General features: G+C 71.6%; 56 protein-coding genes (2 of these 56 cut by a window edge). 27 read left to right on the forward strand and 29 right to left on the reverse strand.

The genetic code is table 11. The features are described 5' to 3' along the window. Nucleotides 1-50, reverse strand: the 5' end (the start) of a protein-coding gene (locus BM085_RS01545) for a succinic semialdehyde dehydrogenase (protein WP_093885243.1). The gene continues 1,516 nt to the left of window position 1, outside the view; only the first 50 of its 1,566 coding nucleotides appear in the window; it begins with the start codon at nt 48-50; its stop codon lies beyond the left edge, outside the window. A gap of 87 nt (nt 51-137) precedes the next feature. On the opposite strand from BM085_RS01545, the gene BM085_RS01550 reads away from it, so the two are divergent. After that, nucleotides 138-2,294, forward strand: coding sequence for a beta-propeller domain-containing protein (locus tag BM085_RS01550; RefSeq protein WP_093885244.1), 2,157 nt, complete (start codon nt 138-140; stop codon nt 2,292-2,294). Between the two features lie 158 nt (nt 2,295-2,452). On the opposite strand, the gene BM085_RS01555 is transcribed toward BM085_RS01550, so the two are convergent. Next, nucleotides 2,453-4,189, reverse strand: a complete 1,737-nt coding sequence (locus BM085_RS01555) for a glycerol-3-phosphate dehydrogenase/oxidase (RefSeq protein WP_093885245.1) — start codon at nt 4,187-4,189, stop codon at nt 2,453-2,455. Between the two features lie 206 nt (nt 4,190-4,395). Between BM085_RS01555 and BM085_RS01560 the strand changes: the two genes are divergently transcribed. The 5 genes from BM085_RS01560 to BM085_RS01580 are packed head-to-tail and all read left to right on the forward strand — an operon-like array spanning nt 4,396 to nt 8,127. Beyond that, nucleotides 4,396-4,986 carry an RNA polymerase sigma factor gene (locus BM085_RS01560; RefSeq protein WP_245789057.1) on the forward strand — a complete coding sequence of 197 codons (591 nt, stop codon included), beginning with the start codon at nt 4,396-4,398 and terminating at the stop codon, nt 4,984-4,986. Beyond that, nucleotides 4,970-5,731, forward strand: a complete 762-nt coding sequence (locus BM085_RS01565) for a hypothetical protein (protein WP_143120761.1) — start codon at nt 4,970-4,972, stop codon at nt 5,729-5,731. The genes BM085_RS01560 and BM085_RS01565 overlap by 17 nt, the downstream gene beginning before the upstream one ends. After that, complete coding sequence (locus tag BM085_RS01570; RefSeq protein WP_093885248.1) at nt 5,728-6,429, forward strand: hypothetical protein; 702 nt, start codon at nt 5,728-5,730, stop codon at nt 6,427-6,429. The genes BM085_RS01565 and BM085_RS01570 overlap by 4 nt, the downstream gene beginning before the upstream one ends. Continuing rightward, nucleotides 6,426-7,259 carry an ABC transporter permease gene (locus BM085_RS01575; protein ID WP_093885249.1) on the forward strand — a complete coding sequence of 278 codons (834 nt, stop codon included), beginning with the start codon at nt 6,426-6,428 and terminating at the stop codon, nt 7,257-7,259. Before BM085_RS01570 ends, BM085_RS01575 begins: the two co-directional genes overlap by 4 nt. Nucleotide 7,260: 1 nt before the next feature. Next, a complete protein-coding gene (locus BM085_RS01580; RefSeq protein ID WP_093885250.1) occupies nt 7,261-8,127 on the forward strand; it encodes an ABC transporter ATP-binding protein in 867 nt (288 codons plus the stop codon). A gap of 116 nt (nt 8,128-8,243) precedes the next feature. On the opposite strand, the gene BM085_RS01585 is transcribed toward BM085_RS01580, so the two are convergent. Continuing rightward, a complete protein-coding gene (locus BM085_RS01585) occupies nt 8,244-9,014 on the reverse strand; it encodes a DeoR/GlpR family DNA-binding transcription regulator (RefSeq protein ID WP_093885370.1) in 771 nt (256 codons plus the stop codon). A gap of 104 nt (nt 9,015-9,118) precedes the next feature. Between BM085_RS01585 and BM085_RS01590 the strand changes: the two genes are divergently transcribed. From BM085_RS01590 to BM085_RS01605, 4 genes are read left to right on the forward strand one after another with little or no spacing between them, the layout of a single operon-like run. Continuing rightward, nucleotides 9,119-9,991, forward strand: coding sequence for an SIS domain-containing protein (locus tag BM085_RS01590; protein WP_218158563.1), 873 nt, complete (start codon nt 9,119-9,121; stop codon nt 9,989-9,991). 36 nt (nt 9,992-10,027) lie between these two features. Then, nucleotides 10,028-11,164 (forward strand): N-acetylglucosamine-6-phosphate deacetylase, encoded by a 1,137-nt coding sequence (nagA, locus tag BM085_RS01595; protein ID WP_093885252.1) that lies wholly within the window; start codon nt 10,028-10,030, stop codon nt 11,162-11,164. After that, entirely contained in the window at nt 11,161-12,207 is a 1,047-nt protein-coding gene (locus tag BM085_RS01600; RefSeq protein ID WP_093885253.1) for a 1-phosphofructokinase family hexose kinase, read from the forward strand. The genes nagA and BM085_RS01600 overlap by 4 nt, the downstream gene beginning before the upstream one ends. 52 nt (nt 12,208-12,259) lie before the next feature. After that, nucleotides 12,260-13,084, forward strand: a complete 825-nt coding sequence (locus BM085_RS01605; protein WP_093885254.1) for a class II fructose-bisphosphate aldolase — start codon at nt 12,260-12,262, stop codon at nt 13,082-13,084. On the opposite strand, the gene BM085_RS01610 is transcribed toward BM085_RS01605, so the two are convergent. The 3 genes from BM085_RS01610 to guaB all read right to left on the reverse strand — a co-directional run bounded on the left by BM085_RS01610 (nt 13,085) and on the right by guaB (nt 16,912). Continuing rightward, nucleotides 13,085-14,020, reverse strand: coding sequence for a hypothetical protein (locus tag BM085_RS01610; protein WP_093885255.1), 936 nt, complete (start codon nt 14,018-14,020; stop codon nt 13,085-13,087). It lies immediately after the preceding gene. A gap of 156 nt (nt 14,021-14,176) precedes the next feature. Continuing rightward, the gene (locus BM085_RS01615) at nt 14,177-15,295 is read right to left on the reverse strand and encodes a GuaB3 family IMP dehydrogenase-related protein (protein ID WP_177244914.1); all 1,119 of its coding nucleotides are present in this window, start codon (nt 15,293-15,295) and stop codon (nt 14,177-14,179) included. A gap of 135 nt (nt 15,296-15,430) precedes the next feature. Next, nucleotides 15,431-16,912 (reverse strand): IMP dehydrogenase, encoded by a 1,482-nt coding sequence (gene guaB, locus BM085_RS01620; protein ID WP_093885256.1) that lies wholly within the window; start codon nt 16,910-16,912, stop codon nt 15,431-15,433. A 478-nt stretch (nt 16,913-17,390) separates the two neighbouring features. On the opposite strand from guaB, the gene BM085_RS01625 reads away from it, so the two are divergent. Together BM085_RS01625 and BM085_RS01630 are read left to right on the forward strand one after the other, a co-directional pair. Continuing rightward, nucleotides 17,391-18,401, forward strand: coding sequence for a helix-turn-helix transcriptional regulator (locus tag BM085_RS01625; protein WP_093885257.1), 1,011 nt, complete (start codon nt 17,391-17,393; stop codon nt 18,399-18,401). 72 nt (nt 18,402-18,473) lie between these two features. Continuing rightward, a complete protein-coding gene (locus BM085_RS01630) occupies nt 18,474-18,851 on the forward strand; it encodes a DUF5319 family protein (protein WP_031161029.1) in 378 nt (125 codons plus the stop codon). On the opposite strand, the gene BM085_RS01635 is transcribed toward BM085_RS01630, so the two are convergent. The 4 genes from BM085_RS01635 to groES all read right to left on the reverse strand — a co-directional run bounded on the left by BM085_RS01635 (nt 18,812) and on the right by groES (nt 22,044). After that, entirely contained in the window at nt 18,812-19,015 is a 204-nt protein-coding gene (locus BM085_RS01635; protein WP_093885258.1) for a hypothetical protein, read from the reverse strand. The two genes, BM085_RS01630 and BM085_RS01635, sit on opposite strands and share 40 nt — an antisense overlap. Before the next feature lie 91 nt (nt 19,016-19,106). Further along, nucleotides 19,107-19,745: a sigma-70 family RNA polymerase sigma factor gene (locus BM085_RS01640; protein WP_012887900.1), complete on the reverse strand. Its 639-nt coding sequence runs from the start codon at nt 19,743-19,745 to the stop codon at nt 19,107-19,109. A 272-nt stretch (nt 19,746-20,017) separates the two neighbouring features. After that, entirely contained in the window at nt 20,018-21,643 is a 1,626-nt protein-coding gene (groL, locus tag BM085_RS01645) for a chaperonin GroEL (protein WP_093885259.1), read from the reverse strand. Nucleotides 21,644-21,732: 89 nt separating this feature from the next. Beyond that, nucleotides 21,733-22,044: a co-chaperone GroES gene (groES, locus tag BM085_RS01650; protein WP_012887898.1), complete on the reverse strand. Its 312-nt coding sequence runs from the start codon at nt 22,042-22,044 to the stop codon at nt 21,733-21,735. Nucleotides 22,045-22,390: 346 nt separating this feature from the next. Between groES and BM085_RS01655 the strand changes: the two genes are divergently transcribed. The 3 genes from BM085_RS01655 (at nt 22,391) to BM085_RS01665 (ending at nt 25,645) form a co-directional block, all read left to right on the forward strand. Beyond that, nucleotides 22,391-23,071 carry a Uma2 family endonuclease gene (locus tag BM085_RS01655; protein WP_093885260.1) on the forward strand — a complete coding sequence of 227 codons (681 nt, stop codon included), beginning with the start codon at nt 22,391-22,393 and terminating at the stop codon, nt 23,069-23,071. Between the two features lie 41 nt (nt 23,072-23,112). Further along, entirely contained in the window at nt 23,113-24,279 is a 1,167-nt protein-coding gene (locus BM085_RS01660) for a class I SAM-dependent methyltransferase (RefSeq protein ID WP_093885261.1), read from the forward strand. A 205-nt stretch (nt 24,280-24,484) separates the two neighbouring features. Beyond that, nucleotides 24,485-25,645 carry a hypothetical protein gene (locus BM085_RS01665; RefSeq protein ID WP_093885262.1) on the forward strand — a complete coding sequence of 387 codons (1,161 nt, stop codon included), beginning with the start codon at nt 24,485-24,487 and terminating at the stop codon, nt 25,643-25,645. Nucleotides 25,646-25,738: 93 nt separating this feature from the next. Here the strand turns inward: BM085_RS01665 and BM085_RS01670 are convergent, their stop codons facing one another. Further along, nucleotides 25,739-26,245, reverse strand: a complete 507-nt coding sequence (locus BM085_RS01670; protein WP_093885263.1) for a MarR family winged helix-turn-helix transcriptional regulator — start codon at nt 26,243-26,245, stop codon at nt 25,739-25,741. A 108-nt stretch (nt 26,246-26,353) separates the two neighbouring features. Between BM085_RS01670 and BM085_RS01675 the strand changes: the two genes are divergently transcribed. Beyond that, nucleotides 26,354-27,421: an alkene reductase gene (locus BM085_RS01675; protein WP_093885264.1), complete on the forward strand. Its 1,068-nt coding sequence runs from the start codon at nt 26,354-26,356 to the stop codon at nt 27,419-27,421. Between the two features lie 39 nt (nt 27,422-27,460). Here the strand turns inward: BM085_RS01675 and tsaD are convergent, their stop codons facing one another. From tsaD to glmS, 11 genes are all read right to left on the reverse strand, one after another. Then, entirely contained in the window at nt 27,461-28,492 is a 1,032-nt protein-coding gene (tsaD, locus tag BM085_RS01680; RefSeq protein ID WP_031161037.1) for a tRNA (adenosine(37)-N6)-threonylcarbamoyltransferase complex transferase subunit TsaD, read from the reverse strand. After that, complete coding sequence (gene rimI / locus BM085_RS01685; protein WP_086574042.1) at nt 28,485-28,937, reverse strand: ribosomal protein S18-alanine N-acetyltransferase; 453 nt, start codon at nt 28,935-28,937, stop codon at nt 28,485-28,487. The genes tsaD and rimI overlap by 8 nt, the downstream gene beginning before the upstream one ends. Then, the gene (gene tsaB / locus BM085_RS01690; protein WP_093885265.1) at nt 28,934-29,617 is read right to left on the reverse strand and encodes a tRNA (adenosine(37)-N6)-threonylcarbamoyltransferase complex dimerization subunit type 1 TsaB; all 684 of its coding nucleotides are present in this window, start codon (nt 29,615-29,617) and stop codon (nt 28,934-28,936) included. The genes rimI and tsaB overlap by 4 nt, the downstream gene beginning before the upstream one ends. A 59-nt stretch (nt 29,618-29,676) precedes the next feature. Further along, the gene (locus BM085_RS01695; RefSeq protein WP_093885266.1) at nt 29,677-30,240 is read right to left on the reverse strand and encodes a class F sortase; all 564 of its coding nucleotides are present in this window, start codon (nt 30,238-30,240) and stop codon (nt 29,677-29,679) included. Nucleotides 30,241-30,246: 6 nt separating this feature from the next. Then, on the reverse strand, nt 30,247-30,918 hold the full coding sequence (locus tag BM085_RS01700; protein WP_143120762.1) for a hypothetical protein: 672 nt from the start codon (nt 30,916-30,918) through the stop codon (nt 30,247-30,249). Nucleotides 30,919-31,088: 170 nt separating this feature from the next. Then, nucleotides 31,089-31,532 (reverse strand): tRNA (adenosine(37)-N6)-threonylcarbamoyltransferase complex ATPase subunit type 1 TsaE, encoded by a 444-nt coding sequence (tsaE, locus tag BM085_RS01705; protein ID WP_012887887.1) that lies wholly within the window; start codon nt 31,530-31,532, stop codon nt 31,089-31,091. Between the two features lie 45 nt (nt 31,533-31,577). Further along, nucleotides 31,578-32,654, reverse strand: a complete 1,077-nt coding sequence (locus tag BM085_RS01710) for an alpha/beta fold hydrolase (protein ID WP_093885269.1) — start codon at nt 32,652-32,654, stop codon at nt 31,578-31,580. Nucleotides 32,655-32,674: 20 nt separating this feature from the next. Then, nucleotides 32,675-33,802 carry an alanine racemase gene (alr, locus tag BM085_RS01715; protein WP_245789058.1) on the reverse strand — a complete coding sequence of 376 codons (1,128 nt, stop codon included), beginning with the start codon at nt 33,800-33,802 and terminating at the stop codon, nt 32,675-32,677. A 17-nt stretch (nt 33,803-33,819) separates the two neighbouring features. Beyond that, nucleotides 33,820-35,430 carry an NAD(P)H-hydrate dehydratase gene (locus BM085_RS01720; RefSeq protein ID WP_093885271.1) on the reverse strand — a complete coding sequence of 537 codons (1,611 nt, stop codon included), beginning with the start codon at nt 35,428-35,430 and terminating at the stop codon, nt 33,820-33,822. A 160-nt stretch (nt 35,431-35,590) separates the two neighbouring features. Continuing rightward, nucleotides 35,591-35,941 (reverse strand): holo-ACP synthase, encoded by a 351-nt coding sequence (locus BM085_RS01725; protein ID WP_031161054.1) that lies wholly within the window; start codon nt 35,939-35,941, stop codon nt 35,591-35,593. A 193-nt stretch (nt 35,942-36,134) separates the two neighbouring features. Further along, the gene (glmS, locus tag BM085_RS01730; RefSeq protein ID WP_093885272.1) at nt 36,135-37,979 is read right to left on the reverse strand and encodes a glutamine--fructose-6-phosphate transaminase (isomerizing); all 1,845 of its coding nucleotides are present in this window, start codon (nt 37,977-37,979) and stop codon (nt 36,135-36,137) included. A gap of 140 nt (nt 37,980-38,119) precedes the next feature. Here glmS and coaA point away from each other — a divergent pair, with 140 nt between their 5' ends. The 8 genes from coaA to BM085_RS01770 all read left to right on the forward strand — a co-directional run bounded on the left by coaA (nt 38,120) and on the right by BM085_RS01770 (nt 45,472). Next, nucleotides 38,120-39,052 carry a type I pantothenate kinase gene (coaA, locus tag BM085_RS01735; RefSeq protein ID WP_093885273.1) on the forward strand — a complete coding sequence of 311 codons (933 nt, stop codon included), beginning with the start codon at nt 38,120-38,122 and terminating at the stop codon, nt 39,050-39,052. 99 nt (nt 39,053-39,151) lie between these two features. Further along, complete coding sequence (locus BM085_RS01740) at nt 39,152-40,111, forward strand: DUF389 domain-containing protein (RefSeq protein WP_093885274.1); 960 nt, start codon at nt 39,152-39,154, stop codon at nt 40,109-40,111. A gap of 83 nt (nt 40,112-40,194) precedes the next feature. Beyond that, on the forward strand, nt 40,195-41,100 hold the full coding sequence (locus tag BM085_RS01745) for an ABC transporter ATP-binding protein (RefSeq protein WP_031161061.1): 906 nt from the start codon (nt 40,195-40,197) through the stop codon (nt 41,098-41,100). Further along, nucleotides 41,093-41,971, forward strand: coding sequence for an ABC transporter permease (locus tag BM085_RS01750; protein WP_093885275.1), 879 nt, complete (start codon nt 41,093-41,095; stop codon nt 41,969-41,971). The genes BM085_RS01745 and BM085_RS01750 overlap by 8 nt, the downstream gene beginning before the upstream one ends. Further along, complete coding sequence (locus BM085_RS01755; RefSeq protein WP_093885276.1) at nt 41,968-42,882, forward strand: ABC transporter ATP-binding protein; 915 nt, start codon at nt 41,968-41,970, stop codon at nt 42,880-42,882. Before BM085_RS01750 ends, BM085_RS01755 begins: the two co-directional genes overlap by 4 nt. Before the next feature lie 2 nt (nt 42,883-42,884). After that, nucleotides 42,885-43,601, forward strand: coding sequence for an ABC transporter permease (locus BM085_RS01760; protein WP_093885277.1), 717 nt, complete (start codon nt 42,885-42,887; stop codon nt 43,599-43,601). 48 nt (nt 43,602-43,649) lie between these two features. Beyond that, entirely contained in the window at nt 43,650-45,002 is a 1,353-nt protein-coding gene (locus tag BM085_RS01765) for an AAA family ATPase (RefSeq protein WP_093885278.1), read from the forward strand. 2 nt (nt 45,003-45,004) lie between these two features. Continuing rightward, nucleotides 45,005-45,472 carry a hypothetical protein gene (locus tag BM085_RS01770; protein WP_093885279.1) on the forward strand — a complete coding sequence of 156 codons (468 nt, stop codon included), beginning with the start codon at nt 45,005-45,007 and terminating at the stop codon, nt 45,470-45,472. A gap of 53 nt (nt 45,473-45,525) precedes the next feature. Here BM085_RS01770 and BM085_RS01775 read toward each other — a convergent pair whose 3' ends face one another. From BM085_RS01775 to rplM, 5 genes are all read right to left on the reverse strand, one after another. After that, entirely contained in the window at nt 45,526-46,215 is a 690-nt protein-coding gene (locus BM085_RS01775) for a DUF11 domain-containing protein (RefSeq protein WP_093885280.1), read from the reverse strand. A gap of 84 nt (nt 46,216-46,299) precedes the next feature. Continuing rightward, nucleotides 46,300-46,485: a hypothetical protein gene (locus tag BM085_RS01780; protein ID WP_093885281.1), complete on the reverse strand. Its 186-nt coding sequence runs from the start codon at nt 46,483-46,485 to the stop codon at nt 46,300-46,302. Between the two features lie 1,146 nt (nt 46,486-47,631). After that, the gene (gene glmM / locus BM085_RS01785) at nt 47,632-48,987 is read right to left on the reverse strand and encodes a phosphoglucosamine mutase (protein ID WP_093885282.1); all 1,356 of its coding nucleotides are present in this window, start codon (nt 48,985-48,987) and stop codon (nt 47,632-47,634) included. Between the two features lies 1 nt (nt 48,988). Beyond that, on the reverse strand, nt 48,989-49,507 hold the full coding sequence (rpsI, locus tag BM085_RS01790) for a 30S ribosomal protein S9 (protein ID WP_012887870.1): 519 nt from the start codon (nt 49,505-49,507) through the stop codon (nt 48,989-48,991). Nucleotides 49,508-49,576: 69 nt separating this feature from the next. After that, nucleotides 49,577-50,020, reverse strand: coding sequence for a 50S ribosomal protein L13 (gene rplM, locus BM085_RS01795; RefSeq protein ID WP_031171196.1), 444 nt, complete (start codon nt 50,018-50,020; stop codon nt 49,577-49,579). A 410-nt stretch (nt 50,021-50,430) separates the two neighbouring features. On the opposite strand from rplM, the gene BM085_RS01800 reads away from it, so the two are divergent. The 3 genes from BM085_RS01800 to BM085_RS01810 all read left to right on the forward strand — a co-directional run bounded on the left by BM085_RS01800 (nt 50,431) and on the right by BM085_RS01810 (nt 54,610). Further along, complete coding sequence (locus tag BM085_RS01800; RefSeq protein WP_177244916.1) at nt 50,431-51,147, forward strand: CAP domain-containing protein; 717 nt, start codon at nt 50,431-50,433, stop codon at nt 51,145-51,147. A gap of 35 nt (nt 51,148-51,182) precedes the next feature. Further along, on the forward strand, nt 51,183-52,235 hold the full coding sequence (locus tag BM085_RS01805) for a hypothetical protein (RefSeq protein WP_093885284.1): 1,053 nt from the start codon (nt 51,183-51,185) through the stop codon (nt 52,233-52,235). 1,388 nt (nt 52,236-53,623) lie between these two features. Continuing rightward, nucleotides 53,624-54,610 carry a hypothetical protein gene (locus tag BM085_RS01810; RefSeq protein ID WP_143120763.1) on the forward strand — a complete coding sequence of 329 codons (987 nt, stop codon included), beginning with the start codon at nt 53,624-53,626 and terminating at the stop codon, nt 54,608-54,610. Between the two features lie 88 nt (nt 54,611-54,698). Here BM085_RS01810 and BM085_RS45650 read toward each other — a convergent pair whose 3' ends face one another. After that, a complete protein-coding gene (locus BM085_RS45650; protein ID WP_342742839.1) occupies nt 54,699-55,751 on the reverse strand; it encodes a tRNA pseudouridine synthase A in 1,053 nt (350 codons plus the stop codon). A gap of 80 nt (nt 55,752-55,831) precedes the next feature. Continuing rightward, nucleotides 55,832-56,360: the 3' portion of a 50S ribosomal protein L17 gene (gene rplQ / locus BM085_RS01820; RefSeq protein ID WP_093885287.1), read on the reverse strand. The gene runs 2 nt beyond the window's last position; the window shows 529 of its 531 coding nt (coding positions 3-531); its start codon straddles the right edge of the window (only 1 of its three bases is visible, at nt 56,360); its stop codon occupies nt 55,832-55,834.

The raw sequence follows: 56,360 nt of genomic DNA on the forward strand, positions 1-56,360 counted from the left end.
TCGATCATGGTCGGGTCGAGTGTCCGGGTAGCTCCGAGAGTGACAGCCATGCGCGAAGAATATTCTGGGGTGACCGCCCGTGGCTACCGGTCGGTAACGGGTTGAACCGGTCACGACGGTGATCCGTCGTAGGGAGCATGAGGACATCGATTCGTACGGCCGGCGCCGTCACGCTCGCCGCCGCCCTGCTCGCCACGGCGTGCAGCCCGACAGAGACGGAGCCCGGCGCGAGCCGTACGACGCCGGTCGACCTGGGGAACATCAAGCTGGTCTCCTACCGCGGCTGTGACGACATGCTGGCCGGGTTGCGGGCGGCGACGGCCAAGCAGGTCGGGCCGTGGGGGCTGGGCGGACCGCAGATCATGTACATGGAGGCGCGCTCGGATGTCGCCACGGCCCGCGGCAAGAGCTCCGCGCCCGAGCACTCCACCACGAACGTGCATGAGGCCGGGGTCGACGAGCCGGACCTGGTGAAGACCGACGGCAACCGGGTGATCACCGTCAACCGCGGCGTGCTGCGGGTGGTCGACGCCGCGACCAGGAAGGTCACCGGCACGCTCAAACTGGTGGACCCCGAGCAGGCGTGGGCCCCGGCCGACCTGCTGGTCAGCGGGGACCGGGCGCTGGTGCTGTTCTCCGGCGGCGGGATCATCCCGTTCGGCGCGATGGCCAAGCGGCCGGCGAGCCCGGGGCCGCGTTACGTCCTCATCGACCTGTCCGGGGAGCCGAAGGTGATCGGCTCGCTCACGCCGAACGGCTCCCACGTGGACGCCAGGATGATCGGCTCGACGGTGCGGCTCGTGGTCCGCAGCCAGCCTGAGATCAACTTCCCGGACGCCGGCCCCGACGTCTCGGAGAACGAGCGGACCCGCCTGAACGCGGACATCGTCAAGAAGGCACCGCTGGAGGCGTGGCTGCCGAAGTTCGAGACGACGGACGCCAAGGGCGTCACCTCGACCGGCTCGGTCAAGTGCGACCAGGTCAGCCACCCCGCGGAGTACACCGGCAGCTCGATGCTGACCGTGCACAGCTTCGACCTGTCCCAGGGGCTCGCGGAGACCACCCCGATCAGCGTGGCGGCCGACGGCGACACGGTCTACGGCACCGGCTCCAGCCTGTACGTGACCAGCAACCCGCGCTGGTGGTGGCCCCGGCCGATCGAGTCGCCGGTGATCGACGACGCGCCGGCCGCCACGGCCACCGCGCAGGCCCCGCAGGTCGAGCCGGCGCCGACGGAGCCGACGGTGACCGTCACACCGGCCCCGGCCCCGGTCCCGACGGGCACGCCGTCCGCTGACGCGTCGGTCACCGTCATGCCGGTCCCGGCGCCCACCGACACGCCGGCCCCCACGGACGCGCCGGTCACCGTCACGCCGGCACCGACCAGTGCCCCCCCGACTCCCGAGCCCGTGAAGACGCCGGTCGAGCCGCCGGAGGAGACCGAGGTCCACCGCTTCGACATCGGCGCGGCGGGCGCGCCCCGCTACGTCGCCTCCGGGAAGGTCCCCGGCCGGCTGCTCAACCAGTACTCCCTGTCGGAGCACGAGGGGCACCTGCGGGTCGCCACCACCTCGACCTCCGGGCAGGACAGCTCCAGCGCCGTCTACGTGCTCAAGGCCGACACCCTGAACAAGGTCGGAGAGGTCGGCGGCCTGGGCGCCGGCGAGCGGATCTACTCGGTCCGGTTCATCGGCCCGGTCGGCTACGTGGTGACGTTCAAGCAGGTGGACCCGCTCTACACCCTCGACCTGCGCGACCCGGCGGCGCCGAGGAAGACCGGCGAGCTGAAGATCACCGGCTACTCCGCCTACCTGCACCCGGCGGGCGACGGACGGCTGATCGGGCTCGGCCAGGAGGCGAGTGAGAAGGGCCGCACGCTCGGCACCCAGGTCTCGCTGTTCGACGTCGGCGACCCGGCCAACCCGCGCCGCCTGTCGCAGATGTTCCAGAAGGACTCCGGCTCCGAGGCCGAGTGGGACCCGCACGCCTTCCTCTACTGGGCTAAGACGGGCACCGCGGTCCTGCCGCTGAACACCTGGAACGGCACCGAGCAGACCAACGGCGCCGCCCTCGTCCTCAAGATCGACGAATCCGCCGTCACCAAGGTGGGCACCATCGTCCACGCCAGGCCCAAGCCCGCCGGCAACGCCCGCTTCGCCCCCTACGACCCGGGCATCCGCCGCTCGATCGTCATCGGCGACAGCCTCTGGACGGTCTCCGACCTGGGCCTCAAGGTCAACGCCCTGAACGACCTCGCCGACCAGGCCTGGATCCCGTTCGACCAGACCTCCTAGTACGGCCCGGCCGGGCGGGCCGCCGGGTTCCGGCCCCTCCCCCGCCGAAGGGCTCCCGTACGGCTCCCGCCTCCACGGCGGGAGCCGTGCTCCGCTTACCCGTCCCGGACGGGTGGGAGCCACACGCCGCCTGCTCCCGGTGCCGGTGGCAGCCGTGCTCAGGCGTTCTTGGGACTCGCGACGGGGACGACGTCGGGGGCGCCGAGGCGGATCGCGTCGGCCTCCTGGTCGGTGTCCTGCTCCTGGGAGAGCCGCTCGGCCTCGACCCGCTTGGTGTAGTACTCCACCTCGCGCTTGACCTGCTCGTCGTCCCACTCCAGCGGACCGGCGAGCAGCCCGGCCGCCTCCTCGACCACGCCCAGCCCGCGGTGGAAGGTCTCGATCGAGATGTGCGTGCGCCGGGCCAGCACGTCGTTCAGGTGGCGGGCGCCCTCGTGGGTGGCCGCGTAGACGATCTCCGCCCGCAGGTAGTCGTCCGCCCCGGCCAGCGGGAGGGCCAGCGACGGGTCCGCCTCGATCAGCGCGAGCACCTCGTCGATCATGGACCCGTACCGCTGCAGCAGGTGCTCGATCCGCGCCACGTGCAGCCCGGACGACTGGGCCAGCCGCTGCCGGGAGTTCCACAGCGCCTGGTACCCCTCCGCCCCCGCCAGCGGGATCCGGTCCGTGCACGAGGGCGGGACCCGCTGGTCCAGCCCGTGCGCCACCGCGTCCACCGCGTCCTGCGCCATGACCCGGTAGGTGGTGTACTTCCCGCCGGCCACCATGACCAGCCCCGGCACCGGGTGGGCCACCATGTGCTCGCGGGAGAGCTTGGACGTCTCCTCCGACTCCCCCGACAGCAACGGGCGCAGCCCGGCGTAGACGCCCTCGACGTCGTCGCGGGTGAGCGGCACCGAGAGCACCTCGTTCACGTGCTCCAGCACGTAGTCGATGTCCGAGCGGGAGGCCGCCGGGTGGGCCCGGTCCAGGTCCCAGCGGGTGTCGGTGGTCCCGATGATCCAGTGACGGCCCCAGGGGATCACGAACAGCACCGACTTCTCGGTGCGCAGGATGATCCCGGTGAGGGAGTGGATCCGGTCGCGCGGCACGACCAGGTGGATGCCCTTGGAGGCGCGGACGTGCATCTGCCCCCGGCCGCCGACCAGTTCCTGGATGTCGTCGGTCCACACGCCGGTGGCGTTGACCACCTGGCGGGCCCGCACGTCCATCTCGGTCCCGGCCTCCAGGTCGCGCACCCGGACCCCGGTGACCCGCTCACCCTCTCGCAGGAAGCCCACCACCTGGGCCCGCGACGCCACGTGCGCCCCGTAGGAGGAGGCGGTCCGCAGCATGGTCATCACGTAGCGGGCGTCGTCCACCTGGGCGTCCCAGTACTGGACCGCGCCGGAGAACGCCGCCCGCCGCAACGAGGGCGCGATCCGCAGCGCCCTGCCGCGCGACAGGTGCCGGTGTCCGGGCACACCCCGGGTGGAGCCGAAGGAGAAGCCCAGCGAGTCGTACATCACCAGGCCCGCCCCGACGTACGGCCTCTCCCACCCGACATGGGTGAGCGGGAGCAGGAACGGCACGGGCCGCACGAGGTGCGGGGCGATCCGCTGCAGCAGCAGGGCCCGCTCCCGGAGCGCCTCCCTGACCAGGTCGAAGTTGAGCTGCTCCAGATAACGCAGCCCGCCGTGGATCAGCTTGGACGATCTGGACGAGGTGCCCGAGGCGAAGTCGCGCGCCTCCAGCAGCCCGACGCTCAGCCCTCGGGTCGCCGCGTCCAGCGCGACCCCGGCGCCGACGACGCCGCCGCCGATCACCACCACGTCGAGTTCCTGAGCGCCCATCTGCGTCAGTGCGGCGGTCCGCTCGGCCGGACCGAGCCGTGCCGTGCCCATTCGCGCCGTCATGCTGCATCCCCCTGGGGTACGGGTTGTCACCTTGCGTCGGGTATCTACCCATCCACCCTAGGCATCACTACCGACCGGTAAGAACGGCGGACGAGATTCACGCCACACCCCCGTGGACAGCGGAAGACCCTCCGGGAAACGCTGGTCCCCGACGGGGAAAGGCCTTCCGGTGAACCCCGGGACGGGTCCGGCGCTACACACCGGTCATGGATGGGGGAGCCGAGGGGATGGCGTCGCGCCGGTTCACGGTCGCGGGCCGCCGTGCCCGCGCACGGCAGGAGGAGACGCTCGTGCTGGCCCGGGTGGCCGACGGCGACGCGGGCGCGCTGACCGAGCTGTACGAGCGCTACTGCGGACCGCTGTCCGCCTTCCTCTACCGGCTCGCCGGGGATCGGGGCACAGCCGAGGAGATCCTCCAGGACACGCTGCTGGCCGTGTGGCGTTCGGCGGGCACCTACCAGAGACGCTCCGCCGTCAGCACCTGGCTGTTCGGGGTGGCGCGCAGGCAGGCGCACAACCGGCTGCGCGGCGTCCCGCCCCCGCTCGCGGCCGAACCGCCCGACGGGGCCGACCCGCTGCCCGGCCCGGAGGAGCTGGCCGTGGGCGGTGAGCGGGTGCAGGCGGCGCTGGCCCGGCTGCCGCTGGCGCAACGCGAGGTCGTCGTGCTCTCCTTCCTCAACGACCTGAGCCACCAGGAGATCTCCGAGGTGCTGGGGATCCCGGTCGGCACGGTGAAAAGCCGCCTGCATCACGCCCGAGCGACCCTGAGGGAGTGCATCGTTGAACGATTGGCCTGAACTGTCCGGGATCCGCGACGACATTCCGCCTCCCCCCGGGCCGGAGGTCGTGCGCGCCGTTCTGATGAGGTCCGCGCTCGACGCCGCGGAGGCCCCGGCCCCGGCCGCGCCGAGGCCGTACCGGGCGTGGGCGCTGCTGGCGATGGAGGCCCGCATCCTGCATCCGGCGCTCTGGCTGGTCTCCGCGCTGGTCATGGCGGCCTGCGTGGGCTTCGTCCTGGCCAAGGAGGACACCGCCCAGCTCGTGCTCGCCCTGGCCGTCCCGCTGATCGCCGCGGCCGGTGTCGCCGGATCCCAGGGTCCGGAGCAGGACGCCGCCTTCGAGATGGTCGCCGTCACGCCGACGTCGCCGCGCGTCGTCATGCTGGCCCGGATGACGCTGGTGCTCGGCTACGACCTGGCGCTGGCGCTGTTCGCCTCGGTGGTGCTGTCCCCGCTGGGCTCGATGGACACGGGTCTGACATCCCTGATCACGGCGTGGCTGGGCCCCATGGCGGCGCTCTCGGCGCTCACCCTGCTGCTGTCGGTGTGCTGGAGCCCGACCGGCGCGATGGGCTGCGCGCTGACGGTGTGGGGGCTGTACGCGCTGACCGCCACCGACATACCCGTCCCGGACGGCCTGCGGCACCTCTGGACGACCAGCCCGGCCACGGTCGGCCTCGCTCTGGCCCTCACGCTCGCCGCCGTGATCGCGACGGGCACGGGTGAACCGATCCGGCGTGCCCGCGCAACCCACCGGTCATGAGACCCCTCGACCTCTGGTCGCACGAGATACGCAGGGCCGGTCCCGCGGCCCTGCTGGCACCCCCGGTCCTCGTCGTGCTCATCGCGCTGCTCGCCGCGTTCGGCACGCGGCTCGGCTCCCGGGAGGGGAACACCGCCTGGTTCCTCATGATCGCCTTGGAGGCGGGGATCCCGCTCGTGTCCGGTATCGCGGCCGCCTCACTGATCGGCCGGGACCGCGCGGTGGAAGTCCAGCTCACCCTGCCCACGGGATATCGTTCGACCCTGCTGCGCCGCCTGGCCGTGACGGCCGGCTGGTCGTGCCTGTGCGCCCTGGCCGCCTCGGCGCTGCTCATCGTCACCGGCTGGTGGGACCTGCCGCCCGGCGCGCCGCACGGTCCGGCCGGCCAGCTCGCCTGGCTGTCGCCCGCGTTGTGGCTGACCGCCCTGGGACTGCTCGCCGCGGCCGCGTTCCGCGGCACCACGGCCGCCGCCACCGTCGTCGCGTCCGTCTGGGTGTTCGAGCAGGTGTTCTCCTCCGTCTTCCGGGAGAGCCCGGTGTTCCGGCTGCTGCATCTGTTCGCCACCACGCGTGGGACGGCGCCCGGCGAGTGGCTGCCCAACCGGCTGACCTTGCTGTCGACCGCGCTGCTGCTCGCCGCAGCGGCCTGGCTCCTGCTCGGCGACGCCGAGCGGACCCTGGAAGGTGAGGCCAAGTGATCGCGACCTTCCGCTACGAGTTCCGCATGCAGATCCGCCGGCCCGTCCTGTGGATCGTCTACGGCCTGACCTTCGCGGTAACCGTCGCCGGCTTCGGCCATACGTACCTGGACCTGAACCTGGGCGGCGACGAGGGGCGGGAACCGAGGCCGGCCATGATCGTGTCGGCCATCCTGCTCACGTCTCTGCTGCCCATCGTCTACGGGTGCCTGCTCGCCGACCGGCTCGTCCGGGACCGGCGGCTCGGCATGACCGACGTCCTGGACACGACCCCGGCCGGTCGCACCGGCCGACTGGCCGGCAAATACCTCGGCGTGTGCGCGGCCACCGCTGTGCCGCTCGTGCTCGCCTATCTCGGCCGGGCGGCGGCCTACGCGGTCACCGAGGGAGAGCCCGCGGCGCTGGGCTGGGCGGCGGTGATCCTCGTGACGACCGTCGTGCCCGCCCTGCTCTTCGTGGGGGCGCTCGCCCTGGCCGGTCCGCTGCTGATGCCGCCGCTGCTGTTCCGCGTGCTGTTCGTCGTCTACTGGTTCTGGGGGAACATCATCCCCGCCACCATGATGCCGACCCTGTCCCACAGCATCCTGTCGGCCAACAGCCAGTACGTGGCCTACGGCCTCCTCGGCTTCGGCCACTACCGGGAGCTTCCCCCCAACGTCATCCTGCCGCCCGGAGGCATCGTCTACGGCCCGTGGCCCGGCGCCGCGCTGAACTTCCTGCGGCCCGAGGCGAGCCCGGCCGTCGCCCTGCTGTGGATCGGCGTGATGATCGCGCTCGCGGCCGCCGTCCTCCTCCTCGCCCGTCTCCACACCGCCCGGACGGAGTCCTGACATGCGCATCGAGATCTCCCGCCTGACCAAGACCTACAAGGGCGGCGTCCGCGCCCTCGACGGGCTCGACCTCGACGTGCCGACCGGCATGTACGGCCTGCTCGGCTCCAACGGGGCGGGCAAGACCACGCTCATGCGCATCCTGGCGGGGCTGCTCAGACCCACCTCGGGGACGGTCCGCGTCGGCGGGCACGACATCACCGCCGCCGACGGGCGGCTCGCCGTACAGCGGACGCTCGGCTACCTCCCGCAGAGCCTCGGGGTCTACCCGGATCTGACCGCCCGGCAGTTCCTGGACTACATCGCGCTGCTCAAGGGGCTCGACTCCCGTCCTTCGCGGCGCCGCCGGATCGGCGAGCTGCTGGAGACGGTCGCGCTCACCCCGGACGCCGACCGCAGGCTCAAGGGCTTCTCCGGCGGCATGCTGCGGCGGGTCGGCATCGCGCAGGCGCTGCTCGCCGATCCCCGCCTGCTCGTCGTGGACGAGCCGACGACCGGGTTGGACCCCGAGGAGCGGATCCGGTTCCGCATCCTGCTCTCCCGGCTCGCCGGGGACCGCACGGTCCTGCTCAGCACGCACATCGTGGAGGACGTGGCGCAGACCTGCCGGTCCCTGGCGGTGCTCGACAAGGGCCGCCTGGTGTTCCGGGGAGAGGTCGGGGAGCTGGTCTCGCGGGCCGAGCGGCGGGTGTGGACGCTGACCACCTCCGGTCCCGCGCCCTCGCAGGGCAGGATCGTGGCCGCGCTTCCGGAGGGCGCGGGGACGCGCTACCGGGTCATCACGCCCACCGCCCCCGGCCCCTCCGCCCAGCCGGCCGAGCCGACCCTCGAAGACGGCTACCTCGCGCTCATGGAGCCCGGCCGGTGACCCGGACGCCCGGTCTCCGGGCGGCACCTCCCCCGGAGACCGGGTGCCCGCGCGTCCTCCGGCACCGGGCGCGGACCACCAAGGCGGCCGCGCGGTGACGCCCTCGCCGGGCGGGCTCAGGCGCGGATGACCTTGACGCCCGCGTCGGTGAAGCGGGCCGCGGCCTCGTCGGAGAGTTCCTCTCCGGTGATCAGCGTGCCGATGGCGCCGAGCGGGCAGATGCGGGCGAAGGCGCGGCGGCCGACCTTGGAGGTGTCGGCGACCACGACGACCTGGGCGGCCCGGCTGATCAGCAGGTTGTTGACGCTGGCCTCCCCCTCGTGGTGGGCCGAGGCGCCCGTCTCGACGTCGATCCCGTCCACCCCCAGGAAGGCGATGTCGAGCGTGACCTGCTCCAGCACCCCCGACGCCAGCGGGCCGATCAGCTCGTAGGACTGCGGCCTGGCCACGCCGCCGGTCAGCACGATCTTGACGTGCTGGCGCACGGTCAGCTCGGCGGCGATGTTCAGCGCGTTGGTGACGATGGTGAAGCCGATCTCCGGGTCGGCCCGGACGGCCAGCGCCCGCGCCACCTCCGAGGTGGTCGTGCCGCCGTTCATGCCGACGATGGTCCCGGGCGTCACCAGCCCGGCCGCGGCCTCCGCGATCCGCTGCTTCTCCCCGGCGTGGCGTGCCGTCTTGTAGCGCAGCGGCAGGTCGTAGCTGACGCTCTGGGCGACGGCGCCGCCGCGCGTGCGCATGAGCATCTGCTGCTGGGCGAGCTGGTCGAAGTCACGCCGGATCGTGGCGGTGGAGACGACGAGCGCCTCGGCCGCCTGCTCCACCGACAGGCGTCCTTCCTGCGAGAGCAGTTCGAGGATCGCGTTCCAGCGCTCATATCGACTCACGGTGAACAGCGTGGCACAGCAAGGGATCAAAACCTACCTCTGCACAATCATGCTCATTTCTGCTATAAATCACTCATAAACGAAGCAAAATGGGGAGGCACGTCGTGACCACGCACACCGAAGCCGAGATCGCGTCCCAGCCGGACTGCTGGCGCCGCGCCGTCAGCGAGGTGTCCACCGGCGCCCTCCCCCGGCGGGGCGAGCGCGTGGCCGTCGTCGGCTGCGGTACCTCCTGGTTCATCGCCCAGGCCTACGCGGTCCTGCGCGAGCGGGCCGGGCACGGCGAGACCGACGCGTTCGCCGCGTCCGAGTTCCCCGCCGGCCGCTCCTACGACCGGGTGCTGGCGCTGACCCGGTCGGGCACCACCACCGAGGTGCTGGAGCTGCTCAGGAGCACCGGCACGGCGACCACCGCGATCACCGCCGACCCGGACACCCCGGTCATGTCCCTCGCCGACGAGGTCGTGGTGCTCGACTTCGCCGACGAGAAGTCGGTCGTGCAGACCCGGTTCGCCACCACCCAGCTCGCCCTGCTCCGCGCCCACCTCGGCGAGGACCTGACCGCCGCGATCGCCGACGCCGAGCGCGCGGTCGCCGACCCGCTCCCCGCCGAGCTGCTCGCCGCCGAGCAGTTCACCTTCCTGGGCCGCGGCTGGACGTACGGCCTGGCCGTGGAGGCCGGGCTGAAGATGCGCGAGGCCTGCCGGGCGTGGACCGAGTCCTATCCCGCGATGGAGTACCGGCACGGCCCGATCAGCATCGCCGGGCCGAACCGGGTCACCTGGATGCTCGGCGAGGCCCCGGAGGGCCTGCGGGGCGAGGTCGAGGCCACCGGCGGAACCTTCCTGGAGAGCGCCCTCGACCCGATGGCCGAGCTCGTCAGGGTCCACCGGGTGGCCGTGGCCCGGGCGCACGCCCAGGGCCTCAACCCCGACGAGCCGCTCCACCTCACCAGATCGGTGATCCTCTCCTCCTGACGACCGGTCCTCCCGAGAACCGGAGAGGATGGTGCCATGAGCATCACACTCGCCGACGCCCGCATCGTGACCCCCGAAGGTGTCCACGGAGGCTGGCTCACCATAGAAGACGGCCGTATCACCCACATCGGCCAGGGGTCCGCCCCCGGACCCGGCCACAGCCTCGCGGGCCGATACGTCGTGCCGGGATTCGTCGACATCCACAACCACGGCGGGGCGGGCGGTTCCTTCCCCACCGGCGATCCGGACCAGGCGAGCCGGATCGCCGCCCTGCACGCCCGGCACGGCACCACCACCCTCATGGCCAGCCTGGTCACCGCGACCCTCGACGACCTGGCCGGGGCGGCCTCCGCCCTGGCCGACCTGTGCGACGACGGCCTGCTGGCCGGCATCCACTTCGAGGGCCCCTACATCTCCAAAGCCCGCTGCGGCGCGCACAACCCGGCGCTGCTCCGCGAGCCCTCCCCCCGGGAGTTCGGCGACCTGCTCAGGGCCGGGCGCGGCCACGTGCGGATGCTCACCATCGCCGCCGAGCTGCCCGGCGCGCTGGACACCATCCGGGAGGCGGTCGCGACCAACGTGATCGCCGCGCTCGGGCACAGCGACGCCACCTACGAGCAGACCATCGCGGGCATCGACGCGGGCGGCAGCGTCGCGACCCACCTCTACAACGCGATGCCGCCGCTGCACCACCGCGACCCCGGCCCGATCGCCGCCCTGCTGCAGGACGAGCGCGTCACGATCGAGCTGATCAACGACGGCGTGCACCTGCACCCGGCGATGATGCGCCTGGCCTACGACGTCGCGGGGCCCGGCCGGACCGCGCTGATCACCGACGCCATGGCGGCGGCCGGCATGGGCGACGGCGTCTACGGGCTCGGCCCGATGAAGGTCGACGTCGTGGACGGCGTCGCCCGGCTGGCCGACGGCGGCTCCATCGCGGGCAGCACCCTGACCATGGACGTCGCGTTCCGGCGCAGCGTCCAGCAGGTCGGGCTGTCGCTGCCGGAGGCGGCCGAGGTCGCCTCGCTCACCCCCGCCCGGGTGCTCGGCCTCGCCGACCGCCTGGGCTCCGTCTCCGTCGGCAAGCAGGCCGACCTGGTGGTGCTCACCGGCGACCTGGAGGTCGCCGGTGTCATGAAGCACGGAAACTGGATCACCGAACCCCGATGACCTCACCTCCCGCCGTCCGCGGCCCGATCCTCACCGTCACACTGAACCTGGCCCTCGACGTCACCTATGTGGCCGACGGCGTCGACTGGGACGGCGTCAACCGGGTGCGGACCGTGCACCGGAGGGCGGGCGGCAAGGGCGTCAACGTCGCCAGGGTGCTGGCCGCCCTCGGCCGGGACGTGCTCGTCACCGGCCTGTCCGGCGGCCCGAACGGCCGCGCCGTCGAAGCCGACCTCGCGGCGGCGGGCCTGCCCGCCGCCCTCACCCCGATCGCCGCCGAGTCACGCGCCACCCTGGCCGTCTGCGACCTGGGCCCCGCCCCGTCCGGTACGGCCGCGCGGCGCACGGCGCTGTTCAACGAGCCCGGACCGGCGGTGACCGGCGAGGAGCTCGGGCGCTTCCTGCGGGACTACGAGACGCGGCTCGGGCGGGCCGGGGCGGTCGTGATCTCCGGCAGCCTCCCCCTCGGGGTGCCCGCCGCCTTCTACGCCGAGCTCGCGGCCCTGGCCCGGCGGCGGGGCGTCCCGGCGATCGTGGACGCCGACGGCGAGCCGCTCAGGCACGCCCCCGCCGGCCGTCCCTCGATCGTCAAGCCCAACGCCGAGGAGCTCGCTCGCGCCCTGGCAGCGCAGGAGGACGGCCCGCGCGCCCCCGGGGAGAACCCCGCCGGCCCGGGGACGGGCCCGATCACCGGCTCGCGAGAGCACGGCGAGACCTTCGCGGGAGCCGAGGCGCTCCGGCGGGGCGGGGCCGAGGCGGTCGTGGTCTCCCTCGGCGCCGGCGGGCTGCTGGCCGTGACCCCCGAAGGAGCCTGGCGGGCCGCCATGCCGTACCGGGTGGAGGGGAATCCGACGGGGGCCGGTGACGCGCTCGTCGCGGGGCTGGCGCTGGGCCTGGTGGAGGGCACGCCCTGGCCCGAGCGGCTGCGCCGCGCGGCGGCGCTGGGCGCGGCCGCCGTGGCCGCCCCGGTCGCCGGTGACGTCGACCGGGAGACGTTCCAGCGGATCCACCCGGAGATCGTGGTGGAACCGGCACGCCCGTAGAGCGGCCGGTGCTCGGCATCGGACCGGTAATCCCATATACGAAAGGGTCATCATGCCTGTTGTCGGTATCGGCGACATCATCCGCGACGCTCCGGCGGGCGTCGGCGCGTTCAACGTCATCCAGCTGGAGCACGCCGAGGCGATCGTCGCGGGGGCGGAGGCGGCGGGCGCGCCCGTCGTGCTGCAGATCAGCGAGAACTGCGTCCGCTACCACGGCGCCCTCGCCCCGATCGCCGCCGCGTCGCTCGCGGTGGCCAGGGCGGCGGCGGTGCCCGTGGCCGTGCACCTCGACCACGCCACCGACCGCGCGCTCGTCGAGGAGGCCGTGGAGCTTGGCCTGGGATCGGTGATGTTCGACGCCTCGGCCCTGCCCGACGAGGAGAACGTGGCGCTCACGGCCGAGGTGGCCGCCCTGTGCCAGGGGCGGGGCCTGTGGGTGGAGGCCGAGCTCGGCGAGGTGGGCGGCAAGGACGGCGTGCACGCGCCGGGGGCGCGGACCAGGCCGCACGAGGCGGTGGACTACGTGGCCAGGACGGGCGTGGACGCGCTGGCCGTGGCCGTGGGCAGCTCCCACGCGATGACGACCAGGGACGCCGTCCTCGACCTGGAGCTGATCGCCGCCCTGCGCGCCGCGGTCCCGGTCCCGCTGGTGCTCCACGGCTCCTCGGGCGTGCCGGACGAGACCCTGCGCGCCGCCGTACGGCACGGTATGAAGAAGATCAACATCTCCACGCATCTCAACAAGACCTTCACCCGGGCGATCCGCGACCGCCTGACCGCCGACGAGAAGGTCGTGGACTCCCGCAAGTACGTCGGGGCGGGCCGTACGGCCGTCGCCACCGAGGTCACCCGCCTCCTGGGCGTCCTGGCCGGCTGATCACGACCACTTCCAGCGGATGCCGATCAGACCGGGCTGGAGCGAGCCGGTCACCAGGTGGACGGCGTGGTGGGCGTTAAGGGTGAGCTCGCCCTGATCGTGCTCGCCCGCGGCGGAGTCGTGGCGGGCGAAGCGGCGGACGCCCACCGGCAGGGCCGCGGCAGCGAAGCTCACCCGGAGCATGTACTGGCCCGCCGGGAAGCGGAAGCCCCGTTCGTACTCGGTGGTCTCCACGCCGCTCGGGTCGGCCAGCTCATAGCGGATCACCTGGGTGTCGCCGGTCCGGAGCGCCCGGTCGAACAGCAGCTCGGCCACCACCAGGGCGGTCGGCCCGTCACGGCGGACCCGGCCGACCCGGCAGTCCTCCAGGGCCCGGATCCGCACGCGCTCCACGTCGCATCCGATGTCGCCCCGGTAGACCATGATGTAGCGGTCGGCGGCGTCCTCGTGCGCCTGCACCACCTGGAGCGTCTCGCGCCGGGTGGTGCTGCGGTCCGCCCCGATCTGCAGTGACTCGTACATCCCGGCGATGTGCAGCCGGCGGTCGTCGGCCACCCCGTCCAGCTCGTGCAGCAGGGTCGACAGGGCACGTGCCGGCTCCATGATCGAGGAGCGGGACGCCGCGTCCGGCTGAGATCCGGCGCTCTGCCCCCGGCCCCGAGGCCGGGGCGGTCCGAGCAGGCCCATCAGCGAGCGCGGCGGCAGGATGAGGATCTCCTCCAGCGCGCGTACGGCGCGCAGCGACTCCGGCCGCTCGGGACGGCGCAGCCCCTGCTGCCAGTAGCTCAGGCTTGTCATCCCGACCCGCAGGCCGCGCTCTTCCAGGCGCTGGCGGAGCCGGTCGAGAGTCAGGCCGCGCGCCTCCACCGCGGCGCGGAGCGCGACGTGGAACGGGCCCTCGCTGAGAGCGCCCCGGAGCTCGCGATCATCCGACACATGGGCATGTTCACAGATTTTCCCCCATACGTCACTTTCGCGGATGCCTTACGCCCCTCCCGCCGCCCGGCACGCCGCGCCCGCGCGGGACGCCCCGGAGGGACGACGGAGGCCCGGCCCAGCGGGCCGGGCCTCCGCGTGAGGCGTCCGCCGACGTCAGGAGGTGTACGGGGCGACGACGACCTCGACCCGCTGGAACTCCTTCAGGTCGGAGTATCCGGCGGTGGCCATCGTGCGCTTGAGCGCGCCCATCAGGTTCATCGAGCCGTCGGCTACCGAGGACGGGCCGTGCAGGATCTGCTCCAGCGTGCCGACCGTGCCGAACTCGACCCGCTTGCCCCGGGGCAGCTCGGGGTGCTGCGCCTCCGAGCCCCAGTGGAAGCCGTGGCCGGGGGCCTCGACGGCCCGGGCCAGCGGCGAGCCGACCATGACCGCGTCGGCGCCGCAGGCGATCGCCTTGGCGATGTCGCCGGAGGTGCCCATGCCGCCGTCGGCGATGACGTGCACGTAGCGGCCGCCGGACTCGTCCATGTAGTCGCGGCGGGCCGCGGCCACGTCGGAGATCGCGGTGGCCATCGGCACCACCACGCCCAGCACGGTGCGGGTGGTGTGCGAGGCGCCGCCGCCGAAGCCGACGAGCACGCCGGCCGCGCCGGTCCGCATCAGGTGCAGCGCCGCGGTGTAGGTGGCGCAGCCGCCGACGATCACCGGGACGTCGAGCTCGTAGATGAACTGCTTGAGGTTCAGCGGCTCGGCCCGGCCGGAGACGTGCTCGGCGGAGACCGTGGTGCCGCGGATCACGAAGATGTCCACACCCGCGTCGATGACGGCCTTGTGGTGCTGGACCGTGCGCTGCGGCGACAGGCGGACGGCCGTGGTCACCCCCGCCGCGCGGATCTCCTCGATGCGCCGGCCGATCAGCTCGTCCTTGATCGGCGCGTCGTAGATCTCCTGGAGCCGCTTGGTGGCGGCCTCACCCTTGAGCTCGGCCACCTCCGCCAGCAACGGCGTCGGGTCCTCGTAACGGGTCCACAGGCCTTCGAGGTCGAGCACGGCGAGACCGCCGAGCCGGCCGACCTCGATCGCGGTCCTGGGCGAGACCACGCTGTCCATCGGGCTCACCACGACGGGCAGTTCGAACCGGTAGGCGTCGATCTGCCAGGCGATCGAGACCTCTTCCGGGTCGCGGGTGCGACGGGACGGGACGATGCCGATCTCGTCGAGGGCGTAGGCGCGACGGCCGTTCTTGCCGCGCCCGATCTCCACCTGAGTCATATGTCTGTCTTTCCCATTCCATGCGTGTACGGCTCACGCCAAGCGGGCGCAAGCCGTACAGTGCCGTTGTGGCCCGCCTGCTCGCCGAGCCTGGCGCGGATCCCCGGGTCCGTCCTCGGTATCCGCGACAGGACTCTACCGACGGTGATAGTTCGGAGCCTCGACCGTCATCTGGATGTCGTGCGGGTGGCTCTCCTTGAGACCCGCCGACGTGATCGGCATGAGCTCGCACCTGGTGTGCATGTCCGCGATCGTGCGGCACCCCGAATACCACATGCCCTGGCGCAGGCCGCCGACGAGCTGGTGGGCGACCGCCGCGACCGGGCCGCGGTAGGGCACCTGGCCCTCGATGCCCTCGGGGATGAACTTGTCCTCGCCGCCGACGTCGGCCTGGGCGTAGCGGTCCTTGCTGAAGGAGGCGCCGCCGCGCTCCCGGTTGCGGACCGCGCCGAGCGAGCCCATCCCCCGGTAGGACTTGAACTGCTTGCCGTTGATGAAGATCAGCTCACCCGGGGACTCCTCGCATCCCGCCAGGAGCGAGCCCAGCATCACCGTGTCGGCGCCGGCCGCGATGGCCTTGACGATGTCTCCGGAGTATTGGAGGCCGCCGTCGCCGATCACCGGCACGCCGGCCGGACCGGCGGCCAGGGAGGCCTCGTGGATGGCCGTCACCTGCGGCGCGCCGACGCCGGCGACCACGCGGGTGGTGCAGATGGAGCCCGGCCCGACACCGACCTTGACCGCGTCGGCCCCGGCGTCGATCAGCATCTGGGCGCCCGCGCGCGTGGCGATGTTGCCGCCGATCACCTCGACCCGGCTGTTGGCCTTGATCTTGGCGATCATGTCGGCGAGCCCCTTGGAGTGACCGTGGGCGACGTCCACGATGATCACATCGACGCCGGCCTCGACCAGGGCCGTCGCCCGCTGCTCGGCGTCGCCCCCGACGCCGATGGCCGCCCCCACAATGAGCCGGCCGCCGGCGTCCTTGGTGGCGAGCGGATACTGCTCGCTCTTGGTGAAGTCCTTGACCGTGATGAGCCCGCGGAGCCGCCCGCCGGCGTCGACCAGCGGAAGCTTCTCGATCTTGTTCTTCCTGAGCAGCTCGAACGCGCCGTCCCTGGAGACCCCCACCGGCGCGGTGACCAGCGGCATCGGGGTCATGACCTCGCGCACCGGACGGCGCTGGTCGGTCTCGAAGCGCATGTCACGGTTGGTGACGATGCCGACGAGCACGCCGGTCGGGTCGGTCACCGGGACGCCGGAGATCCGGTAGGTGGCGCAGAGGCGCTCGACGTCGGCGAGGGTGTCGTCCGGCGAGCAGGTGACCGGGTTGGTGACCATCCCGGCCTCGGAGCGCTTGACGAGGTCGGCCTGCTGCGCCTGGTCCTCGATGGAGAGGTTGCGGTGCAGGATGCCGATGCCGCCCTGACGGGCCATCGCCACCGCCATGCGGGCCTCGGTGACCGTGTCCATCGCCGCCGAGACCAGCGGGATCCGCAGGCTGATCCCGCGGGACAGCCGCGTACTGGTATCGGCCTCACCTGGCTGCAGGTCCGAATACGCGGGCACCAGGAGCACATCGTCGAACGTGAGCCCCGGCTCGGTGAACTTGGCCATCTGCAACCCTCCTGCCACGGCGCTCTCATAAGTGGGGAAAGGCGCCGGCCCCCTGGGTCTCAGTTTAGAGTCTGGCTCCAAACCTGGAGGACACCGGGTAAAAAAGCGGGGGACCGAGCGGTCGGTGACCCGCCCGGTCCCCCGGTCACCGGCATCGTCACGGGGCGCCCGCGTGCCGCCGGACCCCCCTCCGCGTCCGGGCGGCGGCGTTGCCCGCATCCGATGCCGACGCTGCGTAAAGCCTGCGTCACCCTCCGCCCTCGCCGCAATGGGCAAACGTGCAATTGCACGAAGTTGCACCCCGGCCACCAGGCGCTCGCGACGGGATCCGCGCCCCGGGCACCAGGCGCTCGCGGCGGGGTCCGCACTCCGGACATCACCCCGCAGCACCGGGCACCCCAGTCACGGCAACGCCCGGACAGAGATGATTCGCCGGGTTATCCTCTCGGGATCGTGTCACCTCAGGAGCCCCTCCCCGATGCGCACCGACACATCCGCCCCGCCCGATCCGCTCGAAACCCTGGGTCTCACCCCGGGGCAGACCACGCTGTACAACACGGTGCTGCGCCTGCACCGCGCCACCTGCGCCGAGCTCGCCGACGCCACCGACCGCTCGCCCGAGGCGCTGCGGCGCGAACTGACCAGCCTGGTGCGGCTGGGCGTGGTCGACGAGCAGGGCGGGGAGTATCTCGCCAGGCACCCCGCCGCGGCCCTCGGCCACCTGGTCGCCGAGCGGCTGGACCGGCTCGCCGCGGAGAGCCGCAGGATCGACACCGTGCTCGGATCGATCCGGGGCTTCATCCATCAGTACGACGCCGGGCTCGACTACCAGACCGGCCAGTTCGCGGTGGACCTGGTCGGCGGGGCCGACGAGCTCTACGACAGCGTGATCGGCATGGCGGTCCAGGCGCCGCCGCTGGAAATGCTCTCGGCCGTCCCCGACAGCCGGACGGTGAGCGACTTCGCGCACCGCTACGCCGACCAGTGGATCGCGGCCCAGCGCACCGGCCTGCTCTCCTCCCGGACCATCATCCCGGTCCACACCCTGGAGATCCCCGGCCTGCGGGACAGGCTGGACCAGTTCGAGCGGGCGGGGGCCCAGGTCCGCACCCTCGACGTGGTGCCGAGCTGGTTCCTGGTCGCCGGCGGTGACGCCGCGGGCATGCCCGCCCAGTGGGGCGGCACCCTCGCGGAGAACGCCTACAACTTCCACCTGGTCCGGGCGGCCATCGTGGTGGCCGCGCTGCGCTCGCTCTTCGAGGAGCTGTGGACCCGCGCGGCGCCGCTGCCGTGGACGCACCGCGGCGACGGCGTGGCGCGAGTGCTGCGGCTGGCGGCCCAGGGGGTCTCCGACGAGATGATCGCCAGGCAGCTCGGGCTCTCGGTCCGGACGGTGCGCTCCCGGTTCGCCGACGCCATGGCCGAGCTCGGCGCGCAGTCGCGGTTCCAGGCGGGCGTGGAGGCCGCCCGCCGCGGGTGGCTGGTGTAGTTCCGGGCATGGTCATGGGCTGCTGGTGTAGTTCAGCCCCTGTTGGCCGCATCCAGGTCATAAGGTGGGATCGTGCTCGACGATGTCCCTCGCGACCCGTTCGCGGATGACCCCGACGACCCGGCGGCGGCGCTGGGAGAGCCCGGCGATCCCGAACCGCTGACCCCGGCCGAACGCGACGAGGCCATGACCGACCTCGCCGACGTGGAGGTCTTCCGCTCCCTGCTGGAGCCCCAGGGGGTGCTCGGCCTGGTCCTCGACTGCCCGGAGTGCGGCGAGCAGCACTACTTCGACTGGGAGCTGCTGCGCGGCAACCTGCGTCAGATGATCGAAAACGGCCGGCCGCAGGTGCACGAGCCCGCCTACCAGCCCACTCCCGCGGACTACGTCACCTGGGAGTATGCCCGGGGTTACGTGGACGGGGTGATCGACACCGAGGAGCACCGCTGATCGACGTCGTCGATCAGGGCGGACAACAGGTTCACGGCGACGTCGGACGTGGAGACGGTCTCTCTGCGGGAGAGCGCCGCCAGGACGGCGTCGGTCTCGGCGACCGCCGGGTCCTCCTCCGGCCCGTATCTCCGGGCCGGACGTCGCGGATGGACCGCCGTCATGGCCCCGTCCGTTCGGGGCTCTCGCCGGGGCCGCGGGCGCCGCTGCACGAGCCACGCCTCCGCCGCCGGACCGGGCTCGGCTGCTCCGCGGTCAAGCTATCGACTCCAGCTCGGCCATCGCCCGCAGCCGGGCCAGCGCCCGATGCTGGGCGACACGGACCGCACCTGGTGACATGCCCAGTACATTACCCGTCTCCTCCGCGGAGAGGCCCGACACCACACGGAGCATGAGCAGCTGGCGCTGGTTGTCCGGGAGCCTGGAGAGCAGCCTGCGGGCGTGCTCGGCCTCGATGTAGCGGACCACGGTCTCCTCCGGCCCCGGACCCTCGTCGGGCCCGTCCGGGAGGTCTTGGGTGGGTACGGCGGAGCGCACGGAGCTGCGCAACGCGTCGGCCACCTTGTGAGAGGCGATACCGAAGACGAAGGAGGCGAACGGCCGCCCCATGTCCCGGTAACGGGGCAGTGCGGACAGCACCGCGATGCATACTTCCTGGGCCACGTCGTCTGCGATGTGATACTGACCGGAAACCCGGCCGAGACGAGCACGGCAATAACGGACGACCATTGGCCGTAACTGCGCGATCAGGGTTTCGATCGCGGTGCGATCCCCCTGAACGGCGAGGCTCGTCAGATCCTTGAGATCATCCCTATGGGCGACCCCGTCAGATCTCGTCGCAAGCCTTACCCCATTTTTGGCGTCGGCGACGCATCCCTCGGTCACGTTAGGCATGATGCCCGCCCCGATCCGGCCTGTCGTCATGGCAAACGGCTACGGATTGGTCACATTGAGGCGGAGATAACCGAGCGTAATCGAATGGCGACCGCAAAGACCTTGGTATGCGCAAATATTTCATTGGATAGCCGAATATGTCGGCTATTTGCTAGAAGAACATTTGGGATTCCACCCGACAGGCGGTGACGCTTTGGGGCCCCTTTCGGTTTACCGGAAAACAGAACGGCCCGCGCCCCGAGGGGGACGCGGGCCGTACGGTCCGTCGAGGATCAGTGGCCGTGACCGTGGCCGTGACCGTGACCGCCCGCGGCGGCCGGGGCCTCCTCCTCGGGCTTGTCCACCACGAGGGCCTCGGTCGTCAGCAGCATGCCGGCGATGGAGGCGGCGTTCTGGACGGCCGAGCGGGTGACCTTGACCGGGTCGATGACGCCCTGGGCGATCAGGTCGCCGTACTCACCGGTGGCGGCGTTGAACCCCTGGCCGCCGGAGAGCTCGGAGACCTTGGTCGTCACGACGTAGCCCTCAAGACCGGCGTTCTCGGCGATCCAGCGGGCCGGCTCGATGAGCGCCTTGCGGACCACGGCGACACCGGTCGCCTCGTCGCCGGACAGGCCGAGGTCGTCCAGGACCTTCGCGACGTGGATGAGCGCGGAGCCGCCGCCGGAGACGATGCCCTCCTCGATCGCCGCACGGGTCGCGGAGATGGCGTCCTCGAGACGGTGCTTCTTCTCCTTGAGCTCCACCTCGGTGGCCGCGCCGACCCTCAGCACGGAGACACCGCCGGCGAGCTTGGCGAGGCGCTCCTGGAGCTTCTCGCGGTCCCAGTCGGAGTCGGACTGCTCGATGGCGTGCCTGATCTCCCGGACCCGGTCGGAGATCGCCTGCTGGTCGCCGGCGCCGTCCACGACCGTGGTGGAGTCCTTGGTGATCACGACGCGGCGGGCGGTGCCGAGCACCTCGAGGCCGACGTTCTCCAGCTTGAGGCCGACCTCCTCGCTGACGACCTCGCCGCCGGTGAGGATGGCGATGTCCTGCAGCATGGCCTTGCGGCGGTCGCCGAAGCCCGGCGCCTTGACGGCGACGGAGGTGAAGGTGCCGCGGATCTTGTTGGTGACCAGGACGGCCAGGGCCTCACCCTCGACGTCCTCGGCGATGACGAGCAGCGCCTTCTTGGTCTGCGCGATCTTCTCCAGCAGCGGCAGGAAGTCGGCGACGGAGGAGACCTTGCCCTGGGTGATCAGGATGTAGGGGTCCTCCAGGACCGCTTCCATGCGCTCCTGGTCGGTGACCATGTAGGGCGACAGGTAGCCCTTGTCGAACTGGAGACCCTCGGTGAACTCCAGGTCCAGGCCCATGGTGTTGGACTCTTCGACGGTGATGACACCGTCCTTGCCAACCTTGTCGAACGCCTCGGCGATCAGCTCGCCGATCTTGGAGTCCTGCGCGGAGATCGTCGCTACGTTCGCGATCTCCTTCTTGTCCTCGACCGGACGGGCGGACTCGATCAGCCTGTCGCTGACGGCCTTGGCCGCGAGGTCGATGCCGCGCTTGAGAGAGAGCGGCTGGGCGCCGGCGGCGACGTTGCGCAGACCCTCGCGGACCATCGCCTGGGCGAGGACGGTCGCGGTGGTCGTGCCGTCACCGGCGACGTCGTTGGTCTTGGTGGCGACTTCCTTGGCGAGCTGGGCGCCGAGGTTCTCGTACGGAGCCTCCAGCTCGACCTCGCGAGCGATGGTGACACCGTCGTTGGTGATGGTCGGCGCACCGAACTTCTTGTCGATGACGACGTTGCGGCCACGCGGGCCGAGGGTCACCTTCACGGCGTCCGCCAGGGCGTTCACACCACGCTCAAGAGCGCGGCGTGCGTCCTCCTCGAACGACAGGATCTTCGGCATGTCAATCCTCTCTGAAGTACGTCGGCGCATCAAAGCCCCGGGCGCTCACGCGGCCCGGGGCTCGATACGTCATCTTTTATGAAGCTTGATTACTTCTCGATGATGGCGAGCACGTCGCGAGCGGAGAGCACCAGGTACTCCTCGCCGCCGTACTTCACCTCGGTGCCGCCGTACTTGCTGTAGAGGACGATGTCGCCCTCCTTGACGTCGAGCGGAATCCGCTTGTCGCCGTCCTCGTCCCAGTTGCCGGGGCCCACCGCGAGGACCTTGCCCTCCTGCGGCTTCTCCTTGGCGGTGTCCGGGATCACGAGGCCGGAAGCGGTGGTCTGCTCGGCCTCAAGCGGCTGGACCACAATGCGGTCGCCGAGCGGCTTAACGGGAACCTTGGTGGCGGTCGTCACGTCGGACCTCCCCTTCAGATTTTGGATGATCTAGAAGAGGCGACCAGCGGTCTGCCGTCGCGGGTGTCAGACCTGCCTCGTCGCATATTATTTGGCACTCTCAAGGGGAGAGTGCCAATACGGAACAGTATGCAAGTAGGCCTTGACAGTCAACACGAACCGCCCTGATGCGCTTCCCGCGAACATCATCGTCCCCTCCACCGGGCGGCCCACCCCCTCCCGAGAGGCCGCCGGACGCCCCGCGCCCGCAGGCCACGGCCGCGAACCGCGCGGTTTCCGGACGACATCCCGCCGATTCGGGGAACATACAGGGGGACGAGGCGGACTCCGACGGGAATGTGACTCGATGACCACACACGGTGACGACGACGACGCTACGGTGGACGACGTGACCAGCACGATAAGCGAGGAAACGGATACGTCGAGCGAGGTCAGGGATCTGCTCGCCAACTGGCCGTATCCCCCAGCCGGAGGGTGGACAGCCGACGATCTCGACCGTCTCCCCCAAGAGGGCCCGAACGGCGAGCTGGACTTCTTCAAGCACGTCGAACTCGTCGATGGAGCCCTCATCTTCATGTCCCCCCAGAAGCGCTTCCACGAGTACGTCCTCTACGGACTCCGGACCAGTCTCAACGCGCAGGCCCCCGACCATCTCAAAGCCGTGATGCAGATGGATCTCATCATCGGCCCCAGACAGCGCCCCTGTCCTGACGTCCTGGTCGTCGACAGGGAGGCGGCGAAAGACCGGTCGCGCACCGCCTACACGCCCGACGAGGTGTGCCTCGTCATCGAAGTCGTCTCGCCCGAGTCCGAGTTCCGCGACCACGAGGTCAAGCCGTCGCGCTACGCCAGAGCCGGTATTCCGCACTTCTGGCTGGTGGAGAACAATGCCGACGACCCGGTGGTCCACGTCTACCAGCTCGATCCGGTGACCCACACCTATGCCGTAACCGGCATCCATCACAACCGCCTCAAGCTCACCGAGCCGTTCCCCATCGACATCGACCTCGCCGAGTTGCCGGACTGAGAGGGAGGCCGCACCCCTGCCAGGCGGTAGCGTCGGGTGGCGTGGACCTTGACGCATTCCGGGAGCTGCTGACACCGCGTGGCCAGGAGGCCCTCGGAGCGGCGGCCGAGCTCGTGGGCGACGACCCGGTGGCGGCGGTGACGCGGCTCAGGAAGACCTATGACGCCCGCCTGACCTCGGCCGCGCTCACGCAGGCCACGCTCAGGCGGCGCGCGAGGGAGAAGTTCGGCGCCGACGCCGACCTCATGTACTTCACCTCCGGCGGCCTGGAGCAGGCCACCCGCCGCGAGGTGGCCGACCACCGGGCCCGCCGCATCGCCCCGGGCTCCCGGGTGGCCGACGTCTGCTGCGGCATCGGCGGCGACCTTCTCGCGCTGGCCAGGGCCGGGTGCGCGGTGGAGGCCGTGGACGCCGACCCGCTCACCGCGGCGATCGCCCGGGCCAACGCCGACGCCCTCGGCTTCGGCGACCGGGTCTCGGTCCGTACGGCCGACGCCGCCACGGTCGACCCGGCCGCCTTCGACGTCCTGTTCGCCGACCCCGCCCGCCGTACCGCGCGGGGCAGGACCTTCGACCCGATGGCCTACTCGCCGCCGTGGCCCGAGGTGCTGGAGATGGTGGCGAAGGCGGAGGCGGCCTGCCTGAAGGTCGCCCCCGGCATCCCCTACGAGTTCATCCCCGGCGGAGCCGAGGCCGAGTGGGTCTCCTACAAGGGCGACGTCAAGGAAGCCGTGATCTGGTGCGGCGGGCTGGCCGGCGACACCGGGCGCAGGGCCACGATCCTGCCGGCGGGCGCGACGGTGACGCCCGATCCGGCACTCGGCCAGGCCGGGCACGGCCCCGTCGGCCGCTACGTCTACGAACCGGACGGCGCGGCCATCCGGGCCCACCTCGTCGCGGAGATCGCCGCGATGGTCGGCGGCCACCTGCTCGACCCGCACATCGCCTACATCACCGGCGACCTCGCCGTGGAGACGCCGTGGGCGTCCCGGTACGAGGTCCACGAGGTGCTGCCGTTCTCGCTCAAGCGGCTGCGGGCGGCGCTCCGCGAGCGCGGGGCGGGCAACGTGACGATCAAGAAGCGCGGCTCGGCGGTCGACATCGAACGCCTGCGGAAAGACCTGAGACTTTCTGGCGACAAATCCATGGTTGTCATTCTCACCCGGATTATCGAGAGGCCCTTCGCCCTCATCTGCACCCCTTCTTGACCTGCCGAAACAGTGAATTCGGACATTGTATTGGCAATCACGATCTTTTAAATTCCGCTCCGAAAAACCTTGATCCAGAGGCTAGGGTTGTCGCGCGGGAGTTCTTCCCCCGCCTGCGGTCGAACCGCGTCTATTAGCAACGCGTCTATTAGCAAAAGGACCAACCCACCGCGCGGCTGACCGTCGGCGAGTGAAGGAGCTTTCGGTGGATCACTCCGACCACACCCTGCTCCAGGCAGGCAGTCAGAGCGCCATCTCCGACCGGATGCGTGAGCTCCTCGCCCGCGCCGCTCAGGACCATGTGTACGAACAGCGCACCCAGGGCGCCGTGCTGGACGAGATCCGCCGGCGCCTGGAGGGCATGGAGTGGTTGCTGCGGGAGGTCAGGGAGCGCGAGCTCGGCGGGCTGAGCGGCACGATGGCATCCGTCCACGGCCGCCTGGACGACATCGCCGTCCGCCCGCCGGCGTGGGCCGAAGGGCTCGCCCAGCACGTCGAGGCGGTCCGCGACCACGTGGACGCCGTGGGCGAGCGCGTCGGCTCCCTGGGCCAGCGGGTCGACTCCGTCCGCGACCGGGTCACGCCCGTGGGCGAGCTGCCGAGCCTCTGGGCCGACATCGGCACCGTCGGCGAGAGCGTGGACGAGGCGCTGGTCCGCCTTCAGTCGATCGCCGACGGCACCCGGGGGGTCGGCGACCGGGTGGGCGACGTCGTCACGCGCCTCGGCCGGATCCAGACGAACATGGAGGCCGCGGCCGGCCGGTTCACCCGCCTGGACAGGTCGCTGGCCGACCTCGCCCAGCGCGCCGAACGCCTTGAGTCCGGGATGCTCGACCTGTCCGCGAGCGTGCGGGAGGCCGTCGGCGACGCGGCCGGCCGGCTGCTCGCCGCGGTCGAGCAGGTGAACGGCAAGGTCGACCTGATCGACGAGCGTCTCGACGACGTCGAGGGCCGCGTCACCGGCCGGGTCGACGTCGTCGACTCCCGCCTGTGCACGCTGGACGGCCATGTGGAGAAGATCGGGCTGCGGCTGGAAGGCGTCGACGACCACGTCGAGGCGGTCGGCCAGCGGGTCGGCCGCCTGCCGGCCGTCCTGAACATCAGCGAGATCATCGGCGCCCAGACCGACGACCACGCCAGGCGGTTCGCCGCCCTGGACGAGCGTGTCGTCCAGAGCCAGGCGGCCCTCCTCCCCCTGGCCGACATGCTCGGCGCCCAGCCCGACCGCGAGCAACTCGCCGAGGCTCTCAGCGAGACGATGGAGCCCACCCGCGCCGACCTCACCCGCCGCCTGGGCGCCCTTGAGGAGACCATGCTGGCTCTGGCCGAGGCGCTGCTGCGCCCCACGCGCAACGACAAGGACTGATCGTCGGTACGGGCGGTCCGCGCCCCTCTCAGCAGCCCCGGAGCCGCCGACAAGCCGTGGGCCCGGACTCCGAACCGCAGGCCCGCGCCCCTCTCAGCAGCCTCCCAGAGGGATCGGCCCCGCCGGGCCGGCGGCCGGCTCCACCTCGCGGCAGAGGTTGCCCCGGACCACCCCCAGCAGCGAGCAGAGCTGATCCGTCTGCTCTGGCGTCAGCCCCCGGGTCATCCGCGCGTGGACCTCGGACAGCACCCGCTCTATCCGCGGTCGTAGCGCGTCGCCCTCCGGCGTGGTGTCGACGATGCTGACGCGCCGGTTGGTCGGACACGGGCTGCGCCTGACGAACCCGCTGCGCTCCAGGCGCTGCAGGGACTTGGTCATGGTGGACACGTCGATGCCGACGATCCTGGCCAGGGCGTTCTGTGACTGCGGGCCGTTCTCCCAGATCGCGGCCATCACGCGCTCCTGCCCCGGATAGAGGTCGATCTCCCCGAGGAGTCCGGCGAGCAGCACGCGGTGGCCGCGCGTCGTCTGGGCCATCAGGCAGTTCAGGCTGTCGTGGTCCTCGCCCGCTCCGGTCTCCCGCACGTCCGCCTCGGTCATTTCAGACCTCCCGTTCCGGACCTGAGCCTACCGCTTGCAAGTTGGCCGACCAAGTTGTAGAACTAACCATTGGCTGGCCAAGTTGGTCGGCCAAGAAAGGATTCCGCCATGCCGTTCACCCCGTTCAGACTCGGCGACCTGGAACTGCCCAACCGGCTCGTGATGGCCCCCATGACGCGCTCGCGGGCCTACGTCGACGGCATCCCCTCGTCGCTGACCGCCCTCTACTACGCCCAGCGGGCCTCGGCCGGCCTGATCGTCACCGAGGGCGTGCAGCCGAGCCCGGCGGGCAAGGGATACATGGACACGCCCGGCCTGCACACCGACGAGCAGGTGGCCGGCTGGCGCGAGGTCACCGACGCCGTCCACGCGGCGGGCGGGCGGATCTTCGCCCAGATCATGCACGCCGGCCGGATCGGCCACCCCGACAACACCGGCGCGCTACCGGTCGCGCCGTCCGCCGTACGGCCGGCCGCACAGATCTTCACCCCGGCCGGCATGCAGGACGTCCTCACCCCGGTGGAGCTGTCCACCGCCGAGATCGAGGCGACCGTCGGGGACTTCGCCGCCGCCGCCGTCCGCGCGATCGACGCCGGCTTCGACGGGGTCGAACTGCACGGCGCGAACGGCTACCTCATCCACCAGTTCCTGTCCCAGAACGCCAACCTTCGCGACGACCGCTTCGGCGGGTCCGTGGACGGCCGGATCCGCTTCGCCGTGGAGACCGCCCGGGCGGTCGCCGACGCGATCGGCGCCTCCCGCGTCGGCATCCGGCTCTCCCCCGCCACCGGCGTGCAGGACCTGCGGGAGGACGACGCGGACGTGGTCTACCCCGCGCTGGTCTCCGCGCTCTCCGAGCTGGACCTCGCCTACCTGCACCTCGTCGCGGGCGGTCCGGGCGAGCTCAGCGACCGGATCCGCGCGCTGTGGCCGAACACGCTCATCGTCAACGACCCCTCACTCGGCGACCCCGCCGCCAGGGCGGCCCACTGGCTGGGCCGAGGCGCCGACCTGGTCGCGCTGGGCGCGTCCTTCCTGGCAAACCCCGACCTGCCGCTCCGCCTCCGGCTCGGTGCGCCGCTCAACGAGCCCGACTTCACCACGGCCTTCGGCGGCGACCACCGCGGCTACACCGACTACCCGACGCTCGCCCTCCACCCCGTCCACCCCGCGTGAGAGCCCGCCCCCGCGCAGGGGCGGGAGCACAGCGGGAGGTCACACGTGGACGGTGGTGATCGGCAGCGAGGAGTCGGCGGGGATGTCCAGCAGGGACGGGGTGACGCCGGCCGCCACCAGGTCGGAGCCGAGTGTGGCCACCATCGCCCCGTTGTCCGTGCACAGTCCCGGGCGGGGGACGCGCAGCCGTACGCCGGCCGCGTCGCAGCGCTCCTGAGCGAGGGCGCGCAGCCGGGAGTTGGCCGCCACGCCGCCGCCGATCAGCAGGTCCCGGACGCCGTGCCTGCGGCACGCCTGCAGGGCCTTGTGGGTCAGCACGTCGACCACGGCCTCCTGGAACGACGCCGCCACGTCGGGCACGTGGATCGACTCGCCGTTCCGCTCCCGCGCCTCCACCCAGCGCGCCACGGCGGTCTTCAGCCCGGAGAAGGAGAAGTCCAGCGTCCCGTCGTCGTGCTTGCCGCGCGGGAACGCGATGGCCGTGCCGGAACCGTCCTGGGCCGCCCGGTCGATGTAGGGGCCGCCGGGGAAGGGCAGGCCGAGCACGCGGGCCACCTTGTCGAACGCCTCGCCCGCGGCGTCGTCGACCGTCGACCCCAGGGAGACGATGTCCTTGGCGACGTCGGGCACCAGCAGCAGGGAGGAGTGGCCGCCCGAGACCAGCATGGCGATGCACGGCTTGGGCAGGGCGCCGTGTTCGAGCTGGTCCACGGCCACGTGGGCGGCCAGGTGGTTGACGCCGTACAGCGGCACGCCCAGGCCGAGCGAGTAGGCCTTGGCCGCGGCGACGCCGACCAGCAGCGCGCCGGACAGGCCGGGCCCGGCGGTCACCGCGATCGCGTCGATGTCGGCGAAGCGCAGGCCCGCCTGTTCCAGGGCCCGCTCGACGGTCGGGGTCATCGCCTCCAGATGCGCCCGGGAGGCCACCTCCGGCACCACGCCGCCGAACCGGGCGTGCTGCTCGACGCTGGAGGCGATCGTGTTGGCCAGCAGGGTGTGCCCCCGGACGATGCCCACTCCGGTCTCGTCGCAGGAGGTCTCGATTCCCAGGACCAGGGGTTCGTCACGCATTGAGATCCTTCTTCATCGTGATCGCGTCGGTGCCGTCCTCGTAGTAGCGGCGGCGCAGGCCGATCCGCTCGAATCCGAACCGGTCGTACATCGCCTCCGCGTCCGGGTTGTCGGCACGCACTTCCAGGAAGACCGAGCGCGCGCCCCGCCGTACGGCCTCCGCCAGCAGCTCCGACAGCATCGCCGCGCCGACCCCCGCCCGCCGCCGGTCGGCCGCGACGGCGATGGTCTGCACGTCCGCCTGGTCCCCCGCCGCGAAAAGCCCGGCATAGCCGATGATCTCATCGTCCACCAGGGCGACCACGTAGTGCCGGGTCCTGGGCTGGTCGTCGAGCTCGGCGCGGAGCATGCCCTCGCTCCACGCGTCGCGGGGGAAGGTCTCCCTCTCGATCTTCATCACGGCCGGCAGGTCGTCGAAGGTCATCTGGCGTAGCACCGCGGTCATGCGGAGACCTTCTTCGGCGCCGAGGGCACCTGGGCGTCGGGACGGCGCAGATAGATCGGGCGGGGCAGGCTCAGCACGGGGTGCGTGCCGCTCTCCACGACCTCCCTGACGTCGGGCTCGCCGAGCTGCTCGGCGGCCAGCGCCGCCAGCGCCCCCGCGAAGGGATACTCCGGCGCGCCGGTCACGCGGGAGGGCCCGACGATCTCGGCGTACATCCGCGCGCCCGCGCCGACGAGCGGGAGCTCCCCGGGCAGGTCCTGCGGCCTGTCCACCGAGGGACCCGACAGGCGGACCCTCGGATCCTCGTAGTGGCCCCAGAACACCTCCTTGCGCCGCGCGTCGGTGGCCACCAGGAACGGCCCGGCCAGCCCGCTGCCGTAGGCGAGGGCGTCGAGCGTGCACACCCCGTAGGCCGGCACGCCGAGCGACGTCGCGAGGGCCTGGGCGGTCACCAGGCCGACCCGCAGGCCGGTGTAGGGGCCGGGGCCGGAGCCCGCGACGACGGCGGTGACGTCGCCGAGCGCGACTCCCGCCTCTCGCAGGACCGTCTCGATCGTGGGCACGAGCAGCTCGCCGTGGCGACGCGCGTCAACGGTCGTCGACTCGGCGAGGACCCTCTCACCGTCGTGCAGCGCTGCGGTGACGGCGGGGGTTGCGGTATCAAAGGCCAGGACCAGCACGAACAGTTAGCCTAGTCCGTCGGGCGGCACCCGGGCCCACTCCACCGGCACAGAGGCGGTCAGGCCTTGGAGCCGGCCGGGCTGACCAGGGTGGCGTAGACGATCACGTTGTCGCGGTATTCATGCTTGTCCCAGTCGAAATTCCCGCCGCAGGTGATCAGCCGGAGGCCGTCCTCCAGGTAGACCTTGTCCGCCGGGAAGCTGTTCTTGCTCACCTGCTCGACGGAGTCCACGCGGTACTGGGCGGTCTTGCCGTCACTGCGCACCACCTTGACGACCTGGCCCTCCCGGATGTCCTTGAGCCGGTAGAAGACCGCGGGGTCGGTCTTGGTGTCCACGTGCCCGAGGATCACCGCGGAGCCCGGGTCACCGGGGATCGCGCTGTCCTTGACCCAGCCCGCCGTGTCCGGCTTCTCGTACGGCGGCAGGTCGATCTGGCCGTCCGTCACGCCGAGCTTCATCAGCGGCGCCTTGATGCCGAGCGACGGGATGTCGATGCGGCTGGGCACGACCGAGGACCGGGCGGGCGGGGTGTCCTCGCCACCCCTGTTGAACGCGACCATGACGGCGCCGGTGATGACCCCGGCCACGATGATCCGGGACCAGCGGGAGGATTCGGCCATCGGGAACTACGTACGGCGGCGGCGCACGACGGCGAAGCCGACGCCGCCGGCGAGGACCGCCGCCAGCAGGGCCCCGCCCACCCCGAACGGCATGCCCGAGTCCTGGGGGCCGCCGGCCGCGGTGCCGCCTCCGCCGGTGCCCGGCGCGTGGGTGCTGATGATGGTCCTGGTCGGCTTGGAGGTGGGGGTGTCCTTCGGGGTCGGCTTGACGTCCGTGACGATCCTGAGGCTGGCCTTGCCGGTGTCGTTGGTCCCCTCGCACCTGGCGTTGACGTCGTAGACGCCGGCCTTGCTGCCGGCGGCGACGGTGGCCTGGCCGCGGACCCACGGCTTCGCCACGGGGGTGGCGCTCGCCGACGGCGCCGGGCTGGGCGTCGTGAGGATCGGATCGAGCGTGACCGGGGTGCGGAAGATCTGCGACGACGCGGTGCCGCGGTGCTCGGGCCCCCCTTCGGGGATCGGGCAGTTGGCCAGCACCCACACCTTCTGTCCCGCCTTGACACGGGCCGGCTGCAGCTGGACCTCGATGTCCTGCCGGCTGATCCCCGTCTCCGGCACGGCCGGCGAGGCCGTCCCCCCGGGACTGCCCGAGTTGGCCTCGGCCGTGCATCCGACCATGCCCGCCACCCCGAGAAGGGTGATGGTCCCTAGAACCGCGACACGCTTGACCCTTGGCACCGTCGCACTCCACTTCGCAGTCCGGCCGACGACCCTCGCCCGGCACAACTTCCCACCACTTCCCCATTAAACATGGGCAAAAGCGTAAGAGTCGATCATCAATCCCGATGATCTATATCAAGTGGGATGGAGTGCCAGCGTGCCAGGATTCCCGCGCCTACGGGGGCGAATCAGACGATGCCCTCCCAGCGTGCGCCGATCCCGCGCAACCGCACCGTCCGTTCCTCACCGGACTCGCCCCGCTCGATGGAGATCTCCAGCCGGTCGTCGGCGAGCCCCTCGACCAGACCCTCGCCCCACTCCACGACCGTCACCGACTCCTCCAGCGAGGCGTCCAGGTCGAGGTCGTCGACCTCCAGGTCACCGCCCAGCCGGTAGGCGTCCGCGTGCACCAGCGCGGGGCCGCCCGACAGCGAGGGGTGCACCCGGGCGATGACGAAGGTCGGGGAGGTGATCGGCCCGCGCACCTTGAGCCCGTCGGCGATCCCCTGGACCAGGGTCGTCTTGCCCGCGCCGAGCGGGCCGGACAGCACCGCCAGGTCTCCTGGCCGGAGCAGCCCCGCCAGCTCCACGCCCAGCTCCCGCATCTCTTCGGCGGTTGCCACGATTCTCACTGCTCGATCACTCCTGTCGATGCTCGCGCGTGCCCCGGATCCGCCTCACCGCTCCGTGCCGTCGGCGGCGCTGTCGGCGGCGGCCCGCTTGAGCAGGTCGCGCAGCGCGTCGTTGACGACCGTCGGCCGCTCCAGCTGCACCAGGTGCGAGCTGTCGGGCACCTCGGTGAACTGGGCGCGGGGCAGCGCCTCGGCCATCGCCCTGCTGTGGTCCACCGGCGTCAGCCAGTCCTTGTCACCGACCATGATGGAGGTGGGCACGTCGTCCAGGACGCTCAGCGCGTTCAGCTTGTCGTGCGACATCAACGCCGGGTAGAAGTCGGCGATCACCTCGAACGGGGTGGAACGGATCATCGACTCGGCGAAGTCCACCACCGTGGGGCTGACGTTCTTGGAATCGCCGAAACCCAGGTGACGCAGGGCCAGGAAGGCCACGTCGTTGCCCGCCTCACGGCCCCTGTCCACCAGCGCGCTGCCCCGGCTCAGCATCGAGACCGTGCCCGGGGTGACCTTGTGCACCGCCTTGGCCAGCAGCGCGGGCAGGCCCAGGGAGACCTCGGCCAGCTTGCCCGAGGAGGTGGAGATCAGCGCGACACCCTTGACCTTGTCGCCGAACAGTCCGGGGTGCCGGTCGGCCAGCGCCATGATCGTCATGCCGCCCATCGAGTGCCCCACCAGCACGCACGGTCCGGGCACCAGCGCGGTGATCACCTCGGCCAGGTCGTCGCCGAGCCGGTCGATGGTGGAGTCCGCGGCGGTGGTGCGCGGCGAGCGTCCGTGCGAGCGCTGGTCCCACAGGACCAGACGGTGGGAGTCGCCCAGGTCGCGCCGCTGGTAGTGCCAGGAGTCGAGGTTGAGGGTGTAGCCGTGGCAGAACACCACGGTCAGCGGGGCGTCGTCGGCGCCGTCCACCTCGGCGTAGAGGGACACGCCGTCGGAGGTGACGACCGTGGCGGGCCGGCCGCGCAGCTCGCCCAGCGGCTCGTTCGCCTCAAGGTCGGGCCGGAGCCTGATGCGACCGACGGCGTACCGCTTGGCGAAGGCCGCGGTGGCCAGCCCGGCTGACGCCACACCGACGATCGCGCCGGCGATTCCGACCTTGCGCCGAGTGGTAGTGCTCATCCGACCCCCTGAGATGCCTCTCACCGGTAAACGCGTGGGACCCGCGAACCGATCCTGGTCACGATCTCATGCGTGATCGTGCCAAGGGAATCCGCCCACTCCTGCGCGGTCGGCTCGCCCCGCGAACCGTCACCGAACAGGATCACCTCGTCTCCCTCCGCCAGCGGGTCGTCCCCCACGTCGATAACGAACTGGTCCATGCAGACCCGTCCGGCGATCCGCCGCCGCCGGCCGCCCGCCAGCACCTCCGCCCGGTTGGTGGCGTGCCGCAGGATGCCGTCCGCGTACCCGAGAGGGACGAGGCCAAGCGTGGTCTCGCCTTCCGTCACGTACAGGTGCCCGTAGGACACCCCGGAACCCGCGGGGACCCTCTTGGCCAGCGCGATCCGCGCCACCAGGGTCATGGCGGGGTGGAGACCGAAGTCGCCGAGCTCGGGCACGGGGCTCAGGCCGTAGGCCGCCAGGCCCGGCCGGACCATGTCGTAGTGCGCCTGCGGCAGCAGCATCGTCGCCGCCGAGTTGGCGATGTGCCGGATCACGTGGGAGCCTCCGGCGCCCGCCTTCTCCGCGATGGCCAGCGCGTCGTCGAAGGCGGCGAGCTGGGCGTGGACGGACGGGTGCCCCGGCATGTCGGCGCAGGCGAAGTGCGACCAGAGCCCGGCGACCTCGACCGTCCCCTCGGACTGCCGGGCCATGGCACGGTCCACCAGCGCGGGCCAGTCGGCGGGAGCCGCGCCGCCGCGGGCGAGGCCGGTGTCCGTCTTCAGGTGCACCCGGGCGGCCACGCCCGTACGGCCGGCCGCCGCGGCGATCTCGTCGACCAGGGCCGGGGTGCCGGCCGAGAGCTCCACGCCCTGGCCGACCGCCTCGTCCAGCGGCTCGCCGGGCGGGATGATCCACGACAGGATCGGCGCGGTCACCCCCGCGGCCCGCAGCTCCAGGGCCTCGCGGATGTAGGCGGCGCCGAGCCGGGTGGCCCCGCCCTCCAGGGCGGCCCGCCCGGAGGCGACCATCCCGTGTCCGTAGCCGTCGGCCTTGACCACGACCATGATCTCAGCACCGGGTGCGTGCTCGCCGAGCAGGGCGACGTTGTCCCGGATCGCCGAGAGGTCCACCCGCGCCTCGGCCGGGGTCATCGGGAAACTCATCTTTTCAGTCTGGCAGGTCAGACGCCTTCCCGAAGACGATCGGCGAGTGACCTGATGACCGAGGGAAGGGCTTCGACCACGTCCCAGGCGGCGAGCGGGCCGTGCCGCCCGGCGATTCCGTGCAGGTGCGCGGCGCAGGAGGCCGCGTCATATCCGTCGAGCCCGCCGGCCAGCAGCGCGCCCGCGAGCCCGGCCAGCACGTCGCCGGTGCCTCCGGTGGCCAGCCAGGGACTGCCGGTGAGGTTGACCCTGACCGGCCGGCCCTCCTGCGCGACCAGGGTGGTCGAGCCCTTCAGCAGCACGGTCACGCCCAGCTCCGCCGCGGCCCGCCGTACGTGTTCCAGCCGCCGGGCCTCGATCCGCGCCCGGGGCACGTCCAGCAGCCGGGACAGCTCGCCCGCGTGCGGGGTGATCAGCACCGGCGCGGCGCGGCGCAGCAGCGACCTGTCCCGCGAGACCAGCGTCAGGGCGTCGGCGTCCACGAGCACCGGGACGTCGCTCGCCAGCACCGAACGGGCGACGGCGAGCGCCTCGGGCCCGGTGCCGAGCCCGGGACCGAGCACCCACGCCTGCACCCGGCCCACCTCCTCGATCCCCTCGCCGGGCTCCAGCGGAGTGATCACGGCCTCGGGCCAGCGGGCGCGCACCTGGGCCACCGGCTCGGCGACCCCCGCGTAGCGGACCATGCCCGCCCCCGCCCGGATCGCCCCGCCGACGGCCAGCACCGCGGCCCCGGTGTACTGGTGGCTTCCGGCCGCGACGCCGACGACGCCCCTGCTGTACTTGTCGGAGCCCGCGTCCGGCCGGGGAAGCAGCGGCGCCACGTCGGCGCCGGTCAGCGCGGTCGCCTCGGGGCCCGGCAGGTGGGGCCCGAGCCCGATGTCGACGAGCTCCACCCGGCCCGCGTGCTCCGCACCCGGGTCGACGAGCAACCCGATCTTGTAGGCCCCGAACGTCACGGTGACGTCCGCCCGGACCGCCGCCCCGCCGACCTGCCCGCTGCCGGCGTCCACCCCGCTCGGCACGTCCACCGCGACCACCGCGCCGGCCGCCTCGGCGGTCAGTCCCGCCAGGGTGGCGTACGGCTCGCGCAGGGCTCCCGCCCCGCCGATCCCGACCAGCCCGTCCACGACCAGGTCGGCCGCCCGGACCAGCTCGCCGACCCCCGCGACACCGCCGATCCCACCGGCCCCGCCGCCTCCGGCTGTGGTGTTCTCCCCGATCCCACCGGCCCCGCCGCCTCCGGCTGTGGTGTTCTCCCCGATCCCACCGGCCCCGCCGCCTCCGGCTGTGGCGGCGGTGGCGGTGGCGGCGCGGAGATCCGTCACGCGGCCTCCGGCCCGCCGCAGGGCCGCCAGTCCGGCTCCGTGGACCCGCGCCCCGGCGAGGATCGCGTCCACCCTGGCCCCCCTGGAGGCCAGGCGGGCGCCGGCGTAGAGGGCGTCGCCGCCGTTGTCGCCACCGCCGATCAGCAGCACGACGCGGGAGCCGTACACCCGGCCGAGCGTCCTGGCGCAGATCGCCGCCAGCCCGGCGGCCGCCCGTTCCATGAGCGCGCCCTCGGGCGACCTGGCCATCAGCGCCGCCTCGGCCGCTCTGATCTGATCGGTGGTGTACGCGGTCAGCATGATCCCGACGCTATCCCGCGCCGATCGCCGGCGCATGCTCCGGCACGGCCGGCCGCCGCCGATCGGCCACTCGCGCCCCGGCGCGGGCCGGCCGCCGCCGATCGGCCACGTGCCCCGGCGCGGGCAGGCCGCCGAGCCTCCGCGCGCGCCCCGGCGCGGGTCAGCCTTCGGCGATCACGTAGGCGACCGCCACGCCCCCGTCGTGCGTCAGCGACACGTGCCAGCGCGTCACGCCGAGTGCCGCCGCGACCTCGGCGACCCGGCCGCTCACGTACAGCTCCGGGCGGCCGTACGCGCCGGTCCGCACCTCGGCCTCCAGATGGGCCAGACCGGGAGGCGCGCCGAGCGCCTTGGCCACCGCCTCCTTGGCCGCGAACCTCGCGGCCAGGGACTGCACCGCGAGCACCCGCTCGACCTCGGTGAACAGCCGCATCCGCAGCTCGGGGGTCCGCTCCAGCGCCGCCTCGAACCGCGCCATGTCCACGACGTCCACGCCGATGCCCACGATCACGGCTCCAGGTTAGCGAAGCCCGCGCACCGCGACCGTCTCCCGCCGGTCGACGGGAAACACCCGGACCGCGTGGCGATCCGATCCTCTTCCCTTCTCCGCGCCCGGGTAATCCATGGACGTTGTCCACAGGCTGTGGATTACCGTGCGCCGGGCGGGGAGCGACCCGGGCGGGCGGGCGGCCGGGCGCGTGCGCCTACTCCACGGTGACGGACTTGGCCAGGTTGCGGGGCTGGTCGACGTCGTGCCCCTTGGCCGCGGCCAGCTCGCAGGCGAAGACCTGCAGCGGCACCGTGGCGATCAGGGGCTGGAGCAGCGTCGGCACGGCCGGGACGCGGATCAGTGTGTCGGCGTAGGGCACGACCGCGTCGTCCCCCTCCTCCGCGATGACGATGGTCTTGGCGCCCCTGGCCCGGATCTCCTGGATGTTGGACACGATCTTGTCGTGGATCACGCGCTGGCCCGCCGGGGACGGGACGATGACCACGACCGGCAGGCCCTCGTCGATCAGCGCGATCGGACCGTGCTTGAGCTCCCCCGCCGCGAAGCCCTCGGCGTGCATGTAGGCCAGCTCCTTGAGCTTCAGCGCCCCCTCCAGCGCCACGGGGAAGCCCACGTGGCGGCCGAGGAAGAGCACGCAGCGCTCGGCGGCCAGCGAGCGGGCCAGCGCGCGGACCGGCTCGACGGTCCCGAGGACCTCCTCCACCTTGGCCGGCATCCGCCCCAGCCAGTCGATGATCTGGGAGATCTCGTCGCCGAACTTGGTGCCCCGGACCTGGGCCAGGTAGAGCGCCACCAGGTAACAGGCCACGAGCTGGGTGAGGAATGCCTTGGTGGAGGCGACGGCGATCTCCGGACCCGCGTGGGTGTAGAGGACCGCGTCGGACTCGCGCGGGATCGTGGAGCCGTTCACGTTGCAGACGGCCAGCACCCGGGACCGCTGCTCGCGGGCGTGCCGTACGGCCATCAGCGTGTCCATCGTCTCGCCGGACTGGGTGATCACGATGATCAGCGTGTCCCTGGTGAGGATCGGGTCGCGGTAGCGGAACTCGCTGGCCAGCTCGACCTCGCACGGCACCCCGGCCCAGTGCTCGATGGCGTATTTCGCGATGAGCCCGGCGTGGTAGGAGGTCCCGCACGCGACCACAATGATCTTGTTGACGTCCCGCAGCTCCTGGTCCGACAGCCGCATCTCGTCCAGCATCAGCTGCCCGTCGGCCCCGACCCGGCCGAGCAGGGTGTCGGCCACGGCCCTCGGCTGCTCGGCGATCTCCTTGAGCATGAAGTAGTCGTGACCCCCCTTCTCCGCGGCCGAGGCGTCCCAGTCCACGTGGTAGTCCCGCGTCTCGGCGGGGGCGCCGTGGAAGTCGGTGACCGTGATCCCCGACGTCCGCAGCTCGACCACCTGGTCCTGGCCGAGCTCGACCGCCTCCCGCGTGTAGGCGATGAACGCCGCCACATCCGAGCCGAGGAAGTTCTCCCCCTCCCCGCGCCCCACCACCAGCGGCGAGTTCCGCCGCGCGCCCACCACCACGTCCGGCTCGTCCACCGAGACCGCCAGCAGCGTGAACGCCCCCTCCAACCGCCGGCACACCCGGCGCATCGCCTCCGCCAGGCCGTCCCCGGCGAACCGCTCCAGCAGGTGCGCCACCACCTCGGTGTCGGTCTCGGAGGCGAGTTTGTGGCCGTCGTTCTCCAGCTCCGCCCTGAGCTCGGCGAAGTTCTCGATGATGCCGTTATGGATGACCGCGATCCGCTCCTCGCAGTCGGTGTGCGGATGGGCGTTGCGATCGGTCGGCGCGCCGTGAGTGGCCCACCGGGTGTGCCCGATCCCCGCCGTCGCCGGCGGCGCGGGCCGCGCGGCCAGTACGGAGCGCAGGTTGACCAGCTTCCCGGCCCGCTTCTCCACGGTCAGCGCCCTGTCAGCCCCGATCAGGGCGATCCCGGACGAGTCGTACCCTCGGTACTCCAGGCGCCCGAGCCCTTCGATCGCGACCTCGACCGCCTGCCGCCGGCCGACGTATCCCACGATTCCGCACATGGTCAACCCCCTCTGTCATGGGAAAGATCGGCTGTTGAGCCTATGGAGAACCCCCCGGAGATCCCAAGATTCCTGCCCGGTGTCGGGCAACGCCGTACCCACCCGGAAGCACTTCCGACCGATCAGTAGGCTTCGGGACTATGGCCAACGGGTGGGACGCGACGCCGTACGTCGAGCTGAGCCGGGCGCAGTGGAGCGAGCTCCGCAAGAACACGCCCCTGACGCTCACCGAGGACGAGCTTGAGGAGCTGCGCGGCGTCGACGACCCGATCGACCTGGCCGAGGTCACCGAGATCTACCTGCCGCTCACCCGGCTGCTCAACCTGCACTTCACCGGGGCCAGGCAGCGCAGCGCGGCGCTCAACACCTTCCTGGGAGCCAGCCAGCGGCCCACCCCGTACATCCTGGGCATCGCGGGCAGCGTCGCGGTCGGCAAGTCCACCACCGCCCGGCTGCTCCACACCCTGCTGGCCCGCTGGCCCGAGCACCCCCGGGTGGACCGGATCACCACCGACAGCTTCCTCTACCCGAACAAGGTCCTCTCGGACAGGGACATCATGCACAGGAAGGGCTTCCCGGACAGTTACGACCGGCGGGCCCTGGTCAGGTTCGTCGCCGACGTCAAGGCCGGCCTGCCCGAGGTGAGCGCGCCCGTCTACAGCCACCTGGAGTACGACATCGTGCCCGGCGCCGTCCAGACCGTGTGCCGGCCCGACATCCTCATCGTCGAGGGCCTCAACGTCCTGCAGCCCGCCCCGCCCGCCGCGCTCGCCGTCAACGACTACTTCGACTTCTCCATCTACGTCGACGCCAAGGTCGAGCACATCCGCGACTGGTACGTGGACCGCTTCCACAAGCTCCGCCGCACGGCCTTCGAGGATCCCAAGTCCTACTTCAAATACCTCGCCGAGCTGTCGGACGACGAGGCGACCGCGTTCGCCAGGAACGTGTGGCGCGACGTCAACGAGCGCAACCTCGTGCAGAACATCGCCCCCACCCGGGGCAGGGCCGGCCTGGTGCTGCACAAGGGCGCCGACCACGCGATCCGCCGCGTACGGCTGCGCCGCATCTGACCCCGGGGCCGCCCCCGCGGCGCTTCGACCGCACCGCGCGAGAGCCGCGGAGCGGTCCCGGGCTTCGGGGAGCCGCCGGTCACGACCTAGGGTTGGCCCGTGCTGCATCTACGCGTGATCAGTCCGGCTGAGCTGACGGACGACGTCCTGGCACTGCTCGACGGGGCCGTCGGCGTGGTCAACCTGGTCGTGCTCCCCGGCGTGGCCCGCTCCCCCGAAGGCGACCTGGTCCAGTTCGACGTCGCCAGGGAGGCGGCCAACGACGTCATCGAGCGGCTCCAGCGGCTCGGCCTGTGCGCGGACGGCTCCATCATGGCCGAGCAGGTCGACCTGTCGCTCTCGGACGCGGCCGACCGCGCCGAGCGGGAGGCTCCGGGCGAGGGGGACGACGCCGTGGTCTGGGCGGAGCTCGCCCAGCGGGTCAGCGACGACTCCCGTCTCACCTGGGCCTTCCTGGCGTTCCTGGCGATCGCCACCCAGCTCGCGGGGATAGGCGTGGTCGTCGACTCGCCCATCCTCATCGTCGGCGCGATGGTGCTGGGGCCGGAGTTCGGGGCCATCGCGGCCATCTGCTTCGGCCTGCTCCGCGGTGACCGGCACCTGATCGGCCGCGCGCTGCGCGCACTGGCCATCGGCTTCGCGACCGCCATCGCGATCACCTTCGCCTGCGCGCTGGTCTCGCGCGGGCTGGGCTGGATCGGGCCGTTCAGCCTGACCGGCCACGAGGAGATCGAGTTCATCGTCAAGCCCGACAGGTGGTCCTTCATCGTGGCGCTGCTCGCGGGCGCGGCCGGGGTGCTCTCGGTCACCGCGGGCAAGTCCTCGGCCCTGGTCGGCGTCTTCATCTCGGTGACCACGGTCCCCGCCGCCGGATACTTCGCGGTCGCCGCGGCGCTGACCCGCTGGGAGGACATGGCGGCATCGGTCGCCCAGCTCGGGGTGAACATCGCGGGCATGGTCATCTCCGGCACGGTGACGCTGGTCGTCCAGAAGGCCTACTGGGCCAGGTTCGGCACGCGACTTCCGGCGCGGCCGCCGCGCGACCCTGACCGGAAGTAGGGGTAGCGCCCTACCCTGCGGATGAGGGACGACTCCTACGTGGGGCGGAGGAATTCGCTCCATCCGGTAGGTAGTGTCCGACCATGACTATCCTCGCCACCGAGGGACTGACCAGACGTTTCCCCCGGGTGACGGCACTCGACCAGCTCACCGTCACCGTCGGCTCCGGCGTGACCGGCCTGGTCGGAGCCAACGGCGCGGGCAAGTCCACGCTGATAAAGATCCTGCTGGGCCTGCTCGAACCCTCCGCCGGAAGCGCGCAGGTGCTCGGCATGGACGTGACGACCCACGGCGCCGAGATCCGCCGGATCGTGGGTTACATGCCCGAGCACGACTGCCTGCCGCCGGACCTGTCCGCCACCGAGTTCACCGTGCACATGGCCCAGATGTCGGGGCTGCCGCGCACCGCGGCCCGGGAGCGCGCCGCCGACGTGCTGCGCCACGTGGGGCTCTACGAGGAGCGCTACCGCGCGATGGGCGGCTACTCGACCGGCATGAAGCAACGGGTCAAGCTGGCTCAGGCCCTGGTGCACGACCCGCGCCTGGTCCTGCTGGACGAGCCCACCAACGGCCTCGACCCGCAGGGCCGCGACGAGATGCTCGCGCTGATCCGCAAGATCGGCACCGAGTTCGGCATCAGCGTGCTGGTCACCTCCCACCTGCTGGGCGAGCTGGAGCGGGTCTGCGACCACGTCATCGTGATCGACGGCGGCAAGCTGCTGCGCTCGTCGTCCATCGCCGAGTTCACCCAGACCACCCAGACCGTCACCGTGGAGGTCGAGGAGGGCCAGGAGGCGCTGGCGGCACGCCTCACCGAGCTGGGCGAGACCGTCACCGCCCACGGCCGGATGCTCCTGGTCCACGTCCGGGCGCCGGAGACCTTCGACACCCTCCGCGACGCCGTCTGCGAGCTCGACCTCTGCCTCGTCCGCATGGAACAGGGCCGCCAGCGCATCGAGGACGTCTTCAGGGAGCCGGTCAATGTCTGAGCCCACAGGTGTCATCCACGACATCGGATACCGCCACTACGACGGGGTACGGCTCGGCCGCGCCCACGCCACCCTGTCGCTGACCCTGCACAGCCTGCGCGGGGTGTTCGGGCTGGGCCGCACGGCCCGCTCGAAGATCATCCCGTTCCTGCTCGCGGGTGTCATGATGCTCCCCGCGGTCGTCTCCATCGCGATCATGGCGCTGGTCAAGCAGGAGGCGATCGGCTACACCACGTACGCGGTCACCATGCAGGCCGTACTGGCGATCTTCCTCGCCTCGCAGTCGCCGTACACCGTGGCGCCCGACCTGCGCTTCCGCGTGCTGCCGCTCTACCTGTCCCGCCCGGTGACGCTGATCGACTACGTCGGGGCGAAGCTCGCGGCCATGACCGTGGCGATGTTCCTGCTGCTGGCGGTCCCGCTCACCGTATTGTTCGTCGGCGAACTGGTCATCGACCTGCCCGGACCGGCGCACACCTCCGCCTACCTGACCAGCATGGCCGGCGCCGTCGCCTACGCGGTGCTGCTGGCCTGCCTCGGCGTGGCGATCGCCTCCTTCACCCCCAGGCGTGGCCTGGGCGTGGCCTCGGTCATCGCCTTCTACCTGCTCACCTCGGCCGTGTCCACCGTCGTCGCCGCGACGATGGAGTCGGTGAACAACTACACCGCCGCCGCGTGGGCCTGGATGATCAATCCGTTCTTCCTCGTCGACGCCGCGGTGCAGGTGGGGCTCTTCGGCGCGGCCCCCTCGGCGCCCACCACCTACCCGGCGGGGGCGGGCGTCGCGGTGGCGATCCTGCTGATGCTCGCACTGATCGCACTGTCGGTGACCGCCCTGGTCCTGCGCTACCGGAAGGCGGCCGCACGATGAGAATCGAACTGGCCCAGGTCTCACGCTGGTACGGCAACGTGGTCGCCGTCAACGACGTCACCATGACCATCGGGCCGGGCGTCACCGGCCTGCTCGGCCCCAACGGCGCGGGCAAGTCCACGCTGCTGCACATGATGGCCGGGTTCCTGGCGCCCTCCGGCGGCACCGTGACCCTGGACGGCACGCAGATCTGGCGCAACCACGAGATCTACCGCTCGATCGGACTGGTCCCCGAACGCGAGGCCGTCTACGGCTTCCTCACCGGCTGGCAGTACGTGCTGTCCAGCGCCAGGCTGCACCGCCTGCCCAACCCCGACGACGCCGCGCGCAAAGCCCTCGCCATGGTCGAGATGGAGCCCGCCAAGGACCGCAGGGTGGAGACCTACTCCAAGGGCATGCGCCAGCGGGTCAAGGTCGCCGCGGCGCTCGTGCACGACCCGGAGGTGCTCCTGCTCGACGAGCCGTTCAACGGCATGGACCCGCGCCAGCGCCTGCACCTGATGGACCTGATCAGCGCGATGGGCACCGCGGGCAAGACCATCCTGTTCAGCTCGCACATCCTGGAGGAGGTGGAGCGGGTCGCCCAGCACATCGAGGTCCTGGTCGCCGGCCGGCACGCCGCCTCCGGCGACTTCCGCGAGATCCGCCGCAGGATGACCGACCGGCCCCACGTGTTCCGGGTCCGCTCCAGCGACGACCGCCGCCTGGCCTCGGCGCTGATCGCCGACGCGTCCTCAGGCTCGGTCTCGCTCACCGGGACGGGCCTGGAGGTGCAGGCCGTCGACTTCCGGCGCTTCACCTGGCTGCTGCCCAGGGTCGCCAGGGACGCCGGCGTGCGGGTCTGGCAGATCTCCCCGGCCGACGAAGACCTGGAGAGCGTCTTCTCCTATCTGATCAACAGGAGCAGCTGACCATGAACGGTGTCATCGCCGGAATCTCCTACCGGGCGCTGCTCGGCCGTCGGCGGATCTGGCTGCTGATCATGCTGCCGGTGGTGCTGATCGGGCTGGCCGTACTCCTGCGGGTGATCGGCAGCGGCGGCGAGAACGCCACGATCACGCTCATGCGGACCTTCGCCATCGGCACCATGCTGCCGCTGCTGGGCCTGATCGCGGGGACCGGGGTGATCGCTCCCGAGATCGACGACGGCACGATCATCCACCTGCTGGCCAAGCCGATCTCCCGCCCCGTCATCGCGCAGACCAAGTTCCTGGTCGCCGCCTCGATACTCGCGCTGTTCGCCGCCGTGCCGACCTTCGCCGCGGCCTACCTGCTGATCGGCCTCGAATCCGGGGTCGCGTCCGGCTTCGCCGTCGGCGCCCTCGTCGGCGGCATCGCGTACGCCGCGGTGTTCATGCTGCTGGGCGTGCTGACCCGGCACGCCGTGACGATCGGCATCGTCTACGCGCTGGTCTGGGAGGGCGTGGTGGGCAACTTCGTCCCCGGCGCCCGCAGGTTCTCCATCCAGCAGTGGGCCCAGTCGATCGCCGACCAGCTGTCGTCCTCGCCGTTCTTCTCCACCGAGATCACCCTCGGCTTCGCCGTACCCGCGCTGCTGATCGTCACCGTCGGCGCCGTCGTCTGGGCCGGCCAGCGCCTGCGGAGCTTCTCCCTCACCGGCGACGAGTGACCCCGCGTGCGCCCCCTGCGACAGGGGGCGCACATGTACGGTTCACGTATGAAGTCTCGCCTGCTGGAACTGCGCCTCACCGAGTTCAAGACCTTCCGGGACGCGACTCTTCCCCTGGGCGGCATGACGACGCTCATCGGCCGCAACAGCAGTGGAAAGTCGAACGCCCTCGACGGGCTTGAGGTGCTGTCCCGCCTGGCGTCCGGAGCGGACCTCGTTGACGCCCTGGACAGCAGGCGAGGCGACGAAGGGCCCCTGCGTGGCGGCATAGAGGGGTGTCCTCCCCACGGGACGGACCGGTTCCGGCTGGGCTGCACGGTTATGTCCCCCAGCCGGGTCGGAAGCGGCTACTTCTTCACCCAGCTCGACGTCACCGTTCAGGTGCGCCCGGAACCGGAGATCATCAGCGAGACCCTCGTCGGCCTGTCGGAGAAGCGCCGCTCGACGCGGAACCCGGCAGGCCAGATCGCACACGATCTTCTCAAGACAGTGGACCCGTCCCCGGGTTCCGGCAGCATCGACGCCACCTGGTACAACGGCCGGCGGGGGCGGGACCCCAGAGCGCAGTTCCGCTCCACCCGCCTGCTCACCAGCCAGCTCCCACTCCGGCTCGCGGGGGAGACGGAGGCCGAGCAGCGCGTCATCAGGGCCGCGGAGGATGTCCTGGAGACGCTCCGTGGAGTCTTCCACCTGGACCCCGTACCGCACCTCATGAGGCAGTACGTGCCCAGCCGCGACACGCGGTTGCGCAGGACCGCCGAGAATCTCCCCGCTGTGGTCGGCCACATGAGGGAGAACGACCCCCAGCGGTTCCGGCAACTCGTCGCCGGCGTGCAGGGGCTCGTCGAACACGAGGTGACGGGGATCGAGGTCATCCGCTCGCCGCTCAACGACGTGATGCTGGCCCTCCGGGAGGACGGGGCCGTCACGCCGGCCAGAGAGATGAGCGACGGCCTGCTGAGGTTCGCCGCCATCGCCACAAGCCTGCTCCGTCAAGGACAGGACCTCGATCTCGGTGGACGCGGCGCGGAGGACGACGGCAGACCCCCGACCCTGGTGATCGAAGAGTTGGAGAACGGCCTGCACCCCTCCCAGGCCACTCAGATACTTGGCCTCGTCAAACAGGCCACACAGGAAGACGCCTCCCAAGTGATCTTCACGACACACAGTCCCGCCCTGCTTTCGGCGCTGGAGGCGGACGACCACAAGCACGTCGTCGTCTGCTCCCGTGACCGCGACACCGGCCTTTCCCACCTTCGGAAACTTCCGGAGATGGAGGGCTACCCCAGTTTGATGGCTCAAGGCGATCTCGGCACGATCGTCTCCTCCGGCCTTCTGGAGCGGACATCCGCTCCCGCTCGTGACTTCACCGAGTTCGACCGGCTCATGGGGATCGGCTGACGGTGGCTCGAAAAGTGGAGTTCGTCGATACTTCGGTACTTTGCAATCTCCTCAACGTCCCCGGCAGAAACCAGGACTACGAGGCCGTCGCCCGAGAACTGAAGGAGAGACGGCAGGAGTGTGATCTCATCCTGCCCATCACCGCCGTCATCGAGACCGGCAATCACATCGCCCAGCTCTCCGACGGCAGGGTCCGCAGGGACCGTGCCGACAAGCTGCACGCCCTCCTCGAACTCGTCATCACCGGCCGAGCCCCCTGGGTGCTCCACACCGTCGAATGGGGCGAGAGCTTCCTCCGTTCGCTGCTCGCGGGCGCCGGAACCGGGACGCCGTTCTCCGACCACGTGATGGCCAAGCTGGGGCTGGGCGACCTCTGCATCCTGACCGAACGGGAGCTCTACCGCACCAGGGTCGTCAACGTGGAGGTCGGCATCTGGACTTTGGACACACAACTTCGATCCCATTCCTGAACAACGTGTACGGCCCGCACCGGGGTGCGGGCCGTACACGGGGGTTCGGAGCGTCATGAGGGCGAGCGCCGCGGGCGGTCGCCGAGCTTCGTGAGGCGACCGGTCCACAGCCCGAACACCATCAGGACCAGCAGCCCGGCCCCCGCCAGGACGTACCACGGGCGCGCGGGCGCGGGCGTGGCCGCCGCCCGGGCGGCGTCGTCCGCCGCGGCGCCGGCCGGCAGCTGGTCGGAGTGGGTGGCGCAGACGATCGGCTTGTCGTCCGCTTCGGCGCTCGCGCAGGCGACGGTGGCCAGGCGCAGCAGGTCGTCCGGCGTGGCCTGCACCTCGGCGGTGGTGTGGAAGGCGGCGTTCCCGCCGGCCTTCAGGTCGACGGTCCAGATGACGTGCCCCGCCTTCGCCCTGCCGTCGCGGTCGGCCGAGACGAGCTTCAGCCCGGCCGGCAGGCTCTGGGTGAGACGGAGGTCGCTCGCGTCGGTCGTGCCGATGTTGCGGACGGTCACGGTGTAGCTGAGCCTGTCGCCCTCCTTGGCGCTGGTGCGGCCGTTGTCGACGCTGATGCTCAGCGTCGGGGCCGTCTCCGCGGCCTTCTTCCCGCCGTCCTCGTGCGGGTGCGGTTTGGCCGGGGACGCCGCCGCGGGTGCGGCGAGGACGAGGGTCAGGGCCGCGCCGGCTCCGCAGACGGCGGCGGCGCGCCGCGCGGCGCCGGATGGCGCGGTGCCCGGGAAACGGGTCTCTGCCATGGTTTCTCCTTCGTGTCACTCATGGATTCGGAACTCATGGACTCGGGTGCGTGCGGTGGGACGTCGTCGGCGCCCGGCGGCACGTCATTTGGCCGTCGCGACGTAGTCGATCGTCATCGTGTAGCGGCCGGCCGGGACGGAGGGGGTGTCGACCTCGTAGTCGTTGCTGATGCCGTCCCCGCCCGGCGCCGACGGGAGCGGCTTGTCGTACACGCGCACCGGGTCGGTGGTGGACAGGGACCGGAAGGTCGAGGTGCCGTGCTCGCGCACGCGCAGGTTGACGACCGAGGCCGGCCCGTGAAGGAACGGGACGCCTGCGGGTCCGTCCCTTCGGCCGAGTCACAGGCGGGGACGGGGACAGCGATGGACAAAGGACCGCCAATCCCTCGATTGATCGTGATGGTGGCGACTTTCCGCCTGCGAGTTCCCTCGGGAGCAGGGCGCTGCGACGGTCGCCGGGGGCCGGGGCCGGACCGGCGGGATGAGGCGACGGGCCGGACTCCGCGCCGGCGACGGGCCTGGTACGCGCGGCCGGAGGCGGCGAGAGCGGCGGCTCGGACCTCGGTGGCGGCACAGGGCGGCCGGGCCGGGATCGGTCCCGTGCGCGGACGGCCGCGAGCCGGATCCGCGACGGATCCCGTTGACGCCGCCGGGCGCGGGCGCGCTCCCCGGCGGAGCGCGTCCTACCGGGCGGGCGTGGCGTGTCCGGGTGTGGCCGGAGCCGGACGGACGGGCCGCGCGCCGGACGGGGTCTCGGCTCCGGAACCGTCACCGGGCCCGCCACGCGACTGGGCGGATGAACGGGTCACGGCCCTCCACGCGCCTGCCGTGGCCGCGGAACCCGTCATGACCACGGACCCGCCCCCGGGTGCCGGCCCTCTGGAATGCACCCGTCGAACTCTGCAGGATGCCAGCATTCGTCCCTCATCTGTTCGCCAGCGGCACCCCTGAAAGGGAGCCTCGCTTCTGTCCGCCGGCGGCATCCCCGAAAGGGAGCGCCGCCACGACCACTCAGAGTGTCTGATCAACCACTTGGAGTGTCAACGAAGGAGAAGTGTCGGCGTGGCGTCAGATGAGGCATTTCGCCGGGCACGGTCCGGGCGGCGATCAGGGCCGCGGCGCCACGCCAGAAGTGTGGGCAATGCGCTTTCAACCCGCCCGAACGGCACCGCGCTCCGGCCGTCCGCCACGGCGGGCACGCCCCTGCGCCTGCGGGCACCGGGGTGGGGCGGGGACCGGTAGCCGACTCCCCGGCCCCGCACCTTGACCGATCGTTGAACTCCACCATGTGTGCGGGGATGGCGCTGGACCCGCGAGCGGAGTCCGGCCTCCGCCGTCACCGGACCGGCGTGCTCCAGCCGGCCCCGCCCCCGCCCGGCGCGCGTGGAGCACGCCGGGCGAGGGTCACGGCCGTGTTCAGACGCAGGCCGTACGGACGACGTCCGCCAGACGGCCCGCCATCAGCTCGGCCTGCTCCGCCGAGGCGGCCTCGACCATGACGCGGATCATCGGCTCGGTGCCGCTCGGCCGGATCAGCACCCGGCCGGTCTCCCCCAGCTCCGCCTCCGCCGCCGCGACCGCGGTGGACAGCTCCGGAATCGAGGCCTTCGCCCGATCCACACCCTTGACGTTGATCAGGACCTGAGGCAGCCGGGTCATCACCGACGCCAGCTCCGCCAGCGACCTGCCCTCGCGGGCCACGACCGCCAGCAGCTGGAGCGAGGTCAGCAGACCGTCTCCGGTGGTGGCGTGGTCGAGCATGAGGACGTGACCGGACTGCTCGCCGCCGAGGTTGTAGCCGCCGGCCTTCATGGCCTCCAGCACGTAGCGGTCGCCCACGGCGGTCTCGACCACGTCGATGCCCGCGTTCTTCATCGCGATCTTGAAGCCCAGGTTGGACATGACCGTGGCGACCACGGTGTCTCCCGCCAGCTCCCCTTCGGCGTGCATCGCCATGGCGAGCACGGCCATGATCTGGTCGCCGTCGATCACCTCGCCGGTGTGCGAGACCGCCAGGCAGCGGTCGGCGTCCCCGTCGTAGGCGATCCCGACGTCCGCGTTGCGGGAGATGACGATCTGCTGGAGTTTGTCGAGGTGGGTGGAGCCCACGCCGGCGTTGATGTTGAGCCCGTCGGGGCGGGCCCCGATGGTCTCAACCGTCGCCCCGGCCCTGGTCAGCGCCTCGGGAGCCACCATGTGGGCGGCGCCGTGGGCGCAGTCGAGGACCACGTTCAGGCCGTCCAGGCGGCCGGAGACGGTGGACAGCACGTGGGACACGTAACGGTCGGCCTCGCCGTACGCTTCGCGCACGCGACCGACCGAAGCGCCGACAGGGCGCTCCCACTTCTCGCCGACCCGCTGCTCGATCTCGTTCTCCACCGCGTCGGGCAGCTTGTAGCCGCCGCGGGTGAGGAACTTGATCCCGTTGTCCGGGGCGGGATTGTGGGAGGCGGAGATCATCACGCCCATGTCGGCTCCGAGAGCCGTGGTGAGGTAAGCGACCGCCGGGGTGGGCAGCACGCCGAGCCGGAGAACATCCACGCCAGACGACGCAAGGCCGGCGACCACAGCGGCCTCCAGGAATTCTCCTGAAGCCCGAGGGTCCCGGCCCACGACGGCGACGGGGCGGCTTCGCCGCCCGACGCTGGCATTGAACGCCCCGGCATCGCCGAGGACATGAGCCGCGGCCACGGACAGATCCATGGCGAGCTCGGCCGTGAGGTCGCGACCAGCGACCCCACGTACCCCGTCGGTGCCGAAAAGGCGCCCCAACTTAACGCTTGCTGTACTGCGGAGCCTTGCGGGCCTTCTTGAGACCGTACTTCTTGCGCTCGGTGGCGCGGGCGTCACGGGTCAGGAAGCCGGCCTTCTTCAGCGGGGCGCGGTTGACCTCGACGTCCAGGATCGCCAGCGCGCGGGCGAGGCCCATGCGCAGGGCGCCGGCCTGGCCGGTCACGCCGCCGCCGTTGATGCGGGCGATGACGTCGAACTGGTCCTCGGCGCCGAGAACCACGAAGGGCTCGTTGACGATCTGCTGGTGGACCTTGTTCGGGAAGTAGCCGTCGAGCGGGCGACCGTTGATCGTCCACTTGCCGGTGCCCGGCACGATGCGCACGCGGGCGACGGACTCCTTGCGGCGGCCGGTGCCGTAAGAGTTGCCCGTGGTGATGGGCTTACGGACGGCGGCCTCGCCGCTGACAGTGGACTCGGAGGTGTACTCGGAGGGGAACTCCTCCGGGGAGTACTCCTGCTCGCCCTCGATGGGCGTCTCGACACCGGTGGACTCAGCCACGGTTCTCCTCTAACTTTCCTACTCGGCGTCGGCCGTCGGCCAACGCTGCTGGCGATAAGCAGCTAGCGACTACTGGGCGATCTGGGTGAGCTCGAAGGGCACCGGCTGCTGTGCCTGGTGCGGGTGCTCGGAGCCGGCGTAGACCTTGAGCTTCTTGATCATCTTCCGGCCCAGGGCGTTCTTGGGAAGCATGCCCTTGACGGCCTTCTCGACGGCACGGTCGGGACGCTTCTCCATGAGCTCACCGTAGGTCACGGAACGCAGACCGCCGGGGTAGCCCGAGTGACGGTACGCCTTCTTCTGCTCGAGCTTGTTGCCGGTCAGCGCGACCTTGTCGGCGTTGATGATGACGACGAAGTCACCGGTGTCGACGTGGTTGGCGAAGGTCGGCTTGTGCTTACCGCGAAGCAGGATCGCGACGTGGCTGGCCAGCCGGCCAAGCACGATGTCGGTGGCGTCGATGATGTGCCACTGACGCTCGACTTCGGCAGGCTTGGGTGTGTACGTGCGCACGGTCGTATGCCTTCTTTGCTCGCGTCTTCGGCGCTGTCGGAAGTGACAGCAACGTGGTCGGTAGGTGCGGGCACACGACAGCCCGGACCTTCCGTCTCCCTAGGACCGAGGAGATGACGCCGGACGCGCCGCGCATCGGTCTGCAGAGGAGACCAATTCGCACACAACGAACTAGCAGGATACCGGCGCGGACGAGCATGGGTCAAAAAGACGCGACTCTTCGCCGGTGTCCCTGGGCAGTCTACCGGCGTCAGGGCACTGGTCGGGAATCGGCGCACTCAGCTTTCACAGAACGGTTCCGACACGTTCTCGACATTCCCTTCTTCCCCAATGCAAACATCTCTATCTTTAACAGCGGTATGTGGCAACCCCCTCACCCCCGGCATACCCAGCGGACCAGCCTGCGCCGCATGGGACTGTTCGCGTGTCTGATGACCGTGCTGCTGCTGGGGTTCCTCATCGGCCGGGGAAGCCTCAACAGGGAGACCCCCAGCCAGATCTACCTGAACAACGCCGGGGCGCCGACACCCACCCCCACCGCCGCGAACGTCGGCGGGCGCAACGTCGCCCGCGCCCCGCTCTCCCGGGTCGTCCGCCCCTCCGCCGCCCCCGTGACGACACTGCCGCAGCCCACTCCGCGCGCCACCCGGGCCCCTAGCGACTCGATCGACGACTTCACCGACGACGACTCCCGCTACGTCCTCAACGGGGAGGGAGGGCAGGACAGCCCCACCGTCTCCACTCCCCTGACCCCGATGGAGAAGGGGATCATCCGGCTCACCAACGCCGAGCGCAGGCGGCACGGCTGCGCTCCGCTCCGGGTCGACAGGCGGCTGGTCAAGTCGGCCAGGACCCACTCGGAGGAGATGGCGAAGAACGGCACCTTCTCCCACAACTCCCCCGACGGCGAGTCGCCCTGGGACCGGATGGAGGCCGCCGGCTACCGCGACGGGGGCGCGGAGAACATCGGTCGCGGCTACGCCTCGGCCGCCGAGACGGTGCGGAGCTGGATGGCGACCCCCAGCCACCGGGGCAACATCCTCAACTGCAAACTGACCGCCACCGGGGTCGGGACGATGGAAGGCCCGGGCGGTCCCTGGTGGACGCAGGACTTCGGTTACTCCTGAGCCAATCGGCTCTGATACAGGACTAGTCTCGGCGCATGGGTTTTCCCGGGGAGCCGCCGCGCCGCCAGCCGTACGTCCAGCCTGACGCGTCGCCGCCCGCGCAGGGCGAGCACTGGTTCGAGCCCACCTCGCACGGGCCCACCTCGCACGGGCCCACCTCGCACGGGCCCACCCCGCACGGGCGCGGCCCGTACGGCCTCGATCCCACGGCCGCCGCCGGGCCACCGCAGCCCCCCCGGTCCGGGCAGCAGCCCGAACAGCTCCAGCAGCCCGCGCAGCCGGAACGCCGGGCCGACCAGCCCGAACGCCGGGCCGACCAGCCGGAACAGCCCCGGCAGGCGATGTGGAGCCCCTACGACGAGGGGCCGCGCTCCCGGCGGCCGATCTTCATCGCGGCCGGCGGGCTCGGCGTGCTGGTCGCCGGAGGCATCGGCCTGGCCATGCTCGCCAACTCCGACCCGACCCCGCAGTCCAGTACGGCGAGCCCGCCGGCACGGGCCTCCGACGCGCCGATCCCCAGCAATCCGGGGGGCAAGTTCGGGTTCGCCGCCTCCCGGGCGACCGACCGCCACCCCCTCGGGCTGAAGGAGGTGTTCAAGCGCAGGAAGGTGACGTTCGGCGGCCAGAGCTACCTGATGACCACCAGCAGGCTCGACAAGAAGTGCAAGGACGCCGTGGTGGGCGCCAAGCTGCAGAAGGCCCTCACCGCGGGCAAGTGCACCCAGTTCCTGCGCGCCAGCTTCCGGGACGCCTCAGGGAAGATCATCGGAACCGTGGGGGTGGCCAACCTCAGGACATCGGCCGCGGCCTCCAAGGTCGCCTCGGTCGGAGCCGGCAAGTCGCGGGAGGAATACCTCAAGGCGCTTCCAGGCAAGGATAAAGTCACCAAATTTCTCGGCACGGGCGAGGCGTTCGCGGGCGGGTGGAGCCACGGGCACTATGCCGTAATGGTCTGGTTTCAGTACAAGGACGGGCACCTGCCGAAGAAGACCGAGGTCAAGCAGCTCAACCAGGCGGCTTTCGGAGCCACCGACGCGACGGTCACCCCGGCGTTGGAGTCCCGTTCGCTGACCGGAAAGCGCCCTTGAGCAAAGGCTCATCGAGTCGATTTCCCTCACAGAACCGGCGGGCGATACGGCCAGGAACGCCCATACCCGCATGACGAGCTCCGGCTATCGCTACGCTTCGACGTATGCGTGGCCAGGAATCCGGGTCCGAGCACGAACGCGAAGCCGAGGGTTCGGCTGCACCGGCGACGCCTCCGCCGAGTTTCGGCCAGCCTTCGCCTCCCGTGCCCCGGACCGATCTCACAGGTGACGATCAGCCCTACGACCCCTCGGCGTGGCCGGCGCCGGCGCCCGGGACAGCCCAGCCGTGGACGGTTCCCGGTGACGGCGGTGCCCCCTACGACTGGTTCGCCGACCCCGAGGACGAAGTCCCCACCCCATGGCACGGCTCCCCGCAGCCGGGGCCACGTCCCGACCATCCCGCGTCTCCGGAGCCACCGGGGGCGTCGTGGCCCGACTCCCCCGGTCCGGCCCCCCAGCTCCCCCCATGGGCCGGCTCCCCTCCCCCCACCGGCCCACCCTGGGCAGGGACGCCCGGCGGCCCATCAGGCCCCTCCGGCCCGTCCTGGGCAGGCCCCACCATCCCCGACGGGCCACACCCCGCCCCCTGGACCGGAACACCGGGCCCCGACGGGCCGTCCGCTCCGCCGTGGGCGGGAGCCGCCACTCCCGCGGGACCGCCGGGGTCGCCGGCGTGGCCCGGTCCGGCGCCCGCCGGGGAGTCTCCGGCGTCGTCCGGCTCCACGTCCCCGGTGCCGGTGTCGCCCGACAACCCGCCGCTGTCCACCGCGCCGATCGTGCCCGGGGCTCCGCCGTGGCAGCCGCCTCCGGCCTTCACCGCCGCCGCCGCGGGCATGCAGGTGTGGCCCTCGTCCGCACCGGACGCCCATGGCGCCCCGCAGTGGCCCGCGGCCACCGGGGAGCCGGTCTGGTCCGACCAGGAGGAGACGGCCCCCCGTCCGGGTGAGCCCGGTGACGTCGCCGTCTGGCCGCCCTCCGCCGCTTTCCCCGACAACCCGGACGAGAACACCGTCAACGTCCGCACATCCGAGCCCGCCGTACCAGGTCGTCCAGATCCCGCGGGGCCGGACGCGCACGTCCCCGCCCCGGGGCCCGTCCCCGGCCCGACCCCACCGCCGGGAGCGGGCCACGCCCCGGGCCCGGAACCGCTCCCCGGACCGGGCCATGCCTCCGGCCCGACGCCGGCGCCCGGACCGGGCCCGGCAGCGCCCTCCGGACCCGACGCCTTCGCTTCCGGCCCGACGCCTGCCGGAGCAGGCCCGTATCCTGCCGGTCCGGCGGCCCCGTCCGAACCGGGTCTTCCCTCCTCCGGGCCTGCGCCCGTCGCGCAGAACCCGGCATCCCAGCCGGAGCTGATGCCACAGGTGCCCCCGCCATCCCCCGAAACCGTGACCGACGCCTCGATGCCCTCCCCCGCTCCGGCGGCACCGGGTCCCGAGTCCGGAAGGCCTGCGCTGCCTCCGGCCCTCGGCGACCAGGCCACCCCGCCCGGGGGCATACCGGTGATCGTGGCGTCGCTCCCGCACGTTCCGGCTATGCCGCCGGACGAGCAGTCGGGTCCCTCGACCGGGGTCATGGAGCTGCGCGGCCCGTTCACTCCGCCCTCGGCGGTCGTGCCGGAGGTCGCACCGCCTCCGCCCGCCCCGCCGCGCCGCAGCAAGGCCGGCACCTTGCTGATCGCCGCCGTGGTGGCGGTCGTGGTGGGAGGCATCGGCACCGGCGCGTTCTTCGCCTACCAGTCGTTCAACGCCAAGCAGGCGGCCGGCGCGGCCGACCCGGTCCCCAGTGCGGAGGAGCCCATCGATCCCATCGAGGATCCGGCCCCGGCCGAGCCGGAGCCGGTCAACACCACGATGCTCAACTCCGAGAAGACCGACCCGGGCAAGATGACCGTGGCCGACGCCTTCAGCAAGAAGGTGACCCTGGCCGGGACGACGTTCGTCCGGGTCAAGACCGAGGTCACCCAGCAGTGCCAGAAGGCGGCGGCGGGCAAGTTCGCCAGCGCGCTGCGCAGCAAGGACTGCCGTCGGGTGCTGCGGGCCACCTACGTCGACAGCAAGCGGAAATACGCCGTGACCACCGGGATCGCGGTGCTGCCCACCAGGGAGTCCGCGGTGGAGGTCGACCAGGCCAAGAACCTGAACAGCAACCTGTGGTTCCGTGGCCTGCCGGGCACCCCGGGCACCGGCGCCGAGCGCGTGCACATCGCGGGCGGCTACGCGGCCGGGCTGGTCTGGGGCCGCTACATCGTCTTCAGCTACGCCACCTTCAGCGACGGGCACACCCCGACGGCGAAGGAGAAGAGTCTCGGCAAGGTCAGCGGCGCCTTCCGCGACCAGACGGCCAAGGTCGTCGAGCGCCGAGTGACGAGCTGACGGGAGAGGGAGCCGGGGCGGGAGGGCGCGGGCCGTACCGGAAGGGTGCGGCCGGGGCCCGCTCGCCCCGGCCCGGCTGACGCGCCCATCACGCGCTGAGGGTGCGCACCCGGCGGGTCTCCGTGGCCCGCCGGGCCAGCTCCCCGGCCTCGGGGTAACGCACTTCCTCAAGGCAGAGACCGTGTGCCGGTGCGACGTGCACCCCGGAATCCCGTACGGCCCGCGTCAGCACCTGTCCGGGCCAGTCCACCGCGAGGCGCCCCTCCCCGACGGGCAGCAGCGATCCGACGAGGGCCCGGACCATCGAGTGGCAGAACGCGTCGGCCACCACCGTCGCGACGAGGATGCCGTCCTGCCGGACCCAGTCGAGCCGCTGCAGCTCGCGGATCGTGGTCGCACCCTCGCGCTTCTTGCAGAAGGCGGCGAAGTCGTGTTCGCCCAGCAGGGCGGCCGCTGCCGCGTTCAGCCTGTCGACGTCGAGCGGCCGGCTGTACCAGACGACCTCACGGCGACGGAGCGGGTCCACCCCACCCGGCGCGTCGGAGACCCGGTAGGCGTACCGGCGCGACATCGCAGAGAAACGGGCGTCAAAGCCCCTAGGAGCCACCGTAACGCGATAAACCCTTACATCGGGGGGCAGAACGCCCGCCAGCCTTCTGCGGAGGCTGGAGAGCCGCTCATCCATGTCGTCCGGCGCCCCGGCGTCGGCAGCGGACCCGGCAAGGGCGGATCCGATCTCGACAGAGGCGCCGGCGGGGCGGGCGACGTCGGCCCCGGCCCTGGTAGAGCGTGCGGCGGCGGACCCGGTGTCGCCCGAGCGCGCCTCGGCGGACCCGGCGCCGCCCGAGCGTGCGGCGGCGGATTCCGCCTCGGCGGAGGGGGCGGCGGGTGCCCGGCGGCCGTGCCGGCTCTCCAGCGCGCCGAACGCCTCGACCCCCAGATCCACGTGGGCCACCTGCCCCCGGGCGTGCACCCCCGCGTCGGTCCGCCCGGCCACGGTCAGGACCGGCGGCTCAGGGAGCCTGAGGATCTTGCCGAGCGCCTCCTCGATCTCCCCCTGGACCGTCCGCCGGCCCGGCTGCTTCGCCCAGCCGGAGAAGTCGGTGCCGTCATATGCGAGGTCCAGGCGCAGCCGTACCACGATGTTCCTCCCGGAAAACGGGAACGGGCCCGGCATCTCCCCAGAAGGGGATGCCGGGCCCGTTCACAGGACCTGAAAGATCAGGCGTTGTCCTTCTTGGCCTCGGTCTCCTCGGCGGGAGCCTCGGTGGCCTCAGCGGTCTCCTCGGCGGCCTTCGGCTCCTCGGCGACCTCGGCGGTCTCCTCGGCCTTGGGCTCCTCGGCCTTGGGGGCCTCGGTGGCGGCCGGGGCCTTGGTGGTGCGGACCGTGTTCAGCGGCTCGGACACCAGCTCGATGACGGCCATGGGGGCGGCGTCGCCCTTGCGGAGGCCGACCTTCGTGATGCGGGTGTAGCCGCCCGGACGCTCGGCGAAGGTCGGCGCGATCTCCGTGAACAGGTGGTGGACGACACCCTTGTCACGGATAACGGTCAGCACCTGGCGACGGTTGTGCATGTCGCCCTTCTTCGCCTTGGTGATCAGCCGCTCCGCCACCGGGCGCAGACGCTTGGCCTTGGCCACCGTGGTCTTGATCCGGCCGTGCTGGAACAGCTGGGTGGCGAGGTTCGCCAGGATCAGCCGCTCGTGAGCCGGGCTTCCGCCGAGACGGGCACCCTTTGCGGGCTGAGGC

It is taken from the genome of Streptosporangium canum (assembly GCF_900113865.1).
Taxonomy (GTDB): domain Bacteria; phylum Actinomycetota; class Actinomycetes; order Streptosporangiales; family Streptosporangiaceae; genus Streptosporangium; species Streptosporangium canum.

What these genes read in the sequence shown, in the direction of transcription:
- alr (WP_245789058.1), bottom strand. Translation starts at nt 33,802, where the DNA reads ATGAGTTTCCCGATGACCCCGGCCGAGGCGCGGGTGGACCTCTCGGCG.
- BM085_RS01800 (WP_177244916.1), top strand. Translation starts at nt 50,431, where the DNA reads ATGGGACTGTTCGCGTGTCTGATGACCGTGCTGCTGCTGGGGTTCCTC.
- tsaD (WP_031161037.1), bottom strand. Translation starts at nt 28,492, where the DNA reads ATGCGTGACGAACCCCTGGTCCTGGGAATCGAGACCTCCTGCGACGAG.
- BM085_RS01550 (WP_093885244.1), top strand. Translation starts at nt 138, where the DNA reads ATGAGGACATCGATTCGTACGGCCGGCGCCGTCACGCTCGCCGCCGCC.
- BM085_RS01605 (WP_093885254.1), top strand. Translation starts at nt 12,260, where the DNA reads ATGCCTGTTGTCGGTATCGGCGACATCATCCGCGACGCTCCGGCGGGC.
- BM085_RS01775 (WP_093885280.1), bottom strand. Translation starts at nt 46,215, where the DNA reads ATGGCAGAGACCCGTTTCCCGGGCACCGCGCCATCCGGCGCCGCGCGG.
- BM085_RS01720 (WP_093885271.1), bottom strand. Translation starts at nt 35,430, where the DNA reads ATGCTGACCGCGTACACCACCGATCAGATCAGAGCGGCCGAGGCGGCG.
- BM085_RS01555 (WP_093885245.1), bottom strand. Translation starts at nt 4,189, where the DNA reads ATGACGGCGCGAATGGGCACGGCACGGCTCGGTCCGGCCGAGCGGACC.
- BM085_RS01710 (WP_093885269.1), bottom strand. Translation starts at nt 32,654, where the DNA reads ATGAGCACTACCACTCGGCGCAAGGTCGGAATCGCCGGCGCGATCGTC.
- BM085_RS01755 (WP_093885276.1), top strand. Translation starts at nt 41,968, where the DNA reads ATGAGAATCGAACTGGCCCAGGTCTCACGCTGGTACGGCAACGTGGTC.
- BM085_RS01750 (WP_093885275.1), top strand. Translation starts at nt 41,093, where the DNA reads ATGTCTGAGCCCACAGGTGTCATCCACGACATCGGATACCGCCACTAC.
- BM085_RS01745 (WP_031161061.1), top strand. Translation starts at nt 40,195, where the DNA reads ATGACTATCCTCGCCACCGAGGGACTGACCAGACGTTTCCCCCGGGTG.
- groL (WP_093885259.1), bottom strand. Translation starts at nt 21,643, where the DNA reads ATGCCGAAGATCCTGTCGTTCGAGGAGGACGCACGCCGCGCTCTTGAG.
- BM085_RS01675 (WP_093885264.1), top strand. Translation starts at nt 26,354, where the DNA reads ATGCCGTTCACCCCGTTCAGACTCGGCGACCTGGAACTGCCCAACCGG.
- BM085_RS01655 (WP_093885260.1), top strand. Translation starts at nt 22,391, where the DNA reads ATGACCACACACGGTGACGACGACGACGCTACGGTGGACGACGTGACC.
- BM085_RS01625 (WP_093885257.1), top strand. Translation starts at nt 17,391, where the DNA reads ATGCGCACCGACACATCCGCCCCGCCCGATCCGCTCGAAACCCTGGGT.
- BM085_RS01615 (WP_177244914.1), bottom strand. Translation starts at nt 15,295, where the DNA reads ATGACTCAGGTGGAGATCGGGCGCGGCAAGAACGGCCGTCGCGCCTAC.
- BM085_RS01805 (WP_093885284.1), top strand. Translation starts at nt 51,183, where the DNA reads ATGGGTTTTCCCGGGGAGCCGCCGCGCCGCCAGCCGTACGTCCAGCCT.
- BM085_RS01640 (WP_012887900.1), bottom strand. Translation starts at nt 19,745, where the DNA reads ATGCCTAACGTGACCGAGGGATGCGTCGCCGACGCCAAAAATGGGGTA.
- rimI (WP_086574042.1), bottom strand. Translation starts at nt 28,937, where the DNA reads ATGACCGCGGTGCTACGCCAGATGACCTTCGACGACCTGCCGGCCGTG.
- nagA (WP_093885252.1), top strand. Translation starts at nt 10,028, where the DNA reads ATGAGCATCACACTCGCCGACGCCCGCATCGTGACCCCCGAAGGTGTC.
- BM085_RS01765 (WP_093885278.1), top strand. Translation starts at nt 43,650, where the DNA reads ATGAAGTCTCGCCTGCTGGAACTGCGCCTCACCGAGTTCAAGACCTTC.
- BM085_RS01635 (WP_093885258.1), bottom strand. Translation starts at nt 19,015, where the DNA reads ATGACGGCGGTCCATCCGCGACGTCCGGCCCGGAGATACGGGCCGGAG.
- BM085_RS01670 (WP_093885263.1), bottom strand. Translation starts at nt 26,245, where the DNA reads ATGACCGAGGCGGACGTGCGGGAGACCGGAGCGGGCGAGGACCACGAC.
- BM085_RS01570 (WP_093885248.1), top strand. Translation starts at nt 5,728, where the DNA reads ATGAGACCCCTCGACCTCTGGTCGCACGAGATACGCAGGGCCGGTCCC.
- BM085_RS01560 (WP_245789057.1), top strand. Translation starts at nt 4,396, where the DNA reads ATGGATGGGGGAGCCGAGGGGATGGCGTCGCGCCGGTTCACGGTCGCG.
- BM085_RS01580 (WP_093885250.1), top strand. Translation starts at nt 7,261, where the DNA reads ATGCGCATCGAGATCTCCCGCCTGACCAAGACCTACAAGGGCGGCGTC.
- BM085_RS01760 (WP_093885277.1), top strand. Translation starts at nt 42,885, where the DNA reads ATGAACGGTGTCATCGCCGGAATCTCCTACCGGGCGCTGCTCGGCCGT.
- BM085_RS01695 (WP_093885266.1), bottom strand. Translation starts at nt 30,240, where the DNA reads ATGGCCGAATCCTCCCGCTGGTCCCGGATCATCGTGGCCGGGGTCATC.
- guaB (WP_093885256.1), bottom strand. Translation starts at nt 16,912, where the DNA reads ATGGCCAAGTTCACCGAGCCGGGGCTCACGTTCGACGATGTGCTCCTG.
- BM085_RS01600 (WP_093885253.1), top strand. Translation starts at nt 11,161, where the DNA reads ATGACCTCACCTCCCGCCGTCCGCGGCCCGATCCTCACCGTCACACTG.
- glmS (WP_093885272.1), bottom strand. Translation starts at nt 37,979, where the DNA reads ATGTGCGGAATCGTGGGATACGTCGGCCGGCGGCAGGCGGTCGAGGTC.
- coaA (WP_093885273.1), top strand. Translation starts at nt 38,120, where the DNA reads ATGGCCAACGGGTGGGACGCGACGCCGTACGTCGAGCTGAGCCGGGCG.